This is a genomic window from Candidatus Alcyoniella australis (genome assembly GCA_030765605.1).
Taxonomy (GTDB): Bacteria; Lernaellota; Lernaellaia; order JAVCCG01; family Alcyoniellaceae; genus Alcyoniella; species Alcyoniella australis.
The window spans coordinates 1-56145 of record JAVCCG010000113.1 but is presented as its reverse complement, the minus strand read 5'-3'; the positions used below and the strand labels follow the sequence as shown (position 1 = coordinate 56145).

The window sequence follows — 56145 nt, the reverse complement described above, 5'->3', positions numbered from 1 at the left end:
GTCGGACATGCAGCGCACGCTGGATACCCTGCCCGACCAGGTGCGTCGCGGCCTCGAGAGCAACCCGGAACGCCAGGGCGAGCTGCTCGAGATGCTGGTTATGCGCGACATGGCAGCCAAAGAGGCCGAGGCCAACGGCTGGCTCAGCGATCCGGAACTGGCGCAGATGATCGAGGACGGCCGCAGGCAGGTGCTCTACAACTACTGGATCAAGAAAGAGATCGAGCTCGACGAGGTCACTCCCGAGATGCTCGAGGCCTTTTACCAGGAGAACATCGATAAATTCCGCGTAGGCGAGCAGCGCGAGGTGCAAGTCATCGGCACTGCCGACGAGGCCTCGATCAACAAAGCCTTCCAGCGGCTGAACAACGGCGATGAGTTCGGCACTGTGGCCCGCGAGATGAGCAACTCCCCCACGGCCCAGGAAGGCGGATCCATGGGAAGCGTCGAGAAGGGCGACCTGGTCAAGGAGCTTGACGAGGTCGTGTTCAGCACCGACGCGGGACAGATTTCCAAGCCGGCGAAAACGCAGTTCGGCTGGTACATCATCAAGGTGGTCGCCACCACTCCGCCCTCCGAGCGTCCGTTGGAGCAGGTCAAGGATCAGATCGAGCCCCATGCCAAGAGCTGGGCGGAACAGAAGCGCTACATGGAGCGCACAGAGCAGCTCAAGACCAAGTACGCTGTTGAGGTCGTCACTGCGGAACCAGCCGCGGAGCCGGCAACAGAACCAGTTGAGGCATCAGACGCACAATAGTCTGCTTGACACTGGGCGCCGATTGGTGCTGCAATAAAAATCGTTTTATTAACCGGGCGTTTCGATGACACCGCCTGAGGTCGGGCCCGGATTTAACCTCGGGGCGTTGGGGGGAGTCGATCATGCTAGTCAACATCCGATGTCGGCAGCTTACCTTCAACAGCGACGAGGGATTTCTGGCCAAGCTTTGGCCCTCGTTGGCCAAGGCCGGGTTCGATGGTGCGGTCTATCATGCGCGCACCAGCCTCGCGCAGCAGCTTAACATCGACCTGACGACCAAGAAGGGCGCCGAACTGTTCATTCCCCGCGTGCAGGCGCACGGCTTTGTTGACGGCGATCTGTTCAAGATCAGCGACAAGGGCGCGCTGTACCTGATCGTCAAGGCTGTGGAGCCGGTCGAGAACAAGGATAAGACGATCAGCGAGGACGCCGTGTTCGAGGAGCCGGGCTTCGCCGACGTGCCCGACTACTCCCTCGATCTCGAGGTGGGCGAGATCGCGCTGTTCGGCGAGGAGACCGGCGCGCGCTTCGAAAATTTCTGCGAGGCGATCGAAAAGCAGATCAAGAGCGGTACGTTCGAGGACGTACTGCACGCCGGGCTCAAGGAGATCGCGAGCATGGGCCAGGCCGACATCGAGCCGCCGAGCGAAGACGACCTCGAGGTCGCCAACGTGCTGCGCGACTCCCAGGTGCAGGACATCCTGGTTAAGCTTCAGGGCAATCCCTCGGGGTTGGTGGTCGACGACTTCCTGGCCAACCAGAGCAACGCCGAGGAGATGGAGTATTACATCGACAAGCTCAACGAGGTTGGCCTGATCAACGAGGAGTTGGCCGTGTTCTGCCGCAAGACCGGACAGCCCACGATCCGCGTGCAGAACCGCGCGGCCCTGGAACAGCTGGCCGCGGCCGGAGTCAAGTGCAGTTGCGGCGAGCAGCTAAGCGCCGAGGACACCCGGCGGCTGGTGTTGTTCGACGCGGAGAACAGCGTCAAATTCGACTCAACCTGGGTCTTCCGTATTTTCCTGGTCAACTACCTGCTGAAGGTCGGCGTCAACCAACGCCAGATCCGCATCCAGGAGATGGAAAACAACGATGTGGTGCTCTACGTCTCGTTCGACGGCAGGTTGGCTGTGTTCTACCTGTCCGGCGACGCGTTGAGCAGCGACAAGATCGAGGGATTGGTCGACCAGTTGGGCAAATTCGATTCGTTCAGTTTCATCGGCATGGTCGCGGGCAATGTCGAGCCCGGTCTGGACTCGCTGCTGGCCACGGCGAGCAACTGCGATCAGTTCGTGGTGCTGCGCAACGTCGACGAGCTCAATACCAAGTTGCTTGAAGTGTTCGAGAAGATCCGCACTGCAACGATATCCGAACTGCTCAAGCCCCTGGGAGACGTAAGCCTGGGCAACGTGGCCGAGGCCGCGCTGCAGCGCATCGGACTCACCCAGGGCTAGGGCAGGCTCGAGACCTGGTTTAGATACTCGATAAAATGGCACGCATCCGTAAAGCCGTCCAGGCGATGAGGCCCTACCGTCCGCCCACAGCGGGCCGCGGCGGCAAGCTGCGCTTGGACTTCAACGAGAATACTTTGGGCCCCAGCTCGGCGGTTTACGACGCCCTGGCCAAGCTCGGCCCCGAGGACCTGGCGACCTATCCCGAGTACGGGATGATCGAGGGCGAGTTGGCCGCGCACCTGGGTGTGGATCCGCAGCAGGTGGTGGTGGTCAACGCCACGGACGAGGGGATCAAGCTTTTCCTGCAAACCTTTGTCGAGCCCGGATCTCGCCTGGTGCTGCCCGTGCCGACCTACGCGATGTTCGCGTTCTACGCCGAACTGTGCGGCGTCGATGTCCGTCAAATTCCCTACGGCGAGAACTTCGAGTTCCCCACACAAGAGCTGCTGGCGGCGATGCAGCCCGGACTGGGCAGCGTGATCGTCTGCCACCCGAACAACCCCACGGGCACGCTGGTGCCTGAGGACGCGCTGGAGCGCATCCTGCAGCGGGCCCTGGAGTTCGACGATGCGGCGGTGCTGGTCGACGAGGCCTATTTCGAGTTCACGGGCCGCAGTGCGCTGCCGCTGATTGAGCGCTATCCCGGGCTGGTGGTCAGCCGCACATTCAGCAAGGCGTTCGGCATGGCCGGACTGCGATTGGGATACCTGGTCTCCAACATCGAGGCGGCCGCAGCTCTGCGCAAGGCGGCCAGCCCCTACAGCGTGAACTCCGCGGCGGTGGCCGCCGGCCGTGCGGCCCTGGCCGCTTCGTCGGCAGTGGATCAGTACGTTGCGCAGGTTGACCGCGCACGGCCGCTGCTGGTCGACGGATTGCGCGCCATGGATCTCGAGGTCCACGTGGGCGCGGCCAACTTTGTGCTGGCGCGTTTCGGCGCGCGCAGCAAACTGGTCCAAGACACGCTGTTTGAGCGCGGAGTGCTGGTGCGCGACCGTAGTGCCGACCTCGGGCTGTCCGGAGTACTGCGGATCACCATCGGCGACAGCGAACAGGTGCGAACCCTGCTCAGCGCTCTGGAGCAGACCCTGGAGCGACGGGCGCTGCTGCTGGACATGGACGGTGTACTGGTCGACGTCTCGCGCTCTTACCGTACGGCCATTGCGCAAACCGCCGAACACTTCCTGGGCCGGCCCGTGAGCCAAGAGCAGATCCAGGCCGCCAAACAGCGCGGCGGCGCGGCCAACGATTGGGAGCTGACCCGGCAAATCGTGCTCGATGGCGGCACGGAGGTTTCGCTGGAGCAGGTTACCGAGCATTTCCAGCGCCTGTATATCGGAACCCAAAAGAATCCCGGACTGCGCCTAAGCGAGCGCTGGCTCCCCGAGGCGGGACTGCTCGAGCGCCTGGGACGCGAGCGGCCGTTGGCCGTGGTAACCGCCCGGCCGCGGGCCGAGGCGCTGTGGACTCTGGAACGCTTCAACGCGCTTGAGCTGTTCGATGCGTTGGTCTGCGCCCAGGACGCGCCGGCCAAGCCAGATCCCGCGGGGCTGGTGCTGGCCCTGGAGCGGCTGGGCTGCTGTGCCGGGGATTATGCGGGCGACAGCGTGGACGACGTGGCCGCGGCCCGCGCCTGCGGCATCCGACCGATCGGCGTGTTGCCCGCCGGGATCGATTCTCCGGATATCGCCGCAGCCCTGGCCGAGGCCGGAGCAGTGCGCATGATCGGCTCGATTAACGAGCTGGAGGAATAATGGAGCGAACCGCCGAGATCGAACGCAATACCAAAGAGACCCGCATCGCGCTGAGTCTGAACCTCGACGGAGACGGATCGTCGCAGATCAACGTGCCCATCGGCTTCATGGAGCACATGCTCGAGACCATGGCGCGGCACGGGTTGTTCAACATCACGCTTAAAGCCCGCGGCGATCTGCACGTGGACAGCCACCACTTGGTGGAGGATCTGGGTATCGTGCTGGGTCAAGCGTTCGACCGGGCCCTGGGCGAGCGCCGCGGCATCCGGCGCGCTGCGCACTTCCTGTTCCCGATGGACGACTCCCTGGCTCAGGCGGCGGTCGACCTCTCGGGCCGCTCCTACCTGGTCTACAAAGTGGAGTTCATGGGCACGCGTAGCGGCGAGCTCGAGCTCGATCTGTTGCGCGACTTCTTCCGCTCCTTCAGCGAGCACGCCAGGCTCAACCTGCATTTGGCGCTGTTCTACGGCGATAACGACCATCACAGCGCCGAAGCGTTGTTCAAGGCGCTGGCTCGTGCGTTGCGCGCGGCGGTCGAGCTCGACCCGCGCGCCGCGGACCAGGTGCCCAGCACCAAAGGGTCGCTGTGAGCGATTCGAAGGCGATCACTGTGGTCGACTATGGTTCGGGCAACACCGGCAGCCTGACCAAGGCGTTGGACCACCTGGGCGCACGCTGGAGTTTGGCTGACTCGGCCCAGAAGCTCGAGCACGGCGGGCCCGTTATTTTTCCCGGAGTAGGAGCATTCGGCGCGGTGATGCAGCGGCTGCGCGAGCGAGACCTTGTCAGCGCGGTCAACGCCGCAATAGCCGACGGACGGCCGTTCCTGGGAATCTGCATCGGCCTGCAGGTGCTGTTCGAGGAAAGCGACGAATCGCCCGGCGTGGCCGGACTGGCCGCGTTGCCCGGCAAATGCCTGCGCTTTAACGCGGGCAAGGTGCCGCAGATCGGCTGGAACGAGGTGCAAAGCCGCGATCCGGATCTGCTGCCTAACGGCCATTATTACTTCGTCAACAGCTACTACGTCAGACCGTCGGACGACGATGCGTCCCTGGCGCACGCGGACTACCACGGCCGGTTCACGGCCGCGGTTCGCCGGGGCAACGTCGTGGCCACGCAGTTCCACCCCGAGAAGAGCGGCTCGCTCGGCCTCGATTTTCTAAGGACCTGGCTCGATGTTGGCTAAGCGCATTGTCCCCTGCCTCGATGTGGACCGCGGCCGCGTGGTCAAGGGAGTGCGTTTCGTCGAGATCCGCGACGTGGGCGATCCGGTGCAGCTGGCTCTGCGCTACGATCGCGAGGGGGCCGACGAGCTGGTGCTGCTCGATATCACCGCCAGCCACGAGGGTCGCGATACGATGCTGCAGGTGGTGCGCGGTGTGGCCGACAGCGTGTTCATCCCGTTCACCGTGGGCGGAGGCATCCGTAGCGAGATCGACTTCGACTCGATGCTCAGCGCCGGCGCGGACAAGGTGGCGATCAACACCGCGGCCATTGAGCAGCCCGAGCTGATCGACCGCGCGGCCAAGGCCTTTGGCAGTCAGTGCGTGGTGGTGGCGATCGACGCGCGGCGCGACCACGACGATTGGGAGGTGGTGATCTACGGCGGGCGCAAGGGCACCGGTCGCAAGCTCACCGATTGGGCGCGCGAGGTCTGCGATCGCGGCGCAGGCGAGATTTTATTGACCAGCATGGACCGTGACGGCACCAAGCTCGGCTTTGACCTTACGCAGCTGAGCGCGATGGACGAGCTGCCGATTCCGCTGATCGCTTCGGGCGGGGTCGGGCTGGTCGAGCACTTCGTCGAGGTCTTTGAGAAAACCAATGCGGACGCCGCGCTGGCGGCCAGCGTGTTTCACTTCAGCGAGTTCAGCATCGCCGAAGTCAAACGCGCGCTTCAGCGCTCGGGCGTCCCGATCAGACCGGTGGAGCACGCAAGATGATATTTCCCAGCATCGACATTTCCCATGGCAAGGCAGTTCAGCTCGTCGGCGGCGAGCGCAAGGCGCTTGAGGTCGAGAACACCTTTGAGCTGGCCCACGACTTCTCGCTCTACGGCGACCTGGCGATCATCGACTTGGACGCGGCCAAGGGCGAGGGGGACAACACCGAGCTGATCGAGAAGCTGCTCAATATCGCCCCGGCGCGGGTCGGCGGCGGCGTGCGCGACCACGCGCGCTACGAGAGGCTGATTCGCTCCGGTGCGAACAAGGTGATTATCGGCACCGAGGCCCGACCGGACTTCCTCCGCGAACTCAACCCCCAACAACTTGTGGCGGCGGTGGACGTGCGCGGCGAGACGGTCAGCGATCAGGGCTGGCGCCGCGACACCGGCGAGGGGCCGTTGGAGCGTATTCAACGCCTGGCGCCCTACGTATCGGAGTTTTTAGTAACGCATGTTGACCGTGAGGGGAGTATGAGCGGCCTGGACCGCGAGTTTTTCGGGCGCATCGACGAGGGCGCCGACCGGCCGATCGTTGTGGCCGGAGGCGTGGCCAACTACGACGACGTGATCTGGACCCAGCGCAACGGCTTCGGCTGCCAGGTGGGCATGGCGCTGTACACCGGCCGGATCTCCCTCGACCAGTGTCTGATCCGCTCGCTGGATTGGGACAAGTACCACGAGGGACTGCTGCCCACGGTGGTGCGCGACGAGTCGGGGCAGGTGCTGATGATGGCCTTTTCGACCAAGGAATCGTTGGCCAAGGCGCTACGCCAGCGGCGCGGGATTTATTTTTCGCGCGCGCGACAGAACCTGTGGACCAAGGGCGAGGTCAGCGGTAACGAGCAGCACCTGGTGCGCGTGGACCTGGACTGCGACGCGGATACTTTGCTGTTCACGGTCAAGCAGCGCGGCATCGCCTGCCACCTGGGCCGCTACACCTGCTTTAACAGCGAGCGCCGCGACATGATCGCCGAGCTGTACGACGTGGTGGTGGCGCGGATGAACGAGGCGCCCAACGGCTCGTTCACGGTTAAGCTGCTCGAGGACTCGAACCTGCTGGCCGAGAAGCTGCGCGAGGAAGCCGAGGAGCTTAGCCGCTTTACCGACCATGACAACCTGGTCTGGGAAGCGGCCGACGTGCTGTACTTCATAATCGTTCTGCTGGCCAAAGAGGGCGTGCCCTTCCGGCGCGTGCTGGCCGAGCTCGAGAGACGGCGACGCGCATGAAGCTGATCCTTTCCCGCGACCTCGACCTATCCAAGCTGCGCGAACAGCGGCTGTGGACCGACGAACAGTTCGAGCAGGCGCGGCGGATCGTCGACGATGTGCGACTGCGCGGCGCAACGGCACTGCGCGAATGGACCGAGCGACTCGACCGCTCCAAGCCGCGCGGGCTGTTGCTGGGGCGCAAGGAGCTGCATCTACTGGCCAAAGAGGTCGACTCCGACGCGACCGAGACGATCAAGCGCGCTGCGCGGCTGATCGAGCGCTTTGCCAAAGAGCAGCTCAAAAGCTTGCGTCCGGTCAGCATCCAGCCCGCCGAGGGCGTGACCGCCGAGGCGCGCATTACACCGCTGGACAGCGCCGGCGCCTACGTGCCCGGCGGACGCTACCCGCTGATCAGCAGTGCGCTGCACTGCTGCATCCCGCCGCGTGTAGCCGGAGTCGGACGGCTGGTGGCGGCCACTCCCCCCGGCCCCGACGGAAGTATCGATCCGACCATGGCTCTGGCGCTCAAGGTCGCGGGGGTCGACGAGCTGCTGTTGGCCGGCGGGGCCCAGGCCATCGCCGCCCTGGCCTACGGCATTGAGGGCTTGCAGCCGGTGGACCGCATTGCCGGGCCGGGCAACGTCTACGTCACCGCGGCCAAGTACATCGTTTCGCAGCACACGGGGATCGACATGCTCGCCGGACCCAGCGAGGTGCTGATCATCGCCGACGAGCACGCTTCGGCCGAACTGATCTGCGCCGACCTGCTGGCCCAGGCCGAGCACGACCCGCGTGCCCTGCCGCTGCTGTTCACCGACTCGCAATCCAAGGCTGAGCAGGTCGTGGCAAAGCTCGAGACGGCCTTGCCCGAGCTGCCCACCGCGCAGGTCGCGGCCCAGGCCCTTAAGCGCGGCGCGATCGTGCTTTTCGAGCGCATCGAACAGGCGCTGGAGCAGGCCGACGCCCTTGCGCCGGAGCACCTCGAGCTCCACCTGAAGGACCCCACACGATACGCAGGCAGGCTGCGCAACTTCGGCAGCCTGTTCGTCGGCTCCCTGGCCGCCGAGGTGCTGGGCGACTATTCGGCGGGCATCAACCACGTACTGCCCACCGGCGGAGCTGCGCGCTATCGCGCCGGCCTGAGCGTGCTGGACTTCGTCAAGGTCCAGACCGTGCTGCGGGCCAAAGCGGGCAAGGGGCTGAACTCGATCGCCGAGCTCGCCGCGCAGCTGGCGCGGCTCGAGGGGCTGCACGCCCACCAGCGCGCCGCGCAGCTGCGCACCAAGATCGATGACGATCAATAATCAAGATGCAGCAGCGCTGATAGCGCGTGGATGATCATTTGCGTAGAATCGCACCCATGAAGACAAACCTGCGCAAGACAGTCAGTTGGGCGATCGCGATCTTTTTCCTGTTGCAATGGGCGGTGGGCGCCTCGGTGCTGGCCACGCTCCAGCGGGCGAACGAGGAGCAGCAGTACCAAACTCGTATCAAATCGTCGATCGACCGCATCGAGGGGCACATCAACACCCTGGAGATGGAGGTGCAGCTGGGCTTCAACACGATCAATCAGATGGCCGAGACCAAGATCGTGCTGCAACATACTGAGAAACTCGAGATTGCCCAGATGCCGGCGACGATCGAAGTGCGCGATCGCTATTCGACTCTCAACCTAGACATCATGGTGCTGCTCGATTCCGAGGAGCGCGCGTTGCTCTATCTGTGCGACCAGGAATTGCTTCCTTGGCGCAACAAGCCCGAGCTGTTCCTTCCCCAATCGCCGACCCAGGTCAGCGATACCCAGGTGCGCAGCTCGGTGCTCTTCCCGCGGCGACAAAAATCGAACAGGGGCGAGATCTACGTGGGCAAGCTGTTCAGCAGCAACCAGTTGCGCGGTTTCCTCGACCAGGACATGGAGGGCATGGTCTGGATCGAAGAGTCCACCCAGCCCAACGTCTATACCCAGCGTCCGGCCGATTCCTCGGAGCTCGCGGAGGTTCGCGAGGGGCAGATCACCTGGATGCCCGCACTGGAGTACGAAAAGGAAGGCAGCCTGCCGCGCTACTACGGCGGCACGCTACTGCTGGACAAGGTTAACTACTTCGTGGCCGTGCAGCGCGAGGACAACGACCGCCAGATTTTCAACCGTTCGTTGTTGCTGCTGCTGGTCTGCCTGGGGCTGATGGTGCCCTCAATCTTCATCGGCCGCCGTTGGGCGGGCAATCTCGATATCAAATAAAAAAGGGCGCCCCGGATAGGGCGCCCCTGAAGGTCGTTTGGCGCGTCCGCGCCGCCTAACAGTCGAAGTACAGCTCGAACTCGTGCGGAGTGGGGCGCAGGCGCATCGGATCGATCTCGCGCTCGCGCTTGTAGGCGATCCACATGTCCACCGCGTCCTGGGTAAACACGTCGCCTTTGAGCAGGAACTCGTGATCCGCCTCCAGCGCGTTGATCGCCTCGTTGAGATCGGCCGGGGTGTGCGGCAGGTTCTTGAGCTCCTCGGGCGGCAGCCCGTAGATGTCCTTGTCCTGGGGCTCTCCGGCCGGAATTTTGTTGATCACGCCGTCGAGACCGGCCATCAGCAGCGCGGCGAAGGCCATGTAGCCGTTGCAGCTCGGGTCGGGGAAGCGTACCTCGATCCGCTTGGCCTTGGGGCTGGCGCTGTACATCGGAATGCGCAGGGCGGCCGAGCGGTTGCGGCTGGAGTAGCACAGGTTGATCGGCGCCTCGAAGCCCGGGACCAATCGGCGATAGCTGTTGGTCGTGGGGTTGGTCAGCGCACACAGCGCCTTGGAGTGCTTGATCAATCCGCCGATGAAGTTCATCGCCATCTCGCTCAGTCCGCCGTACTGGTCGCCGGCGAACAGCGGGCGGCCCTGCTTCCACAGCGAGATATGGATGTGCATCCCCGAGCCGTTGTCGTTGAACACCGGCTTGGGCATGAAAGTCACGGTCTTGTTGTGACGGCGCGCCACGTTCTTCACCACGTACTTGAACCACATTAGCGCGTCGCCCATCGGCACCAGCGGCTGGTACTTGAGGTCGATCTCGGCCTGTCCGGCGGTGGCGACTTCGTGGTGCTGGGCCTCGACCTCGTAGCCGAGTTTCATCAGCTCGACGCACATCTCGGTGCGGATGTCCTGCTGGCTGTCGGTGGGCGAGACCGGGAAGTAGCCCTCTTTATAGCGCGGTTTGTAGGCCAGGTTGGGCGCTTCTTCCTTGCCCGCGTTCCAGCGACCTTCCTTGGCGTCGATGTGGTAGAAGCCCTCGTGTTCGTTCTGGGCGAAACGCGCCTCGTCGAGGATAAAGAACTCGGCCTCCGGGCCGAAGCAAGCGGTGTCGGCCAGTCCGGTCGATTTGAGATACTCGACGGCCTTGCTCGCGATGTTCCGCGGATCGCGCGAATAGGATTCCTTGGTGATCGGGTCGACGATGCTGCAGATCAGCGAAAGCGTCGGATGAGCCATGAACGGATCCATCACCGCGGTAGTCGGATCAGGGATCACCAACATGTCCGAGGCGTGAATCGGCTGCCAGCCGCGGATCGAGCTGCCGTCGAAACCGAAGCCGTCCTCGAAGCTGTCCTCGCTGAGCTGATCCAGCGGCACGCTGAAGTGCTGCCACATGCCCGGGTAGTCCATGAACTTCAGGTCGACCATGATGCATCCGTTGTCCTTGGCGAACTTTAATACGTCCGCTGGCGTCTTCATTTATCTCTCCTTGCCTGTGAGAAGGGAATGTCTAATTAACGGCACCGAAGGTAAGGCCCTCAGGGCACAGCGATAGTCGATTGAGTGGAGTGTAAGACGATCGTGCCCGTTGCTGCCGATCAGATCGCGCTGCGACCACGCTCGCCGGTACGGATGCGCACCGCATCGTCCACCGGCGTGACGAACACCTTGCCGTCTCCGATCTTTCCGGTGCGCGAGGCGGAGATGATCGCCTCGACCACCTGATCCACCTGTTCGGCCGGCGCTACGATCTCGAGCTTGACCTTGGGCAGCAGATCGACCACGTATTCCGCACCGCGATAAAGCTCGGTGTGACCCTTCTGCCGACCGAAGCCCCGCACCTCGGTAATCGTGATGCCGCTGATCCCGATCTCCTGCAGCTTGTCCTGCACATCCTCGAGTTTGAACGGTTTGATCACCGCCTCGATCTTCTTGAGCATGCTTACCTCGATTGATTGGATATGACGTGAGCATATCACCTGAGGCCGCGTAATACAGCTCCTGCCACAGACCGCAGCGCGGGTTGCCATGGTCTGCTTTGACCAGCGGCGAAAATCGGGAGTGAAGGCCTGTCTTCATTGTTATCCTAATATACTGAGGCTGGCCGGTAGCAATCCCAGCGAGCCTGATATGAGGGGAATATAGAGGTTGAACGTTACAGACAGATGTCGTTAATATTAAATTTAGTAGCTTTTTATTACGGTTTAGTTACGGATGCAGATTGTTAGAACGTGAAAAAACGGCCGAACCAACCTCGGCGGTCGGTCCGGCCGTTTAAAACGATTGAACTTCTGTCAGCGAACGCTACTGCGCGGGCTCAGGCACGACCACTGGCACGGGCGCGGGTTTGGCCTCGACCTTGGCCAGCGTATAGCCTTCCTTGGTTTTGGCCACCAGTCCGGCAGCGCCCAGGCGCGAGAGCGCCTGATAGACCGCTGTGGTCTTGCCGTCGGGGAAGATGTAGCCCTTGGCCTTGAGTTGCTCGATGATCTCCTTGGTCGGCAACGGCGTGTTCGCCGCCTGCAGGATCGCGACCACCCAGTCCGAGATCGGCTGGCGCTTGCGACGCTTGACTCCGGCCTTTTTCGGCCCGGGCTTCTTGGCGACTTTTTTAGGTTTGGGACCAGGCTTCTTGCCGACCCTTTTAGGCTTGGGCCCCGGCTTCTTACCGACCCTTTTAGGCTTGGGTCCGGGCTTTTTGCCGGCCTTTTTAGGCTTGGGTCCCGGCTTCTTGCCAGGCTTGCCGCCGAGGTCGCCAATCAGTTTGGCCAGCGTATCGCGTACTTGTTGCTTTTCCTTGAGCTGTTTATCGATACCAGCGAGGTCTTTGTCGAATGCCTTCAATTCCTTTTTCAGTGAATTGACTAATCGCTTGTCCATTTGTACCCCCATGCAGATAATTTTCTCACTTTATACAACAGGAAAGGAATCACAGCAAGCTATTTATATATTCAAACGTCCGATGAATGTATTCTCGGGCTGTGCAAGATTACTGTGTGCGAAAAAAAGGTTTGTCGATAGATCGGTGGCATTAAAATGAATTGTATTCAATTGACTTGGGAATGAATTGAATTAAAACTGCTTTGTACTTTCCAGCAGCATCGTCACCGGCCCGTCGTTGACTAGTTCGACGTCCATCATTGCGCCGAAAACGCCGGTGGCCGTTGTCACGCCCTGGTCGCGGGCGCGTTCGCAAAACAGTTGGTAGAGCGCTTGGGCCGGCTTGGGCGCAGCGGCCTGGGTGAAGCTCGGGCGACGGCCTTTGCGGCAATCGCCGTATAAAGTGAACTGGCTGACAACCAACAATTCGCCTTGAATATCGAGCAGCGAGCGGTTTAATTTTTCCTGCTCGTCCTCGAAGATACGCACGTTCAAAGTTTTTTGCAGGATGTATTCCAGGTCGCGTTCGCTATCGGAGTTGTGCACGCCCAGCAGCACCAGCAATCCCGGGCCGATGGCGCCGACCCTCCGGCCTTCCACACTCACGGCGGCGCGCCGCACGCGTTGAATCACCGCGCGCATCGGCTCAGGTCACCGCAGCCAGGATAATAAAGGCGACGATCATCGCCATGCCGGCGACGAACTTCATTACCGCGCCGGCGAGAAATCCGACGAAGGTCCCCAGGCCGGCCTTCATCGCCTCGCCGTGGGTCTTGCCTGCGATCAGCTCGGCAATCACCGCGCCGACCAGTGGTCCGAACAACAGGCCGACGATCGGCAGGCCGACCATCGATCCGAGCACAACGCCGAGCACCAGCCCGGCGAACGCGCCGAGCATGCCCCACTTGCCCGCGCCAAAGCCCTTGGCTCCCAATAGGCCGCTGAGATAATCCAGTACGGTCATCAGCAGGGTGATTACGCCGGTGGTGATTACGAACCACAGCGGCATCTGGTCCAGGCCCATCAACACTGCATAGAGCACGATGCCTGCCCAGACCAGCGCCAGTCCGGGCAGCACCGGAACGACAATCCCCACCATGCCCAGCGCGAACAACGCGACCACGGCAATCCAGATCAGAATTACGGCCCACAACGGCATACGTTCCTTTTACCCACGCGCCGCGTGTGCTGTCAATCGACCGCACCGCAATCGCCGGGTATTCATTTGTCCGCTTTTTGTGGAATCTATTCGATGGTGAGATTGATGTAGTTGCTGCGGCTGGACTGCGCGGCGTACATCGATTGGTAGACCTGAATCCAGCCCGGTCCCGCGCCGAGGCCGATGGGAATTTGGACTGTGATCGTTGTGTCGTCGTAGCTTTGCGCGGAAACGAATATCTCCGCCGCGTCGCCGAACACCGCCTGCGGCGCGGGCGCGCCGAGGGGCATGAAGCCGGCGCCGTGCAGCACGACGTAGTCACCCTCTGCCGCTCCGTCGGGCATCAGCGCGTACAACGCGGGCCCTTCGCGGCTGCGATCGACCAGGTAGACGTCCAGGTCCAGCACCTGACCGGCCTGCTCCAGGCTCAGCAACACCAGAGCCGTGCTCTGCTCGTGTTCCACCAGCAGCTCGCGTTCGCCAAGCTCCAGGCTCAGGCTGTAGGCGCCGCTGCCGTCGGTCTGGATCTGGGGGTGGTCGTCATCGCCCTCAAAGTGGAAGCTCGACAGCGGATTTCCGGGGTAGTCGTCGAAGCCCGCCTGATAGATCGTGCCGCGCACGGTGGCGCGGGCCGCCATCTCGATGGTCAGGTCCAGCTGCTCCCCGGCAATCACGTCGCTGGCAATCTGACCTTGGTAGAACAGCACGTCGTCTGAACCAAAGGCTTGGCAGAGGAACAGCCGATCCTGCCCCGCCGGAACCTTGAGCTCAATGGTCAACGGTTCGGACTGGGAGCCCAGCTCCACACGGCGCTCGATGTCGTCCATCTGCGGGCCGCTGACCAGCAGCGAGAGGTAGACCAGGGAATCGGGCACGCTCTGGGGCAGGGTGATCCGGGCCAGGGCGTCGGCGTCGTCAGCGACCGGGGTGCAGCCCTCGCCCGCCATGACGATCAGGCACAGGACGACGATCGTTGCCACGGAGGCGATGAATCCGAGGATTTGCACCTTAATGGAGGGCATGGTTTCGCTCCTCCCGGCCCTTACTCGGGAAACTCGACGACGACATCAACGTCGCCCTCGTTCTCTGAGCCGTTTTCGCCATCGTCCCCTGTGCTGTCAGCAGGGACCTGTGTCTCGATCCAGACCTCGTCGTCGCCTGCGCCCGACGCGTCCTCGCCTTCGTCCCGTCCCTCAAGGCTCAGGCCGGGCTGGGCCATTTGCGACAGCGAGGGCAACGCTCCGGCCGGACGCTGCGAGTCGGCGGCGGACTGTTCGGGTCGACACTCGAGCTCCGTGGAGTCGAGCAGATCGTCCCACAGTTCGCGCGGCGCGGGCTGAGGATCGATCGGCGCGGTCCCGGCCACCACGTAAGTGTAGTTCGGCGCAACGAGCGCCACGCTGGTGGCTTGCGCGTCTGAGCCGCTGACCCGTAGTGCACCGTCCAAGGTGAGGAACAATGAACGGTCGTCGGGCTGCACGCGTACGATGAAGGTCGTTCCGGTGACTCCGGCCACTCCGTTGGGCGTCTCCACGTCGAGCTGTCGCTGAACGCCGAAGACCTTGCCGACCAGCACGCGGATCGTGCCGAACAGCAGCCGGAACACTCCCGGGCTGTCCGAGCCGTCCGGCGCGAGCAGGGACGAGCTGATCTCGAGGCTGCTCGACGGGCCGCAAGTGACGACCACGTCGCGCTCGAAATACAGCTTGACCCTGCCCTCGGGGCCGGTGCGTACCAATGTGCCGACCTCGACCTCGCTGCCGATCATCGCCGGCACCGGACTCTTCCCGGGATTCATTAATGTGGCTTGGCCGCTGAGGCCCACGACTACGCCCGTGCGTTGCGCCTGCTGCGCCGTCGCCGGCACACAGACCAGCATTACAGCGGCGAACAGCAGCGCCAAACAAAGCGAACGGCGAAGAGTGGACCTTGCGAGCATATAAATCCTCGATCAGAGCCTAGCGGTCCGCGGCCGCCGGGAAAGTGACGGATGTCACAGCCCGCCGCCGTCCTTGGGATCGAGCAGGGTGTCCAGCGGGATGAACAGCTTGCGGCCCTGCTGCCGAATGTAGCCGCGTTTGATGAATTCGCTCATCGCCCGGCTGACCGTCTCGCGCGAGGTTCCCAGCAGCCCGGCCATCTCCAGGTGGGTCGGTCGCTTTTCGATCAAGTAGCCGCCGGCCATCTTCTTGCCGTGCTCGCGCCCCAGGCGCAGCAGGAATCCGGCCACCCGGCCCTGTACATCGACCAGCGCCAAATGGCCGATCTTGGCGTCGGCCTCGCGCAGTCGGCGGCACAGCTCCTCGAGCAGGCTCAGCGCCAGGGTCGGATTGTCGGTCAGCGCCCGGCGGAAGTCCCTGCGTCCCAGGTACAGCAGTTCGCTTTGCTCGACGGTGATCACGTTCGCCGAACGCGGCGCGGCGTCGATCAGGCTCATCTCGCCGAAGAACGATTCCGGCGCGAGCGTATCGAGCACCACCTCGCGTCCCGACTCGGAGTAGAGCGTGACCTTGACCTTGCCGCTGAGCACCACGTACAGCGCGTCGCCCACAGCCCCTTGCCTGACAATGATCGTGTCCGGCTCGTAGGAGCGCACCACGCAGCGCTCGTACAGCAATCCCAGCTCCCGGTCTCCCAGCCCCTTGAACAGGGGGACCTCGCGCATCGCCTCCAAGGACTTGCGCATCAGAACTCCCACTTGAGCCACGCGCCGCCCACCAGGCGGCTGTAGCTGTAGATCTCGGGATCGGCCGTGACGTCGGTGACCTGGGCGCGGACCTCGAGGGTCAGTCGCTGAACGAACTTGCGCCGCAGCCCGACGCCCATGCGGTTGCCGGTCTCGTAACGCTCCAGCGGATGATCGCTGTAGTCGTCCTGGCGATAGCTGTAGTTCACGTCGATCCTTATTCCGACGAACAGCGGCGCGTCCAATCCGGCCGCGACCCACCAGGCGGTCCGGTCGTACAACTCCGCGCCTGTCTGTCGGATCTCGCCGCCTCCGCCGATGCTGATCAGGCCGCCATTATCCCAGAAACTGATGAACTGCGTCAGCTCCGCGCGATGGGAAAGGCCGTCGAGGTCGTCGATCTGGTAGTAATCGTCGTAGAGCAGTGCGTAGGCCAGGCGCGTTGCCAGCAGCCGCGACTCGATTATGGTCAGCGAGGGGTCGGCGCGATGCTCGAGCAGATAGTCCTCGCCGCCGAGGGTCACGTGGCTGAATGTGTAGCCCAACGCCGGCTGGAGCGCCGCGCTGCGGCCCAGCCCGATCCGGCCCTGGATTCCCAAAAGACCGCGGTGTCGCAGCATGTCGAACTCGGACGCGTCGGGCTGCTGATCCTTGTCGTAGCCCAGGTGCATCCGGCCGTCGAAACGGTAGCCGATCCACTGCTTAAGCGCGGGACGATGCAGCGGCAGCAGCAGCGCCTGTAGCGCGGCTTCGGCGATGTACGACTCGGGCGAGGCGTCCTCGAACTCGTCGGAGATCAGCGCGGCGTTGCTGTCGTATCCGCCGCCCAGCCGCAGCCACAAATCCCACCAGCGCAGCCGGTCGGCGCTGCGCTCGATGGCCTCGATGGTCAGTGACAGCTCGTCGCGCAGCCCCTGGTCATGGGTCGCGCTCAGCGCTTCGTTGATGTTGCGCGTGGCCGCGCTGCGGTCGCCGTCGATCAGGTCGCAGGCCGCCAGCAACGCCAGGATGCGGTCGCGCCACTGGGGAGTATTGCTCAGCGCCCGCTGGAGCCAGACGCGCGCTTGGTCGGTCCGCTCCAGGCGCACCAGGCACAGGCCGCGGTAATATGCGATCTCGGGCCGGGGCTGATCGGCAAGGGCCGCTCTGTCGAGCTGCGAGAGCGCCCGTTGCCAGCGCTGCAGACCGATCGACGCCACGGCCAGCTCGAAGTGCGCCCTGTCGGCCGGTTCGCCCTGCGTATCGAGGAAGCGTTGCAGCCGATCCTCGGCGCGATTGTAATCCCCCAGCGCGTTGGCACAGACTCCTTCCCAATACAGGGCGATCGTCAACTGCGGCGAGCTGTGATGAGCCAGGGCGAAGCGGTCGGCTGCGAGCTGATAATCGCCGCGCAAATATGCGGCAGTCGCCGCGGCAAAGTGGATCTGGGCCGTCTCGTCGATCGAGTCTTGCTCGGCGGCTACGGCATGGGACGCCAAGGCGCAGGCGCACAACGCGCCGAGCAGCACTCCGATTATTAATGTGCTAGCCCGCAATCATGCCTCCGCGGAGCCCAGGGATCGGGCTTGGCCGGGATTAATTATACCGCGGGTCTTGAACCCTCTCGCGGACAGCCTTGAACAGTTCGGGAATGGCGATGGAGTTTGCCTGGTTGGCAAGCCAAGAGGGGATCGATCCGCCTGGATCGGTGTAGACGTAGTAGTTCGCCTGGGTCCTGGCGCCGCCGTCGATCGGCTTGAGCAGCCAGTAGCCCTTGTTCTCGCGCGTTTTGACCGGCTCTTTGCGGTTGCCCTGATAGGCAGCGATGCTCGGGTCGCCCCAGGCCGGGTCGGGCGGCATGTCCTTGGCCATGATCCACTGGCTGCGGAAATTATCGCCCTCTTGTCCGTCGGTGAGCACCAGGGTGTAGTAGCGGTCGCTGACCATCGGCAGGTCGAGCAACGTAAACCACCAAGTGAGCTTCTTATCGCCCTGCTGTTCGGTCTTGATGATGTGCGAGGCTTCTGTGTAGGGCATGAAGTCCTTGAAGTTCTCGTAGTCGCCCAGCACCTTGAACACGCGCGCGGGCGCAGCGTCGATCGTGCCGATCGCCAGCAGCTCCTTGATGTCCGAGCCGGCCTTTTCGCGGTTGTATATTTTTAGCCCGTCCGAGTCCTTTTTGAGCACCCAACCCTCATCGGCTGGATTTTGCGCCGTTGCCGCTGTGACGCACAGCGTCCCGAGCATGGCCAAGCTCAAGGCAATCCCTAAGAAAAACCGCAGTTTGCGCACAACATCCCCCAGTTTGGTCATCAGAGGAAATCAAGCTAGCATCAGCGCTTGGCCGATGTCAACTACAGTGGGAGGCAAGATCAATAGAGAATCGAAGGGAGGTTCTTTAGCGGCGGAATTCGGAAGGCTTGACAGTGCAGATATCTGGTGGTAAACGGATACTTCCCTGAACCGGGGAAAAGAGTGCGAAAGTGGCGGAACTGGTAGACGCGCTGGGTTCAGGGTCCAGTGAGTGCAAGCTCATGGGGGTTCGAATCCCCCCTTTCGCACCATCGAATCGATCGAAGCCCCCGCTTGCGGGGGCTTCGTTTTACCAGCGGCGGCGCCAGCCGAGCATCAAACCGGCGCGGGCGCGCAACTCGTCGTTCGCAACCACGCGCAGTCCCAGGCACGCGCCCCACAGCTCTACTCCGGCGGTCGCGCTCAGCGCGGCGTGATGCGGCCCGTTGCGGTCTAAATCCACGAACAGATCCGAGCTGATAAACGGCCCCACACGTTCGCGCCAATTCGATTTTTTCGGCGCAGTGACAAAGCTGGCGCGGGTTAGTTCGGCCGCTGCCAGATCCTCGCCCTGCGCTCCGAGCTCGATCAGCCGCATGCTCTGGGCCGCGATGTTGCCCGCGTCATCGGACCACAGCTCAGCCTCCAGGCGGAAGCGTTGGCGCAGCTCGTACTCGATCCGCCAGCGCGCGGGATCGTCGTGTGCGGGAAAGGCGTCGAGGTTCAGCCGCCAGTCGTGGAAGTGCAGTGAAGGTGGGGAGGCGGAGCCGGCGGCGGCAGGAGGGACCGCCGCGTCCTCGGTCGTCGGGGAGCTGCGACGTACAAGTTCCCCGCCTCCCCTGGATCGAACGATTGCCTCGGCATTGGTCGCGCCGTAGGGCCGCAGCCCGTGCGCCTCGGGTCTGATCGCGCCGGGGCGTTTCGCGATCAGCCGTTTTAAGGCCGAGCTGTCCACGGCCCGCGCGCCGATTACTCCGGCGCTTAGGTCGTCCAATTCCGCGGCGTTGAGGTTTTGTTCGAGTGCGGCCTGGGCCCCGGTCGCCAGACGATGCTGGTACAGGGCGACCAACGAGAGCACGATCAGCGCCGCAATCAGCGCGATCTCGATTTTTGTTCGGGTGCTGATTTGCATGGCTCAATCTCCGGGGCCGCCCTGGGGCGGCAGGCCGTAGCCCGATCCGGGCACGCGCCAGTATTCGGCCGCGCGTCCGGCGACCAGCGCGGCCACGATCCAGGCAAAGGACTGGCCGTCGATGCTGCCGACGAGCACCAGGGAGACCGCGCAGGCCAACACCCAGACCTTGAACGCGGCGAGCTGAACCACTGCCTTGGCCGCCGCGGCCGCAGCCGCCGCGCCCAGAGCGTTATGCTTTTTGTCGTTGTTTGGCATTTGAGTAGCTCTTGATCCAGCCATGGACCACGTAGCCCGGGCAGGCGGCCTTTAGCGTGCCGCCCGGAGCGTCGCAGTGGCCGTAGATTTGTGCAGGCGCGATCTGGAGGTCGTGCTCGAGCCAGGCCATCAACCGCAGCCAGGCCTGGTGCTGCGCCGCTGTCGGCTGATGTTTTCCCGCATGGCCCGGGCCGTCGAAATCGCCGCAGATTACGATTCCCACGCCGTCGCGGTTGCGCGCGCCGCCCGTGTGATAGGTCACGGACTCCAGGTCGTTGGCCCAGATCAGCGCGCCGCAAGGCTCGATGCAGAAGTGGTAGGCCAGGCCCGGCCAGTTGCGGCCGTAGGCTGTGCCGCGCGGATCGCTCTTAACGTGGTACGCGGCCAAATAGCGCGTGAGCAGGCCCGGCTCGAGTTCGGCGGCCGAGCCCAGACTTTGGTGGGTCACAACGCAGCGGATTTGGTCGATCTCTCTGCGCCTCCAATGTTTGCTGCTGTGAACGGGCAGCCTGTGGCGCAGGTCGAGCAGTTGCAGCATTTGGTTCCGCATCGGATCTCCCATGTCGGTTGAATCGAGGACTATTCAGGAAAGAACTAACTCAGCAGCCGCAGCAGCAGCACGATGACGGCGATCAACGCGGGCACCAGCCCGGCCAGTCCGCCCCACAGCGAGGCGCGCACCTTGAGCGTGGCGATCGCAATGCGTAGGCCGGGCAGATCCTGGGTGCGGATCCGATCGAGCTTGCGCTCCATGCATTCCAGCCGGCGGGCGATATCGTCGTCGCTGATTCGTGTATTCAATGCTGTCTCCAAAACAAAAGGCCCGGACCGAAGTCCGAGCCCCACGTGGTCGCGGTTGTCAGGTTGTCAGTCGGCGCGGGTGCAGCGCTTTATTGTGTAATTGCTACTGCTCATCGGCACCCTGACAATCGTCAGCACGCCATCCTTAAGCGTCGCTGGGGCTGTGATTACGGCCCCGTCTGCCCCTGTCTCCGGGTCGTCATCAAAACACAGAATGGCGTTGTCGAAGAGTTTGCAGGTGTCCTCAAAAGTCTCTTCGTACCCCCCCTGATATCCTCGCCATTCTTCGTCGCCTTCAATGATGTATAGACAGTTCCATACTCCGCTCACATCAATGCCGTCATCCCTAGGATCGTCGTCATCACCGTCTGTGTCGTCGTCGTCAGCATCATCGTCGCCGCTGTCTGTGTCCATATCGTCGTCGTCATCGTCACTGCCGGACAGCGCGCAGGCCGCTATGCAGCAGATTAGGCCCAGGATCGCAATTACCCAAAAGCGTTTCATGCTCTCTTCCTCATTATGTAATCGACGTCAATCTACCCGGGTGCAGCGGTAAAGCAGTCCGCCTTGAACGTCAGTCAGGAGCGAGATGTACGAAAGTGTGCCGTGTCCCGCGTTGTGATATCCCGGATAGAACCTTACAGCTGTACCTCCGTCGTTCGTCTCTGTCTGACATATCAGAACTGAGCCCGCTGGCTCGCAGCCGTCAAAGGTTATCGTCCAATCGTGGGCCGTCCACTCTTTGCCGTTTTGGAGCGTTTCGCACGACCACTCCCCGGCCAGCGCGTCATCCGTATCATCGTCGTCATCGCCGCCGTCCGTGTCATCATCATCGTCATCCGAGCCGGACAGCGCGCAGGCTGCGATGCAGCAGATCAGCCCCAGGATCGCTATCAACCAAAAATGTTTCAAGCTCCCGTCCTCCTGGGAACAATATGCGGGCTGCGTATAGATAATTCAATCACGCGCTGTAATGCGTGGTGCGCGGGCCGACCGTGATCCGGATTGCGCAGGCGAACCAGTAAGAGTAGGTCGATGTATCGTCGGCGCGCAGGTACAGGTTGTCATCGTCCGTGTCCACCCAGGCGGTCCAGGTGCCGGTTGTTGTGTAGACATCTTCCAGCGTATAGTTCGCCGTTCCCGCGTACTTGCCCGTGGTGACATCCAACTGCCCCGGTCCGGTCCAGAGGCGCACTACGTTGGTCCCATGCTCGATCGTGCCGTGGCTTTGCGTGCTGCCGGTCGAGAATGCGTCGTCGTACTCACCGCCGGGCAGGAACTTGCACATTGCCGTCTTGTCCGCAGCATTGTTACAGACCCACATCACCTCGATCGTGATGAACCGATCGTAGAGGCTCATTTGATCGCTGTCGTCCAGATCGAACGGCAGGTTGTCCGGGTCGAGGATCTGCGCGCCGTTGCCCTCCTGGCATACCGCGTACACATCGATGATCGCAAAGCCCGACTTGGCCGCGTCGGCCTGGCTGCTGTTGTAGCTGGCATCCGGGCTGAGCCCTTGCACCGAGGCGTCAAGGGCATATTCGACGTTGGTCCGCAGCGCGTTGCCCTCCGAGGCCTTGGTCGGATTGCCCGTGGTGAGGGTGCTGATCTCGGTGTATTCATGGTTTTCGCTGTCATGCCGCTCGGTCATTGCTTGCTCCTGAGCAGTTAAGGAATTCTTAACAACTCGAACTATTAAGTATTGCTAATCAGTTGATTAGATCCAGTGGCTGTCGTCCGAGGTTGAATCGGGTGGATCACACAGCCCGTCCTCGTCGGTCCAGAAGCCCCAGATGCGTTTGCCGTCCGTGTCCTGGTCGTCGTAGACGTCTTCAGTGTCGGACGTCCAGCGGGCGTAGTATTCTACGCGATCCGAGCAGTCGAGCACGGTCAACTCGCATTCGCCGCTCTGAAGATCGACGCGGCGGCCGATGACGATTCCGCGCCGCGCGTCGTTGTCGTTTGTGGACTGCCACTGGACCGCGTCCCCTAGGTAGACGTTCATCGGCCAGCCCCAGGCAGGGAACTCCCAGACCAGGCGCTTGCGGCTATAGAGCAGAGCCTGCTGGTCGATGAGGCGGTACGCGTCGGCCTTGCGCCACAGCCAGGTGGTTTCGATTTCGCGCGTGACGTAGCCCGCGCCGCCAGGGTTCCAGGGCAAATACTTCAGGCCGGAAACATTGGCCTCTTTTAACTTTGACCAGATTTCAAGCAGCGGGTGATAGCGATACAGCACTCGCAGACGGTCTGCATAGAGGTCTGTTTCTGCGGGCTTGATTATCGGCTCGGAGCTGATACTGCCCCAGGCCGGCCGATAGTCCGCCGTGGGCGTGGCGTTGCCCGAGGTGTTCCAGGGATCGAACCGCCGCGCCCAGTAGACCGTATCCCAGACCCCGCCGGACTCCTCGGGCTTGACGCCCCAGATCATGTTGAACTCGGTGCACAGCCGGTCGGACACGTCGATCAGCGGTTCCTGGTCAACCAGCCGCGCCCGCGCCCGGCTGCCGCTGAAATGGAGGTATTCGGTGCTGAAGCTGTCGAACCAGTCGTTGTTCTCCGTGACCGGGCTGGCATAGTTGTTCCACAGGTCGCGCAAGATCAGCAGCGGATTCTCGATCACGTTGCCCGCGCCGTCCGCGTTTCCCTTGCAGTAGACGAAGAACCGATCCCCAATCTGGTAGCGGTAGGACTGTGCTTCGATCTCCGTGGTCGAGACCGAGAAGCAGCTTGTGTCCAGATCGATCGAGCTGGTGTTCATCCACGACCATTCGCTGCCGTGTGCCGCGGAGTTGCCGTACTTGATCCATACCCGATCGCCGATGTACGCGATGCCGTTGGTCCCAGGATCACAGACCTGAAAGCGCATGGCGTACTGGCCCACGCCGCGGTGCACTCCGGTGTCGATCGCCACGGCCTCAATCACCGGTCGCCGCATGCTGCCGCTGTGGTGCACCCGGCCCTCGGACCAATCGCCGTAGAGGATCGGGATCGGCCGGCCCTTCCAGGCGTCGTCGATGTACTCGTAGTCCGGGTTGTCCGGGTCCAACGTGTTGGGCGGCACGTTCTGATCCTCGGATGTGCGACGATCCATCACGCGCAGTTCGAGCACCTTGGTCGAGTAGTCGAACACTGCATCGGACGGTTCGTCGATCACGCCGTCGAACACCAACTCGGCGGTCGTGGCGTCATCGTCCGACGCCCAGATCGAGACCTTGCGCCCCAGGGCGCCATCGTTGTTCTCGTACCAGGCCTGAAGCGTGCCCTGGTCGTCGTCCGTAATCTCGACCGTGTACGAGCCGATGCGCGGCGCGCGGATCAGGCCGTCGGAGAACTCTTCTTCGATCGGCCCCAGATCCATCGGCAGCGCCTGCCACACGCGGGACGCGCCTTGGGTCGAGCGAGTAATAGTCTCGCCCGCCGACAGGTACAGCGCGCCGGTTCCGCCCAAAGAAAGCAGCACATGCCAGGCTGCGCTGGTATCGCTTGCGTCGGGTCCCCAGGTCATCCGGTGATCTCCTCAACGTCAAGGGTCAGGCCTGCGTAGTCCTCCGGGCCGCTACGCCGAAAGCTCAGCGGGCTGCTCAGATGTCCGTAGACGCCCGTTGCGCAGGCCCGTGCCGTGGTGCTCGGATCGGGAATCACCAGCACGGGCCGTAGTACGCCGCACTGGCAGTAGGCATCCTCGAGAGTTTCCTGGTCGGCCAGGGTCATGATCGATTTGCTCCAGCCCAGATGATAGCCGCGCCGCACGTCGCGGACCTTGCCGCGCCGGTGTCCGGCCTCGGTGCGGCTGATCGGCGAGGGGTCGGTAAGATCGTAGGTGTAGCTGTCGTCGAAGTTGAACAGGGGCTGGAACGCTGAAGTCAGCACCACCCGGCCGATCTCGAGGTAGCCGACGATCCCGGTCGCGGACATCCGAATGCGCCAGTAGCGATAGGTCTCGCCGCCGGTGACGTAGACGATGCGGTCCAGGGCTCGATAGTCCGATAGGTCGACCTCAAGCGCGGGCGTCAGCCAGGTGTCGGTGGTGTTGGCTTGGAGCTTCAGATCAAGCGCCGTGATGCCCGACGACTGGAAGTTGTGCCCGAGGATCGCTACAGCATGGATCGTCTTGGCCGAACCCAGGTCGAAGCGCAGGTACTTGACGCCCGAACCGTTGGTCGTGCGCCAGGTCTGCCCCAGGGCGTCGCTGAGCACGTTGTCGTCCTCGTAGCCCGAGGCCTCGGAGTCCGAGGTCAGCGTGGCGTTGTCGCCCTCAAAGTGCGTACCCTCAAGCGCCAGCAGTACATTGTCCGCGTAGTTGCCAAGCGAGCCGGCGCCCGCCTCGGACAGGACGATGCTCGAGCTATAGCTGTTGGACTCGTTTTGCGCCTCGTCGCGGCCCTTGACGTACACGGTCTTCTTGCCGTCGCCAACAGGCAGGTTGTAGTCGTAATCGTTGGAGTCGCCTGCGGTGAACTCGCGCCATTCGTCCCAGTTGGTATCGTCGTCGCTTAAGGAAATTTGATCGATGCCGTAGTTGGCGATCGGCCCGGCGTCGGCGTGGCTGTAGCCGCTGACCGTGAGCGTAACCGCGCGGGTGGTAGTGCGGGTCGAGCCCGAGAGAATCGAGATCGACAGCGAGCTGGGAACGCCAATGTAAATCCAACTCGAGGTCGTCCAGTCCCCGGCGTTGTTGGCGTAGTCCCGCGTCCGCACTCGCACCTTATAGCGGCCGGTGGACAGGTCGGTGATCCGCAGGCTGCACAGCTCGTCCTGGGCGTCGATCTGTAAGTAATCGCCCGACGTGGCCCACGTGAAGTCGTCTTTGAGTCGATACCACGTACCCTCGTCGTCGTTGCCGCTGCGCTCGATCTCGTAGCAGTCCACGTCCGGGTCAGTGGCCTGGTCCCAGCGCGTGTGGATGCAATCCGTATCATCGCCCTGATAGCCGAAGGCCTGTGGCTCGCCCGGCGCGTCGACGTCCGGAGTGATCAGTCCGGACGATCCGCCATAGGCAAATTTGGAGTTGGAATTGTTGGCAATCGACAGGCAGGCGATGGCGTCGTTATTGGTCGACTGCGAGATGCTATCGCCTGCCCACTGGCCGCCCGAGCTGTCGAACCAGCCGACCAGCGTATCGTCCGACAGGTCGATCACAGACACGCCTTTGTCGGTGCCTACGAAGGTGTTCCCGTTGCTTCCCGTGGCGCTGCTGTCCACGTCGCAACAGGCGCACGCATCGGACGCGCCGTGCAGAATCTCGTGATCCGCGCCCGAGCCGGACTGACCGAACGTCTCAACGCTCAGGTCCTCGTAGCTGCCCCAGGCGGAGCTTGTGTCAGTGTCCACCTTGTACAGCCCGGCGTTGGTCGCCAATAGCAGCATGTCGGTGCCGGTGCCCGGTGCAAAGGCGATGTCGTTGATCGTTCCGGTCGGAAGGGCGGCATAACCAGCCGTTGTGACCACAGCCACGTCGTTGACGGGAATGGAGATGGTAGAGTCGTATGGCGCTGTTAAATCGCGGTCTGTCGCATATATTCCGCCGATCCACAGCCGGTCATAGTTGTTGTTGTCAGCGTGCGTGTTGCTGTTGATCGTAGTCTTGCCGCCGCCGGTGTCGTATGAGCATGTTACGATTGTTCCTACCCGCTCGATATAAAGTTTGACCCCGGCACTCCACGCCGCGGGGCTGATTGACGTGTCAAATATCAGCGCCCCTCCGCGGTAAAACGTTGCCTGGACCCATTCGGTCGTTGGGTTTTTGTGCGCCCTGATTACGCCGGTCAGGTTTGCCGACCAAGTTGCATCAAAGATCCGGACGTAAAGGTTGATCGACCGCAGGTCGGATGCTCCGATCGCGCTGGTGGTCAACGCTCCGAAGTCCACAGCAACCGAGAAGTCAGCTGCCCCTAAATAGCTCTGCCCCCCAACTCCGATTACGTCGTCCCCGCTGCTGTTGCGATGGGTGAGGGCGAGAGTCAACGCCCCGCCGGATTCTGTCGCCGAATATGAGGACGGGCTGCCCTCTGTGTATAAGGCCCAGCGGGCCGCATCTAACGACGCATCGCCGAAGTCGTCACTGGGATCGATTAGGCATTCGTCCGGACGGAAATCGTCGGCAGCGGGCGTGGTCAAGTCGATTGCGCAGACCTTGCCCCGGTCTCCGTTAAAGACCCACCACGCCTTGTCACCACTCGCAACCACCGGGCCGTTGGCTGGAGAATATGCGCTGCTGTCGTAGACCGCTTCGGCTCCCGGCGTCTCCATGTCGTAGATCGACAGCCGCCCGCAACTGATCGCCAGGTGGTCAAGATTATCGTTGAACGCCAGCCCGCGCACGCCGATCTCATTTGAGTAAATCGGCTCACCCGTGCTAGTCGAAAGGAACACAGCGAGGTGTGCTGTTTGTTCGCCGCCCGGACCCGCCACGGCAAGGTAACTCTTGGCGATACGATGTACTCCAGTGCCCGATGCTTCGCCAGTACCGATATATAGATAATCATCGTCTTGTGTCAGGGCGCAGGCGTTTGCCAGGTCGGCATAGGCGATCTGCGCGCCATTGTCCGAGTCGGCGTCCGAGTCAATAGATACAATCCCGCCCCCCGCGCCGCCGTAGCAGGCATAGAACAGGCTGCTGTCGGTGCTGTCTTTGAGCACTTGATGACAGGTGCCGGACGAATAGCCAGCCGGGATGATCCCGTTGGCCTCGGTCCATTTGCGGTCGTTTACAGACATGCTTTAACCCCTGATCGCCCGGCGGTCGAGCTGCAACCGACCGGTGCGGCTTTGCCAGGACAGCTCTTCAGCAAGGTCGCGGCCGATCCTGCGGCCGTCGCTTCCCGGGCCGGCGTTGACCGTGATGTTGATGGTCGGACTGGACTGCGGCAGCTGCCCGGTCTGGTTGATATATGCCATGCGCTGCGAGCCGATGGACTGAACCGTGCTGCGCTGCATCACGAACTCGCCGCGCTGCAAAATGAACGGCCCGACTTCGTCGGCGCGCAATCCGGAATGTGCGCGTCGCACAGGTCCACCCTCGTGCATCACTGCGCCGCCACCGTGCAGCAGTAGGCCGGCGGGCCCCAACGCAATGAGCTTGGCCGCGGCCAGGGCATTGTACGACAGGGTCAGCGCAGCGACCTGTCCCTGCTCCACGGCGAGCAGCGCGATCTGTGCCGACTCCAGGCTCTTGATCACCAGCTGCTTGACAGCCCACTGGCTCAGGGCGCCGAGCAGCGTAGTGAGGATCGTGCGCCCCAGCCCCTTGAGCGCGCGCTCGGCGTCCCAGCTGCCGTAGATCAGCGTATCGGCAAAGCCCGAGATAAACGTGTTGCCCACCGCGTCGAAAGAACGGCCCACGCTGTAGACCGTTTCGCTGAGCAGCGAGAACTGAATCTGCGAACTCTGGTACAACGCGGTCACCCGCTGGTCGAGCGTCTCGAGCTCGGAACGGGCCAGTACCAGCCCTTCGCCGTAGCGCTGAACAGCCGCGGCATCCAAGCCCGCGCCCAGCGCGCCGAGGGTTTCGGCCGCCTTGCCCGCGCTCTGACCCAGCTCTTGGGCCCGGCGTTGGGCCGTGAGCATCAGTGCGTTGATCCGCGAAAGCAGACCGCGCGTACGGTCCTTGGCGAGGATCTCGATCTCGATCTGTTTGGCAATAGTCTGCGCCATGTTCTCACCTATGGTTCGCTCTGGCCCAGTCGGCCTCGGCGGTTATCTGCTGCAGCGTGCACAGCGTCTCGGATATCGCCATCAACGCCTGAGTCGTGCGCGCATCCTGATCGTCGAGGCCGCCGGGTCCGGGCAGCGCCTTGAGGGTGCTGCAGCGGCAGTAGAGGTTCCAGAAATGCAGCAGCTCGGGCTGCCTACGGATTAGCCCCCGCGGGCACTGGGTGAAGATCCCCAGGCCGCGCTGGTTGGCCTCGCGTGGTCCAAAGACCTGGGGCGCGGGCTCAAAGCCGTCGAGGCAGTTGCGCGCGCGCCGCAGTTCCTCGTTGCAACGCTCGCAGTCGTACTCACGCGATCGCGGATCGCAAAGGAAGACCGCGAGCCTGGTCAGTTTTTTCGCAGGCCCTGTTCCAGGGTCGAGACGTCCGATGCGGCCTGCACGATCTCGCGAATCAGCGCGGCCAGATCCTCGGAGCGATAATCGTCCATCAGGCGTTCGAGATCTGCTCCGCTGACAATCGGACTGCCGCCAAAGCGCAGGTTGCGGATCGCGCTTACGCGTTGGATCAGCACGCATCTGACCGGCCGGGTTGGATCGCGTTGCAATCCAGTGGCCGCTACGTTGCCGCGCGTCGGGTCGGGTTGCAGTGCCAGGGCGGCGAAATTCTCGAACTCCGCGTTGGACAGCGGCAGCAGGTCGACCTCCACACGGTCGTGCATGCTCAGTCCGCGGTTGCCGTTGTACTCGGGCACGTAGGTCAACACGTCGCCCACCTTGCGTCCGTTGATTTCCATTTTTTCCTCCTTAAAGAAAAGCGAGGATCAGTTCGTCGTTGCCCTCCGAGCCGCACAGGGCGCGCCCCTCGAGGGTGACCACGATCTCCTCGGCGTCCTCGATTCCGATGTCGACCGGCTTTAGATGTAGCTTGGGCACACAGGCGGCCAGCACCGACCCGGCGCTGACGCCGATTTGCAGCATCACGTCCTCGACGTCCGCACGGCTGAAGGCCGCGCCCCACTGCTCAGCCTGGTCCTGGGTCAGGTACAGCCCGAGTCGCACGTTGACCTCGCGTTTCTCACCGCTGACAAAGCCCTGCGGGATGGCCGTGCCGAACGGGCCGTTGATCGCCTTGCACTTGTTCTCGAGTTCGATCTCAATCTGCGTGGCGTAGAGGTCCAGGCCGCTCGAGGTCGAGTCGGCGTAGCGCAGCTTGCCCAGTAGGCCGCTGGACGGCGACGCGTCGGACAGCGTCGGAGTCGGCGTGTAGGGCTCAACCGCTACGGCCAGTTCGTGGGTGGCAGCCACGCTCCCCTGCACTCCGCGCTCCACGCTCAGCGCCCCGGTATCAAGATCGACCGCCGTGACCTTGAGCACCTCGTCGTCGATCTGGACCCAGCACGGAACGTCCGTGCCGGCGCGGAACTTGTACGGGTGCTCGACGTAGATCGTGGTCCCGTCGGTGGTTCCCACGGTCTGGCTCAACGCGTCAGAGTGTGCGTACGACTTGTCCGCGTATCCGCCCGCGAGCTTGAGTCGCGGCTCGGAGCCGCTGGATACGCTGAGGCTGATCGAATCGACCCAGCATCCCGCCGCCCACTCGCAGAAAAACGAGCCGGCACGCGTGATGGTGAACGAGGAGGTCGGTCGGGTGTTGAGCCGATAGACCAGACTCGCGGCGATGGTCTCGCCTCCGGCCGGGGCTGTGGGCAACGCGGGGCTGATGCACAGCGTGTCGCTGTTTTTGGAGTCCACACGCACGGCCCGCAACGTGGACAGCGGCACCAGCAGCAGGTCGTGCTCGCTGATCTCCGACGCGTCGTCGAGGTCGAACTGCACGGCGCTGGGCGTCGGGCTGGCCAGGATCGCGCTCGCCGCTCAGGGCGTTTAGGGCGGCGTCGGCAGTGGCAAAGCCCGTGACATAGGCCGAGGGCTTGCCGAGCTGGACCCGGCGGCGATCGGCCAGGGCCTTGGCCATGGAGGTCAGCGCCTCGGGGTTGGCCGGGATCGGCACCAGGCTGTACTCGAGCAGCTCGTCCACATGCACCACGCGCACTGCCTCGCGGCCCTGGCCCACGACCTCGACCCGTTCGGGGCGGAAGCCGATGGACACGCCGTTGAGATAGCCGCCCACGTGCAGGTTCCACAACGTGCGCGTGAACCCGCTCTGGTCCTCGCGCACCGCGAACTGGGTGCGGGCCACCACCCGGCCCTGCTCGCGCCGCAGCTCGAGGTTGCGGCCGATGGGCAGCTTGGGCGTGGCCGGATCGGCGTTGTGAAAAAACAACACCACCGGATTGTTGACGAAATTGCGCGCGGCGCGCTCCAGGTCGTCGAAGACCACCACCTCGCCGTCCCGGTCAACGTCCTCGGTGGAGATCACGTGCTCGGTGACGAAGTTATCCGCGTCGACCACCCGCACCCGGCCGCTGGAATAGATCTTGTTTCGCATGGTTCTCAACTGTCCTGTTGGAATGAATGTAGCTTGCTTGTTTTCGTTTGAATACTTGCTTCAGCGTCCTAGTCGGTTCTTCAATCCCGCTGAAAACCTGAGGAAATGGCGGATATACATTGTCACCTTTTAAAAAGAATCCGCAAATGATGATCCCCAGCAGGATCAGGCTGATGCTTATCCGCAGGAAATGCTTAATATGCATATCACTTTTTTCCTACCTGATTTGCGTCACTCTCCATCCCGTGGTTTTGAAGCAATCATACCTACTGTTTTGCGAAAAAACTTAATGATCAGCCATATTATAAAACTGACCACTTGAATTAACACGACGAAGACGAACGCATACCACAGCGAGACCATCAATTTAGCTGGCTCCCCCATCACCGTTTCGATGAAGTACTCGCCCAACACCGGGTGATAAACAGAAAACACCATCAGCCCCAGACAGGCATGATATATAAACATCGCAACGAGATATTTGCTCGGGCTCTTTGCGTAAGCATCCGCTCGCAAATAGAGATAGCACCCCAATACCAAAGCAACGCTTATTTCGAGAAAGAAAAGTCCGAGCGTCCAGTCGATCAGAGAGAAAAAAACGAAAAAGAACAGTATCATCAATCCCGCTGAAAACCTGAGGAAATGTTTAATATACATCTTTTTTAATCGCCTTTCTTAAAAAAAGTCCCCTCGCCAGCCAGGGGTCGTACTGCCTATATCGAACATAACACACTGTTTTCCCTTCCACTCTTTCGCAATAATAACTCTGTACTATGACATAGGCATGCGGGTAAACATTTTTAAAGCCCCCTCTATATAATATGCCTTGCAGTTTTCTACGAGATCAGCCTTTGTCAAGGCTTTATACAGCATGCGTTGGAGTTCCCCTGCTAGATTACCACATCCTGGAACAATCCAAGTTGCACGCGGATATTTTACCACTATACGATTGCTCAGGCTATCTGCGATTGCAAAAGCCCTTTCCATGTCATCCGTTGAGAATGTGGGAGAGAGCTTGTCAATGAGAGGCTGCTCATGCTGCGCCATCGACATATTGCTTTGATACCACTTATCACCCCTCCACCAGTGCTTAGAATCAAAATCAGTGACATTAACCACTTTCACGGTGTTAGCAAGTGACTGCTCAGCCGCCATCTCTCGATGGATCTCGTCGAGCGCCTCGCCGATCGCTTCTTGGATCATTTTGCTCAGGTCAGACATGGAATCCTCCCCAAGCCTTAGTTGGAGCGGCCTTGCGTCGGCTGATCGCTGAGCAGCGTTGCCAGGTCGCTCAGGTCGGGCTCGGCGTGCCAGCCCTGGGGCAGCACGTCGGACTCGTTGAGGCGCTGGGCAATGCGCCGTACGTGGGGGATCACGGTGTTGCGCCAGAACAGCCGCTCCTGGACATCGGCGTTGGCGTAGTTAGCGTACTCGAACAGGCCGACAACCGCCGGCGGCACGCCGAACACCGCGCAGATCTCCTCGCGGTTGAGCTTGCGCTGGGCGATCACTTCGGCGTCGCGGGCGCTGATGCTGATCGTGCGGAAGTCCATGCCGCCCTGGAGCACGGCCACGCGCTGGCGCCCCTTGGGACCGCCATAGAGCCGCTTCCACTCGCCGCGCAGGCGTTCGACCTGCTCGCTGTCCAGGGCGTGGGGCGCGGTCAGGATGCCCGCGGGCACCGCGCCGTGTTGCTGGAACTGCTTGCTGCCCAAAATCGCGTAGCGGTCGGCCTGAACCGAGTCGAACGCCGCGCGTAGCGGCGCCAGGCCGTACCACGGGTCGCTGGGATTGGGCAGCTTGAAGTGCACCACCTCGTCCACGTCAAAGCGTACGGTCACCCCGCGGTTGCGGTAGAGGTAGCCGCTGACGAACTCGGTGGAGTGCGGCACCACGCTCACCCGATCGGGCCGCAACGGCCAGATCTCGCCGGTCTGGCGCTCGATATCCCAGTAGGCGTTGCCCGTGAGCAGCAAATGCAGCACGGTCAGCTCGATCAGTTCGGCCTGGGACATAAAGTCGTTGACCGCCAGGAACGGCCGGGCCACCGGGTCGCTGGGCAGCGCGGTGACCTGTTGTCCCCGCGGCGCCGCGGGCTTGAGGATCTCGATCGGCACCCGGGCGGCGCAACGCGCCACCGCATTGGTGCAGGCGTAGACCCAGACGTGGGCCGCCGAGGTCTCGAGCCCCTGGGCCAAATCGTCGGGACGCGGCCGGCCGTGCTGAACCTCGTAGGGCCAGACCTCGGCCGCGGCTGCGCGGAAATACTTGTCATTAGGGCGTTTCTCAGCCCTGCGGAACAGGTCGCGTATTCTGCCCACTGCAATTGCCTCTCGATTGTTTGGAAAGCTGTCTAACGCGGATTATTCAAAGGGACTCGTCAGTTGCTTTTTCCGATCCTTACCTGCGCTTCCGACGCAAAGCGGTGATGATGATTGCCAGCACGATCAGCCACGAAAGCATCATGTAGGCTGTGACGAGCCTGCTTATCCTATAGGGCATTGGCCCGGAATTATGCAGATTCCTAATATGGCGTGGTTCCAAAACCGTTTCCAAGACGGTCCCGGGCATCAGCAGACCGCTGCCCATTAGGTATATGACAAGCGCTGCCATATACAATCCGAACAACACGATAATCTCGTTTCTCGTGCGGCCGGGAGCATTGATCATCAGGTAACTGAAAAGCACCATCGCTGCCAGGGCAGTTACGATTAAAGCGATTATAGGATGCATGTAGTAGCAATCCGCAACGGTGATAGAAAACAACAGCATGCAATGAATTGCCACGAGCCACTTCATGGATTTCCCGACTGTGCTGTTCCCCATACTGCTACTCGTAATTCCTTAGCAACGTCCGCATCGCACCCTTGACATCGCTGATTCTATATACGTTTCGAATACAACTTAATCGCTATTACCAACACGATCACCCATGAGAAAATCATGTACGATGTGGCGAGCTGGCTGATCAAATAGTGTGTGAAGTCCATGGGCGGATTACTCATTCCCTCAGCACTATGAATCGCCATGGAGGGTTCAAATGAAGTTACGGGCAGTAAAAAGCCGTTGCCTGCCAGACAAATACACTGAGCAACCATGTACAATCCGAATAATAATAGAATTTCGCTTCCACGCCGATTCGGATCGCTGACCATCAGATAGCTGAAAATCACCATTGCCAGAAAGCTTGTCACGCTTAGCGCAATTACAGGATGCAGCAAGTAGCAGTGTACGCCGATGATAATAAATAACAGAATACAATGAACAGCCAGCGGCCATTTCATGGGTTTCACAAGTGCGCTATTATTCATGCAGCAATTTTATTCATCATCACCGCGATCAGCTCGTACATCTCACTATCATCGTTGGAAGCGCTTTTTAATCTATTCTCCCAATTATGAGCCTCTTCTCTTTTTCTTCTTATTAACAAACGTGCTGCGTCTGGGTCGTATTCGTCTAGTTGCTTTTGCATCTCATTTCTATTATGTTCGATTTTCTGAATTCGATTCTTTAATAAACCAATTTCTATAGTAAGGATATTTTCAATATCAAGATATGTTTTATAAGGCCTATCAAGAGGTAACAACAGAAAAAACACCGAAAATGCGCCTAAGGGGATTGCCCACAACAAATGGCCTGCATGCTCTGCTAGTAACGGCACTGCGCGCCCCAAAAGTGGAAGAAAAACAAGCAGAAAAAAAGAAACTCCTTGCCCAATGGCTAAAGCCTTACCAAAGGGTGTGCTAACTAGTTTTTTATAATAAGCCCACCTGCCAGTATTATTATCATCATACAGACTGTGATGTTAACAAAAGAGGCCGTACTTATAAAGCCCAGACTTTGAATAAAGGCATTTCGAAAAATCAGATTAAAATTATCCCAACATGGGGGCGTTGCGCCTGTCCGATCGCGGTTTCCAGGGCGTCGAACAGGTCGTCGTGTTCGCCCTCGGGGAACGCGGTCAGCTCGGCCTCGAGTTCGTGCAGTCGGCCCGCGGCCGGGAAGTAGATCCTGCCGGACTCGAACAGCCCCTGCATCACGTAGGCCCGTGAGACCTTGTCCGTGCGTCTGGGCACGGCCACAACGGGCAAGCCGTTGTTTCGGCAGGTCTCGATCAGAGCCCGCTGGTACGCCACGTCCTCGATGCCGATGGTCAGCGGCCGCCATTTTTGCGCGGCCAGGGCCAACAGCCGCAGCTGTTCGTCAAAGGTCCAGCGCCCCTTGTAGGCCTCGAGCACGTACAGGTCCTGGCCTGTGCGTCCGACCACGGCCAGGGCCGAGTAGTCGGCCTGCTCGGATTGCGAGATCGCCGGGTCAAAGCCGATGTAGATCGCCGGGTCCTGGGGTGGCTCGTGAAAGTAGCGAAACCACTGCTCACGGAAGATCGTGCCGCGCATAAACTGGGTGTCGTTGAGGTATTGCGCGGCAAAGATCGTCGAGCCGACCTGTTGCCTGATCTGTTCCAGCTCCTGGACCGAGAAGCGCTCGGGCCACAATGCGCCGCCATCCTCGAGCAGTGCGCGATGGCTGCCCTGGTTCCAGACCAGGGTGGGGTAGCGCGCCTGGTCGAGCAGCTCCGCGCCGTAGAAATCCTGGTTGTGATAGCGCGTGCCCACCCAGTGGATGTGCCCGCCGGGCTCAAGGGTCGGCAGCAGGGTCATGCCCACCCACTCGCGGAACTTCTTGCGCTGGGTCGCGCTGCGAGTGTTCTCGAAGTCCAGGGCATCGTCCACAAAGATCTGGTCGAAATGGCGCAGCGTTAGCGCGCCGAATACGCCCAATGCAGTGAGGCTCGCCTCCTTGTGGATCTTTTTACGCTTGGTCAGCCACAGTTCGTTGATTATGGAGCGTTCGATTGGATCGCCGAACAGCCCGCAGGGCGTGATCTGCTTTTGCAGCAGCTCGCGCACCGTGCGATAGATCGCCCGGGCCTGATCCTGGGTGTTTGACGCCAGCAATATCCGGCAATCGCGGTCGGCCAGCAGCCTGCGCACGATCTCCGAGATTGTGACCACCGTGGTCTTGGCATGGCCGCGCGGCGCGAGGATCAGTGTCAGCCGATTGTTTGCGACCAGCTCGAGCCATTGGCAGTGAAACGGCCGGAACTCGTGCTCCGGATAGAGAAATCGCAGAAATTCGGCCGGGTTTGCCAGCAGCCGCTGGGCGATCTGCGATTTAGTGCCGCTGATAGTACGGGTCGGGTCCGAGGGTGACTTCGATGACTTGGTCGCTTTGCTCGTTTTCGCTTTGCTTGCTGTCATGCTTCACGTGCCCGGCCCACTGGTTGGGGTAGCGGCGCTTGAGATAGTCGAGCGCCATGCGCGCGTCGCCCTCCATGATCTTGTCGATCACCATCTGCTCGATGTTGGCGCGGGACGCTGACTGCGCCAGCTCGACCTCGCGGCGAAATGCGGGGTCGGCGTTTTTGTATTTTTGATACTCCTCAAAGGGGATCGCAGCCTTGCCGCAGGCCCCCTCCTCGGTCAGGCCGTGCCTGAGGTGGTCGAGAATCCGGCTGCACACGGTCTTGGCGATCGACGGCTGATCAGCCTTGATTGTCGCTTGTGCCATCGGATCACCCTCCCACGTGGTACACGCAGCTTCCCTGGAGCACCACGTAGACCACGCGGCGGTCCGTGCCGTAGGAATGCATACTGGAGTTGATGGTGGTCAACGTGGCCGAGCCGCCACGCCGCACATCGGCCGTCAGCGCGCTGCGCAGGTCCTGCTCCAGGTCAAGGGCCGCGGTCGAGGGCGAGTTTTCGACCTTGATGCAGGCGGTCACCAGCCAGGCGAGTTGGATCCGCGAGTTGGCCCCCACCTGGCTGTCGATGGACTGTCCGTTGGTGATCACGTTGGCGCAGGGGGCCTTGGTGGCCATCTCCCCGGGGTCGGGCCAATGTAGAAACGTCTCGCCGATCGTATAGTGGTAGCCGTTGGCTTCGGTGACCGTTGCCACAGCCGTCTGCAACGACTCATAGATCAACCTGGGAGTTGAACTGCTCATGCTATATCCTGTGAATTCGGGTTCAGCCGCGATGTATTAGAAATAGTTCTTTTATAGACTATTCCTGGATTTAGCGGCGTTTGTCGTTTATCAGTTAATAAATTCTTTGAGCTTCACAATTGCCTGATGCCAAAACATATATATTCTACTGCGTTTTACGATCTCATAAAGCACGACCGTATTTCCTCCAATGGCCAACACGTGATTCCCATCATCGAAGATCTCCAGCGAGAAAAAGTCAGGATGCTGAACCTCGATGCATTTATATTCTCCGCCGCTATCAGGGTAAATATCAAGATAGCGATCATTATAATATTGCTCTAAAAAGCGCTCTGCGTTTATCGGGCTGGGAAATAGATTGCGCGGAAAAGAATTGCACCGATGCGTCAGCCCGTATGCAGCTCGCTCGCCCAGAAAATCATCCCTCCACATCGCCCTATATAATGGGGCTCTTTCCTTTTGTCCAGAGGAGATATCGAGTATCTCCCCTCCTGCTAAAGGATATTTCAATTCGTAGTCTCGGTAATAAACCTTGCCCGGTATTTCATACAGACAGAAAACCGTAGGGATTTTCCTAGTTATTACAGCATCATCAGCTATCCGCCAAAGAGCAACATTAAAACGGCCGTATATCACCAACACAGCCTCGCTTGTCGCCACCACCTCTATCATCAGGTTCGGTTCTTCCGACATCATCTTTGCCAGCGCAATGCTCAGCCCGACCAGCGGCTTTTTGGATTCCGGCCGTGCTATTGGCATCAGATATACGGTATTACCTAAAATTACGATTAAATTATCTTCATCATACCAATCTACGTCTGCATCACTGATTGCCAATCTGTTTTCTATGCCGTCTTTGTTAAAAAACAGAATTTCATCCTTGCACCGGTAAAGCACTCTTTGCCTTGAAGGGCTGATGTTAAAGTCCGATGGTATGCTATACTTACAGTCTTCAGGCAGTATTTCAGATATACGCTGCAGGCGATTGTTGACAATGCCAAATATAGTGAAATGCTTTGCTCTTCCTATGACACACCATCCTTCATCAGTGCATTGAGAACGGAACACCTTGCGATCAAGCTCGACCGAATCCAATATTTCTAATTGCACCCGGCTTTGCAAAAAAAATATTATTATGGGTGTAACAACTATTGCTATTATGGCTACTGTTAAAACATGAAGCTTCTTGCTTTTCATTCTTGTTCCATTATTACAATAATGGTTTTATCCTAATACTCCTCACCCGCCAAGATCTTATTGAGCTCAGATGTATATATATCATCTACAATACTAAAACTGGAAGGCAATGTCCAATGATATTTTTTAAGCAACTCAATTATTATATGCTCCACCCCGGTACGCTTTATAATTTTTAGGAGTATTGATATAGAATACATCTCAACTATTCTCAGCGCAAGATAATCATACGTTCGGTCATCACAAAAGTCCTCTGCTGCTATTAGCTCGCGACACTGATTTTCTATACTTTTATTCGTGTCATAGCAATCTTGCTTGGCATTATCATCTTCAAATTTGTCACACAAATCAGCAAACTCGAAATCCAGTGGATCAGACTCCTCCTTTAACGTTTATATTAGGCGGGCCAGTTCTTCATCCTCTATGGAGGTCCTAACGACCATCTGGATTATCCATTCCACGTTCATGCTATCACCGTTTCAGTTGTGCTGGTTCCTAATTACAGACAGAAACGTCTCGCCGATCGTATAGTGGTAGCCGTTGGCTTCGGTGACCGTTGCCACAGCCGCCTGCAACGACTCATAGATCAAGCGCGGGACCGAACTGTCCATAATTGCCTCTGAGTTGTCGGCTGTAATGACTATTCTCGAGAGAAGGGGGACAGGAAGTCAGCGACAGGCTGGGAACCTTGCCGCCTTTAGAGCATTGTTCATTGTAGCTCAATACTAGCAGTTTCGCGTATGGCTGTCAAGTATTCTTTTACTTGATGGGGAGAATATACTTGCCGTTGCTTCATTGTTGTATTATCAGCAGCTTGATCATCTTATTCTGCTTCATTGTCGTTACTTTATTTGTCTGCTCGGGCCGATTCTTCGTGGTTCCATCAATTGATCATCTGGATGGACTTTGTAAATTACTCAACCGCTGCAAGGCCTTGGAGGAATGTCATGCTCACCCATTCCCAGCACACGGTCAGCAGATTGGATCGCTCAAAGCGGCACAGGTCGACTCGACGCTCTCCGACGAACAGCATGCCGTGGCCGTTGTTGACCACCGCGGAATCTAAGGCTTGCGGGAGTTCAACATTCCGAATGCAATACCGGCTATCCCTGGTAAAGATATTAAATACCACGCGATATCCCTGCACTCCAAACAACCAAGATGGCATATCAAGACCATAGATGGCCTCTTCGCCGAGGAATTTCGCGTGCCAGGCTCTCCAAAATTGATGCGGCATGCTTTGCTGGTCCCAAGTCCTCCAATCCATCAACGCGGTACGGAATACAGGGCCAATCACCCACAGCACCTCGTCCTTACGAACGCCAAAGGGCGGCTCATTCAGGCAGACACGATCAGGGAATTCCCTTACAAGCAGCGTATGATTGTCCAAATCCCAGAGCGCCGCCGCGTCAAAACCGCGCAATGCGACAACAGCGCCGTCCTCTACCCTTACGTCCTGGCAGCGGCCGGGATCGACGGCAAACATCTTCGGCAATACTGCATTCAATTCCTCGAAGGGGATACGATTGTCCGGATCCGGCAATGAAACTAGATAAGCCTGGCCGTCGATCATGGCCACTAAGCTCTGATCATCGTACCAATCGGCCGCAGCGTGTTCCCAGGGGAGGGTCTGCTCAATGCCCGATTCATTGAAAATCACGATCTTATTTTGGAAGCAATACAGGTATCGATCCAGCGAAGGGCTGGCCCTCAACGGAAAAAGAACACTCATACGATCACCGTCATGATCGATGAAGCGGGGCGGTGCGATGCGTTCGCCGTCAACCTCTATTATCACGAACTTCTCGTACGCGGTTAGAACACAGCGGTTGTTGGAGAAACATTGAATCGAATATGGTTCATAATCCAGATCAATTGAATCCACCACGCGCAGGCGATACCCGTAATCGATCGTGCCCAGGCAGATGATAATCCCGGCAATCGCAATCGATATGATCAGCGTGTACAGGATGGCCTTTTTCATTTTCCACTATTTATTATGCCAAAGGTTTCTGGATTGAATGCCGCCTGCTCTTTAAGAATAATTCTAATGTCCATTTTGGACATCGACTCCACTATACTTAAGCTTGGGGGAATTAGCCAATGTAGTTTATTTCTTGTAATATATTCTAGAATGGCAGCAACCACTTTCAGGGCCTTACGCTCTGCCAATATAGACAACCATGGCAAAAATTCCAGCGCCTTCAACCCGATATATTGCGGCAGCTCGTTAAAACACATAGCGTTCGCTTGCGATAACCATAGACATGGATTATATGGCGTTAGTCGCACTTCATAATTTGTCATACCGCCCCCAAAGACTGCTTCCCAACATTCCGCTCGTTGCGTTTCATCGTCAAAGAATTCATCGCACCAGTGATCGGCCTCCTCATTACCACCCTGATAGTAATCAAGGCATCGCGCTTCAAGATCATATATCTCGACACACTTTTGCGCATAAATTCAACCCAATGGATCAGCTACTTTCCGAAGGAATTGAATCAATGCTTTTTATTCTGCATCGCTTGATGAGTTTACCACGACATATTGCATGATACTATGTGGATTCATGTCAATACCCTCTTCGCGTTGATGAATGTATTTACGATCGTTGTGGTGATCATTTAAACCGAAACAAAAACGGCCGCCCGGGGGCGGCCGTTGGTCTATGCTCGATTGTAACCCGATATGAGCAGGGCAACGCATGGTCTGTCAAGCGTTATTTGACAGCCGTGCCCGTGCGCCTGCTACGGGAAGCAGGGGTCGATGCAGTCTCCGAGGTCATCAAAGCACGCTTTGACCTCGGTCACGCCCGGCAGGGCGCTCACCACGCAATCGTCGAAATCGCCGTAACAGGCGTCCATGCAGGTCCAGTTCGTGCCGCACTCGGTGGCCATGCACTCGAAATAGGTGTTGTTGCAGCCCAGTACGCAGTCATACTCAAGGGGCGATTCGCAGGTGTTGGCGATGCAAGTGAGGTTTGCCGCGCGGCAGCTTGCCGGATCCACGCAGTTGGCGTAGGTCGTGGCGCAGCCGCCGATGATGTCGAGCAGATCTTCGATGTTGGTCAGGCCGTTGACGATGCACTCGAGGTAGTCGATGGTGCACTCAAGGTCCTCTTGGCACCATTTGGGATAATCGTCGTCATCATCATCGATGTCGTCATCATCGTCGTCGACATCATCGTCATCATCGTCGGTGTCGTCGTCATCATCATCGTCGGATCTTCCCCGGCCATCATCGTCGTCGTCGTCGCCGGAGCTGCAGGCAACGATCATGGTCGAGAGTGTAAGCGCCAGCAGCGCGACCAAGATCAGCAAGAGGGTCTTGTTTTTCATCGTTGTCTCCTTCCGGTGGCAATATGTATATCAATACTCTAGTTGCGAACAGCGTCCGCGGCAACGGCATTGCGCCGCAATGCATTATCAGTTGTTATCCAGCCCCAGCAGGCGCGCCGCGTTTTCGTACATCACCTTGCGCCGCAGTTGATCGTCGCCCTCGCAGGCGATCACTGTCTTGGCCAGGCCGAAAGCCTGGTGGTAGAACGGCCAGTCCGTGCCGAAGACGATCCGCTCGTGGTCGGCGCGCTCAAAGATCTTGCGCATGCCGATCGCTCCCTGGCACGAGACATCGAGCACCACGTTGGGATAGCGCAGCGCTAGGTCGATCGCCTCGTCGGTCTGCGTGGCGCCGGAGTGGCCCAGGTAAAACGTCACGGTGGGGAATTCGGCGATCGGCTGCTCGTAGAGCTTGACCTGGGTAAAGCGACGTAGCTTCTCAGGCTCGATCCCGGCCGGACCGCAGTGGTAGAGCACGGGCAGGTTGTTGGCCGCGCAACGTTCGTAGAGCTTCATCATGCGCTTGCCCTGAGGATAGAAGCCTTGAGTCGAGGGGTGGACCTTGATGCCCTTGACGCCCATCTTGGCCAACTTGTCGATCCGCTTGGCCGCGCCGGGCGCGTAGGGGTGGGCCGATCCGAAGGTAATCAGCCCGGGGTGGCGTTTGGAGACCTCGAGGTAGATTTCGGAGTTGTGCGAGATCAACGGCAGCTCAATGGCGTGCATCACGCAATGACTGATCTGCAGATCCTTCATTGCCCGCAACAGGTTGGCCGCAGTATGGGTGAGGCGCGCTCCGGGCTTGCGCAGGCAGCCCCAGATCAAGTCATAGTTCATCCGCTCCAGTGAGGGCTTGTCAAAGCTCAGGTTGCCGTAGATCTCCATGTCGATCGGCAGCCCTCTGGTCGGCAGGTAGTTCTCGACCTCGTCGGTCAGCTGTTCCATGTCGATCGATGGCGGTGCAAGGAACTGCAAAGCCAAATGGGTGTGCATGTCGATCACCGGGCCCATGGCCGGATCGAACTTCAGCCGACCATCCTCGATCTCGAAGTAGGGCAGCTGCGCTAGTGCGAAATGGTCGTCGAATTTCTTGGTGTCCATCACGAAGACCTCAACAGGGGTTGTTGCCAAAGAAGCTGAAATTAAAAAGGGGGCGCATAGCGCCCCCTTGTATACACATCACAATGCAAATCCGCGCCAGGCGGCGGATAGATCAACCGAGAATCGTGTCCAGATCCTGATCGCAGCCGCAGCCACCCATGTACTGGTCCTCGACCACGGGCTTGTCGTCGTCGCCCTCGTCATCGTCCAAGTCGTCGTCGTCCAGGTCGTCGTCGTCCAAATCATCGTCGTCATCGTCGTCATCATCATCGTCGTCATCGTCGTCGTCGTCGTCATCGTCGTCGTCGTCGTCGAGGTCGTCGTCATCGTCGACGAGGTCGTCGTCATCGTCGACGAGATCCAGATAATAGTCGTCTGCGTCGACCCAATCGGCCTGCGCTGGCGAGCTAAAGAGAGTCAGGACCAGGGCGGCGCCGACCAATGCTGCAAATACGATGGCGAAAACGGCCATCCCTATATTCTTCATTTGTCTTCTCCCAGTAAGGTCTGAGCGAGCCTAGGGAAGAATTTTTACCATCATCCACGATCTTGGGCAACCCCTGGCGTTCACAATATTACATGATTTTTATTCTGTATTACTCGCTTGGCTCGCTTTGGCCCCAGGGCGATCCGGGCACGAACGATGATCGATCGCTCGGCGCGTGCTACACTCGCAAGCTCGTTCAAGCCCGAAATGAGGATCGTTTGTGGAACAACAGTCAGTAGGCCGCAGAATCGGCGATTTTTTAAGGTTCCTGTGTGTAAGCACCGCCGCGGCTATCACCCTGGTCATCTGGGGCACCCCTTGGAACGTCACCCCTTTTCTGCTGCGCAAGGTCTACTACCGCTACACGGTATCCTGGTTCCGCGCGCTGTTGTTTTTCGCCCGGGCCAAGGTCGAGGCCCAGATCGATCCCAAGCTCGACCTTGAGCAGCCGTACGTGGTGGTGAGCAATCACCTGTCGCACTACGATATTCCGGCCACAGCAGCGGCCATGCCGATGCGGCTGTACTTCGTGGCCAAACGCTCGCTGTTCTTCGTGCCGATTCTCGCCAGCGGACTGCGCAGGCTGCAAATGATCTGTATCGACCGCCGCTCCACAAAGCGGGCCTACTGTAGTTTGGATCAAGCCGTGCAACAGATCGCTCAGGGCTGCACGGTGCTGCTCTACCCCGAGGGCGGCATCGGCCGCCGACCGCATCTGCGCAGCTTTGGCAAAGGCGCGTTCAACCTGGCGGTGCAGGCCCAGGTGCCGCTGCTGCCGGTCGTGGTCTCCGGCAGCTTTGATGTGTTCGACCTGCGGCGGGCCAGCTCGCATCCGGGCATAATCCGTGTCAAGGCGCTCGATCCGGTGCCTACTGCGGGTTTGACGCGCGAGGATGTTCCTCGGTTGGTCGAGCAGGTGCGGCAAATGATGATCGAGGCCGGCGCGGTTCCAGAGGATTGATTCTTATCTAATCCGTATCAGCCGACCAGCAGCCCTTCGAGGGCCTGCCAGTGGACCTGTTCGCTGAAGCGCTCGCGCACCGTGCGCCTGCCCGCGCGCCCGAGTTCCGTAGCGTACTGCGGATCGTCCATCAGGCGTTTAATCATCCGGGCCCAGTGCTCTGCGTCGCCGGGTGCGGCCAGCAGCCCGTTTTGCTCGTGCTCGACCAGCTCGGGCAGGCTGCCGATCTCGCTGGCGATCACCGGCGCGCCGTGGGCCATGGCCTCGAACACCACGTTGGGCGCGTTTTCGTACCACAGCGAGGGGACCAGCACGGCCAGCGCCTTGCGATAGAGCTTGCTCAGCGCCGGATAGTCCAGGAACCCCATATAGCGCACATCTTTGGCACCGGACAGGCTTTGCGAGAGCTCGGCTCCGGCCACCAGCAGCGGCGGCGGATCGTCGATGAGCTTCAGCGCCCGCCGCACAACGTCGAGCCCTTTGTGCTCGAGTAGGTTGCCCACGAACAACAGGTGCTCGGGCCGCGGACGCCTGGTCGTAGACACGGTCGGCGCCAGGGGCGGCAAATAGGCCAGCTTTTGGGGGTCGATACCGAACGCCGCGTGGCGCTCGAGCGTGAAGCGGCTGGGAAACGCCAAGGTGCGCACGTGCTCGAGCACTCCCGCTACGCGCTGGGTGTGCATCGCCGCGACCTTGAGTATGCTCAGGGCGGCCGAGCCCTTGACGCAACGGTGGCGCACCGCGTGCTGCAGGGAATAGACGCATAGCTCGCAAGGACGGCCCTGGCGCAGCATGTCGTAGCGCGGACAGACCAGGCCCAAATCGCTCAGCCGCCAGACCACGGGCACGCCGCAGCTGTGGGCCGCCAGCACCAGCTCGGGGTAGAGCCAGTTACCTAGAGCCAGGGCGTATACCACATCGATGTGTTGGGAGCCGATAGCATGCTGTGCCGCCCGACGGATGCGTGGGGAGTAGATTGTCTGGGCCGCAATCCGCGCACGCTGCAACGGCCCGACCTCGATCTGCTTGTAGTAGACCGCATCGCCGCCCTGGGGCGGATCGGGAAACAGAGAACTGTATTCACTGGGCTCGTTGCGTGCGTAGGCCAGGGCGAACGGCACCACCTGGTGACCGCGGTCGCGCAGCAGGTCCATCGCGCGAAACATATAGCGCTCGGGACCGCCTGAGACGAAATGGCGATGTCCGGCGACCAGCACGCGCACGGTAGCTTCCTCAGTCCTCGTCCGGCCGATCGCCGTACGATGCGTGTTGGGCGCGCGCCGGGTCGTAGGAGACCGGCCCCTTGCGCGCGGAGAGGAACACCCCGTAGTAGCGGCCCCTGCGGAACCAGAACGACGGAGTCGCGGCCCTGCGTGCGTCGTAGGCGATCAGCGGTCCGTTGACCGTGTGCGCGACCCGCCTGCGTGTCTCCAGCAACGTCTCGCGGCGTGCGGTTGGTCCGAGGCGCGCCAGCCGGTAGAGCAGACCGCGCGCCAGGTTGGCGAACCACGCCAGCCGGATTAATCCGCCGCGCACCCGGCGTTCCTGGATCGCGAAACCGGCAGCGCCGAGCAGTCGGCGTAAGGTGCGTGGCGAGTGAATCCGCGGATGGTGTTCGGGGATGTCGTTGTAGTAGGGCACGGAGACCACCAGCACGCCGTCGTCGCTCAGCGCCTCACGCACCAGGCGTAGCGCGCCCAGGTCGTCCAGCAGGTGCTCGAGCACCTCGGCCAGCACTACCGCTCCCAAACTGCCGGGTCGAAACGGCAGGCCCGCGGTCAGGTCGAGCCGTAGGGCGCCTTGCATGTGCCCGGGGAGCACCAGGTCAGCGGCGATCACCCGCCGACCGCGCTGTGCCAGCTCGAACACGTCGCGGCCCCACGAGCAGCCCGCGACCAACACCGGATCGTGCTCGCCCACCAGCTGGGCCACCATCCGCGCAGCGAACTGCTCACGCAGGTCCAGCCGCCGCAGCTCGATCTCTTGGGGAATTCGATCTTTGGGCGCTGTGCTCATCTACCCATTATAGCGACCAAGCCCGCATAATGAATATTGCGGGCTAAGGTAGTTGACAGAGCAGGCCCTTGAGGTAGTCGCCCTCGGGGCAGAATAGGCTGGTCGGATGGTCCGGCCCGGCGAAAAGCCGCGAGACGATGCGCAGTTTCGCCGGCGCGTCCAGGGCCGCGCCGAACACGATTTTTTGGAACAGGTCGCTATTCACGTGGCCCGAGCAGGAGAAGGTCGCCAGGACCCCGCCGGGGTCGAGGCGGCGCATCGATTTAAGGTTGATCTCCTTATAGCCGCGGGCCGCGTCCTTGACCTGGGCTTTACCGCGGGCGAACGCCGGTGGATCGAGCACTACCATGTCGAAGCGGTCCGACCCGGAGGAGAGGAAGTCGAAGACGTTGGCGCAGACTACCTCGGCCCGTGACTCGTCATGATCTCCGAGCCGCAGATTGCGGCGGATAGCATCGCAGATGTCCTTGCTCGACTCGACAAACGTCACGCTCGTCGCGCCGCCTGCAAGCGCATTGAGGCCGAACCCGCCGCCGTAGGCAAAGGCGTCGAGCACCCGGCGTCCAGCGGCCAGCTCGCGCATCAGCCGGCGGTTGGGACGTTGGTCGCAGTAATGCCCGGTCTTGTGCCCTTTGAGCAGATCGATCGCCAGCGGCAGATCGTTCTCGCGGATCGTCACCGGCTCATCCGGCGCCTGGCCATGGAGCACCTCGGTCTTGCCCGACAGGCCCTCGCTCCTCGCGAACTGAGTGTCCGAGCGCAGCAGTACGCCGCGTAAATCCAGCTGTCGGACCAGCGCCCGGGCCACGGTGTGACGGAAACGGTAGGCGCCGATGGCGTGCGCCTGACACACGGCATAGTCGTTGAATCGGTCGACCACCAGCCCGGGCAGGCCGTCCCCCTCGGAGTTGATCAGCCGGTAGCTGTCCGAATCGCGGCCGACCAAGCCGCTCCGGGCTTTGAGGGCTTGCTCGACCCGTTGCACGATGAACTCGTCGTTTAGCGGCTCGTCGTCAAAGGTGAAGATTCGGACCTGAATCTGGCTGTTGGGGTTGAACGTGCCGCGACCGACGAATCCGCCATCGGCAAACACTACGTCGACCACCGCGCCGGGCTCGAGATCCGCGGGCGCGCGTTTGATCGCTCCACTGAAAACCCAGGGGTGGCGGCGTTTGACGCTACGGTCACGATCGGGCTTTAAAACTACCTGCGGATTGGTCATCGTTTACCGTTACTTTCTCTTTGAAATCAGTAAGATTCTAGGCCGTCTCGCTACGAGGACCGTCAGAATTTTGCGCAGCCCCGGTCCGTATAGCACCGCGCCAATCGGCCGTCAAGCAACGCGTTTCAGTGTTCGACCGTTCGCGCTATAGCAAAGACTCCCACTGCAGAGGCGTTGGCCTTGCGTAGCGCTCGGGAGCAGGCGTCGGCAGTGGCGCCGGTGGTGATCAGATCGTCGATCAACAACACCGCCCGCCCGCGGACCATTGGACGATCCGCAACGAACGCGCCTCGTACGTTGCTCCAGCGCTTGACCGCTTTAAGGGTGCTCTGGGGCGGCCCCTGCTTGACGCGGGACAGCAGCCGCGGTTCGTAGGGCATCCCCCAACGTTGGGCGAGCCTGGATGCGATCATTGCGCCGGGGTTGGCCATCCGGCGGCGCAGCCGCTCGGTGGTCATCGGCACGCAAGTCGCCACGTCGTAGTCCGCCAGGTTCAGCGCGCCCGTGGGACGCTGAATCAACTCGACCAGGGCGCGCACCGTGGCGTAACGTTGCTCGAACTTCACCGCCTGGATCATCTCGGTCATCACGCCGCTATAGACAAAGGCCGCCCGCGCCACGTCGAACTGCACCCGGTGTTCCAGGCAGCTCGAGCAGGTGTGTTCCGAGCCCTGGGCCGAGACAAACGGCTTGCCGCAACGCTGGCAAAGCACTCCCTGCACGGGCTCGAGATCGGCACGGCAGGTCGCGCACAGCACGTCCTCCTCGGCCAGCAGCGTTCTGCAGCCGTGGCAGACCGGAGGAAGGATCGTCTGCAACAGCGCGCGGCCTAGCCCGACGATCTGTTGCGGCAATTGATTGACCATCAGGGCTGATCCGATTGCACGGGTTGCCAGACGCAACGCACGCCGTTGTGGTCATTGGCAACGTAAAGGTAATTACCGTCGATCACGTCGAGCCGGGCGGTGTCGGCCAGAGTCATCCAGCTTCCGCCGCGCAGCTCGCCCATGTCCACCGGGTCCAGGGGATTGCGCTGGCGGCCGCTGTTGTCGACCCACTCGTAGGCGTTGCCTGCCTGCTGTAGTGTTCCGAATGGTCCTGCTCCAGAGGTGAAACCGTCCACCGGCGCCAGCCAGGGGTAGCCATCGGCGTCGCCCCAGACGTTGGCCCGCGAGGCCTCCCACAGGTTGCCCCACGGATAGAGCCGCGAGTCGTTGCCGCGCGCCGCGATCTCCCACTGATCGCCGCTGGGCAGCCGGCCGCCCAGGGACCGGCAAATTTGGTCGGCCCCGTACCAGGTAATGCAGGTCGCGGGCATCCGCTCACATCCGGCCAGCGGGAGGTAGCGTCCGTTGCGGCGGACCACCTTGATCGCGCCGTGGCGCAGGTCGACCAGCTTGTCGACCGGCTCCCCATGCAGTTCGTTGAGCACCGCGGCGAGCTGTGCGTTGGTCACCTCGTACTTGCCGATCTCGAACGCCTCGACCGCGACCGCCCGTCCGGGGGCGTCGCCCGACGCGCCGACGCGATAGGTTCCGGCGGGCACGAGGACTTTATCCTCGGCAGGGACATCGAGGTTGCCCGGAGTGCCCAACCAGCGCTCGGGATCTTCGTTAAAGCGGTTGACCAGCAGCGAGCGGCCGTCGTAGGAGCGGGATACGCTCCACATCCCCGGCGGGCCGCCCTTAAGCGCCTCACCTTCGATAGACGAGTCGGGCAACAGCGCGCTACGGTACTCGACTATCGGCCGCTGCAGGCGGACCTCGCGCTGGGTGAACACGGCAAATGGCGCGATCCCCTCCAGCAGGCCCTCGACATCGGGGTACCAGTGCGGATCGATCAGCGCCGGGCGGTGTCGACTCAGCACAGCCCAGATTTCGAGGTAGGCCGCGCCGCGGCGGAACATCGGCATGGCCGCGCCCATCTTCACCGCCTCGGGAGGAATTACACGCACCGGCGGTCCGGGCTGCACGGCGGCCGCGGGGCCCAACGCACGCTCGCCCCACGGGGTGCTCAGCGGCCAGCAGCAGCGCAGGCCGTTGTGCTCGTTGGCCGCGGTGATTTTATTGTTGTCCTGGCGGTCGCTGCGCGCGGACTGGGCCAGAGTGTTCCAGCCTCCACCCCGCAGGTTGGCCGCCGGCACCTTGCCTTGCGGGCTGTCGCTTGGGGCGCGGTCGATCCACTCGAAGACGTTGCCCGCCTGGTGCAGCGTGCCAAATCGACCTGCACCCCGGGGCATCGAGTCGGCCGGGGCCAGCCAGTTGTAGCCATCCTCAGCCTCGTAGAGGTTGACCCGCGCCGGGTCGAAATCGTCGCCCCATGGGTAGGGCCGGTCGCTGACCCCCCGGGCGGCGAGCTCCCACTCGCGGTCGCTGGGCAGCTTGCCGTGGGCAGCCATACAAAATGCATCCGCCCCGGCCCAGCCCACGGCTGTGACCGGATAATCCTCGCACCCGCGTAGCGGCAGATAGCGGCTCTGATACAGCACGATCTTGGCCGAGGGGTGATACAGATCGTAGTACTGCTCAACAAGCGCCGGATCGCTCAGAGAATTGAGAAACGCCGCGTATTGAGCGTTGGTCACCTCGATCCGTCCGATCCGGTACAGCGGCGCGTCCGCCCGGCGCAGCACCGAGCTGTAGCGTTCGAGCTGTTTGAACTTGGCGCCGCCGCTGTCGAACAGCCGACCGACGCTGATCAAAATCCGATCGCGCTGATCGATCTCCAGTTCGCCGGGCTCGCCCAGCCAGGCCTGGGGGTCGTCGGCAAACGAGTTGAGCAGCAGCGCCCGGCCCGAGGTATCGTAGACCATGCGCCACATCCCCTGCGGGCATCCCAGCAGCGTCGCGCTCTCGGTGCTGCGGGAGTGAATCAGCGCGGCGCGGTATTCGATGACCGGCCGGTCCAGCCGCATCTGCGGCCGCGAGAATAGGGCGAAACGCTCGACCTCGGGCCAGTCCGCGGCCAGCGGTTCGTACCACTCGGGCGCGACCAGCACCTTGCCCAGGGGCAACGAGCGCGCATTGAGCGCGGTGTACCCCGCCGCGCGTTTGGTGATGAAAATCGCGTAACAGATGGCGCGCTGCTCGGGCGTAGCCGGCGGAGTGTCATCCACCGGCTCGGGCTCGCAGGAGCATCCCGAGCCCAGCAACAGCAGGCAGCACAGCAGCGAGGTCAACAGCCCGGCACGTAACGAGATCACCAGGCGCACCGGAATCCGTTGTGCTGGTTGGCGGCGTCGAAGCGGTTGTTGTCCACAGCGTCTGAGCGCGATGTGAAGTCCATGGTGTCCCAGGCCCCGCCGCGTAAATCACAGCCAATCACCGGCCCGTTGGCCGGTGGCCGGTCGGGATGCGCTACCCACTCGTAAACGTTGCCCGCCTGGTGCAGGGTGCCTAGCGCACTCGCCCCCTGGGGCATCGAGTCAGCCGGGGCCAGCCAGTCGTAGCCATCTTCGTCGCCGTAGATGTTGGTGCGCTGCCGTTCGAAGCTATCGCCCCAAGGGTAGAGTCGGCGTTCGTACCCGCGGGCGGCCAGCTCCCACTGAACGTTTGTGGGCAGGGCGCCGCCGGCCGCACGGCAGAAAGCGTCCGCCCCGTGCCAGGTCACGCAGGTTACCGGATAGTCCTCGCAGCCCAGCAGTACGCGATACTGTTCGCCCTCAAACACTATCTTAGCCGCCGGGTTGTTCAGGTCGTAGAGCTTGTCGATTTGCCGCGCCTCTGTAAGCTGATTGAGAAATGCGGCGAACTGACCATTGGTTGTTTCGAGCCGGCCGATCTGGAACGGTTCGAGCTCCACGGGCATTGCGATGTAGGTGGTCAGCCCTCCGAGCTGGTCCAGGTCCTTGGAGCCGCCGGCCGTGAACGTGCCGCCGGGAATCGGCAGCCGATCGGATTGTGGCGTGACCATACTCCCCTGGGAGGCCAACCAGCGGAAGCGATTCTTGCCGTAATGGTTGGTCAGCAGCACGTAGCCCTCGCCCGCGTCCTGGGCGGTCCACATGCCCGATGGACAGCCCAGCAGCGAGTCCGCATCCACACCGGGACGCAGCAGCGCGTGCTTATAGTCGATTACCGGCCGCGGCAGGCCATCGCCCGGCTCGGAGAATAATGCAAATCGTACAAAGTCGTGATGCTCGCCCAGACGCTGGATCAGCTCGGGGTGGATCAGCAGCGGGCCCGTGGCCACGGCGCGCTCGATTGAGGCGGCAAGCAGCGGATCGAGGGTCTGATATTGAGAGCGATCTTTCCCGCAGGCGAAGCAAAGCATCAGCGCCGCGAAGACGATCAGGGTTAAAGCGAGGCGGGATCGTTTCATCGGCCTGTCATTCTAACCGAACGAGGCCCGCGATCCGAGAAGGCTGCGCGGCGTAACCCTCAGCCCAGGCTTGCGCTCATCCGCGCGATGAACTGCTCAGCGGCCTGGGGGTCCTCCTCGGCCATGATCCGCAGCACTTCGGAGCGGTTGCCGCGCTTGATCGTGCTGTAAGTTGCCATGTTGGCCAAGCCGAGCTTGGTTCCCAGCTCGATCGCCTTAGGCAACAGCTCGTCCGGAGGATGTGTCTGGTCGACGAACCCCATCTGCTTGGCCTGCTCTGCTGTGAAGCGGCCGCCGGTGTAGGCCATCTCGCGGAAGCATTTCTCGCCGGCGGCGTCCTTGAGGATCGCGGTCATTCCCGGCCAGAACGGAATATCGATCTGGACCTCGGGTAGGCGCACGAACCCGCGCTCGGAGTTCATCAGCCTGTAGTCCATGCACGCGGCCAAAATCGCGCCCGCGGCCACGGTGTGCCCGTTGAGCGCGGCGATCAGCGGCTTGGGATAGCCGGTGCACACGGCCAGCATCTTGCCTAACAGCCCGAGGAACTCGCGCAGCAGGTCGATGTCTTTATTGGCCGTGGCGATTATCCAATCGAGGTACAGCCCCGTGGAGAAGATCTTGGGGTTGTTCGAGGTGATGACCACCGCGGTCACGCCCTCGTCAGCCTCGAACGCGGCCAAGGCCTCGAGAAACTCCATGATGAACGGGGTATTGAAACGGTTCTGCTCCTCGTGGTGCCAGGTGATGACCCCCACCGGTCCCTGCTTTTCAGTGCTCATCAACTCCATCGGCGTCCCCCGTTGTTGTTCAATGCGGCCGGGCTGTGACAGGATTTATAAACCACCCTCGGACGCGAAGCAAACCCGGCCCACGGCTCTGTTGTGCGGGCTCTTGACTGAGGAATACTATTTAGCTATATAGCTAAATAGCAAAAAAGAACGCAAGGCGGAAAATATGTCGGAACACAGAATCTATGAACAGCGCGCGCAGGTTTTCAAGGCTCTGGCGCATCCCAGTCGGCTGATGATCGTCGATGCGCTGCAGGACGGCCCCAAGCCCGTGGCCGAGCTGGTGCGCCTGATCGGCGCGGAGTACCCCACGGCCAGCCGCCACATCGCAGTACTGCGCGAGGCCGGGATCGTGGTCGAGGACCGCAAACAGGGCAACATGGTTTTCTATCGTTTGCAGGTGACGTGCATTGCGGGCTTCTTCTCCTGCGTACACAAAGTGATCGAGCAGCGCAGATAGGGCGGGGATCGACCGATGAGCGAGCGGCGCAAACTTATCCTACTGATCGCGGCATTTTTAGGGGCCTACCTGCTGCCGTTGGGCGACGAGCGCGTGCGCGGCGCGCTGCTCGAGGCGTTTTGGATGCTGCGCGACTATGCACGCGAACACGTGTTGTTCTGCCTGGTCCCTGCGTTCTTCATCGCCGGAGCCATCGGCGTGTTCGTGTCCCAGGCCGCGGTGATGCGCTATTTCGGCGCGCAGGCCAACCGCGTGTTGGCTTACTCGGTGGCCGCGGTCTCCGGCGGCATCCTGGCGGTCTGCTCGTGTACCGTGCTGCCGCTGTTCGCGGGCATCCACCGCCGTGGCGCGGGGATCGGCCCGGCCGCGGCGTTTCTCTATGCGGGCCCGGCGGTTAACGTGCTGGCGATTGTGCTCACTGCGCGGGTGCTGGGCTGGAAGCTGGGGCTGGCGCGGGCGCTGTTCGCCGTGGGTTTCTCGATCGTGATCGGGCTGGTCATGGCGCTGATCTTCCGTCGCGAGGAGCAGGAACGCGCGGCCTCCGGGATGTTCGCCTCAACGGCCGAACAGCCGCGACCGCTGTGGCGCACCGGCCTGTACTTCCTGTCGATGGTGCTGATTCTGGTCTTCGCCGCCTGGGCCAAGCCCAAGACTGACGGCGGCCTGTGGCACGCGATCTACGCGATCAAGTGGCCGGTGGTCGGTGTGCTGCTGCTGGGGCTGGGGCTGATGCTCCGCAGTTGGTTTAATCGCGACGAGCTGCGCGATTGGGTCGATTCGACCTGGGATCTGACCAAGCAGATTGCCCCGCTGCTGCTGGCAGGCGTGCTGGTCGCCGGGTTCCTGCTCGGACGGCCGGGCATGGACGCCGGAATCATTCCCGGCCGTTACGTGGCCTCGTTGGTGGGCGGCAACTCATTGAGTGCCAACCTGTTTGCCTCGGTGGCTGGGGCGCTGATGTATTTCGCCACCCTGACAGAGGTGCCGATCCTCGAGGGACTGATCGGCGCGGGCATGGGACAGGGCCCGGCGCTGACCCTGCTGCTGGCCGGGCCCGCGCTGTCGTTGCCGAACATGATCGTGATCTACGGCGTGCTCGGTCCACGCAAATCGAGCGTCTACTTCGCGCTGGTGATCGTGATGTCCGCTGCTGCGGGCACGCTCTACGGCGCGTTGGTGCAATAGATGAAAATCGAGGTGCTCGGGCCGGGCTGCACGCGTTGCGAACGAACCTATGAGACCGTGCGCGCCTACCTTGAGGAGCGCGGCCTGCAGCACGAGCTGGTCAAGGTTGACAAGGTCGACGAGATTATCAAATACGGCCTGCTGGCCATGCCCGCGCTGGTGATCGAGGGCAAGGTCGTGTTGAGCGGCAAGGTGCCGCGCAGGCGCGATCTGGAAAAACTACTGGGATAAAACCAAGGAGACCTCGATGAAGATCAAGGTGCTGGGACCGGGCTGCCGCAATTGTCATGCGCTGCTCGAGACCACTAAGACCGCCGTGGCCGAGCTGGGGCTGGACGCCGAGATCGAGTACGTCACGGATATCGACAAGATTATCGAGTACGTGGCGTTGACTCCGGGCCTCGTGGTTGACGGCAAGGTAGTACATCAGGGCAAACCGCTGCCCAAGCTTGACGCGGTCAAGCGACTGCTGAAGGAGGCAAAATGAAAACCGTGCGTATATTGATGGTTTCAACAATTCTGGTGATGCTGCTTTGCGTCGGCTCCTCGGCTTCGGACGCACAGCCGGCCGAGCAGAGCACGATCTACTTTCTCCATCAGTCCAACGCCTGCCACTGCATCGATGTGGCATGCCAGGCCGCGCAGCCGCTGGCCGACAAGATCGAGGGCGCACTGGCCCAGGGCATCACGCTAAAACGCCTCGACTATGCAAAGCAGCCTGAACAGGTCGACGCGTTAACGAGCCGCTACAAGCTGTTTACTTTTCCCGCGGTGCTGGCGGTCGGAGCGGACGGCGCGGAGCTGTACAAGGCCCAGGGGCGGTTGGACAATGAGCTAGTGTTCGGCGAGCTTGAGCAACTGGGACTGGTCCTAAATAAGCCCGATTGATGCAGGGTCTGTTCGACAACGTCGGAACCTATATCCAGACCAGCCCCTGGCTGGCGCTGGTCGTGGTGTTTCTCGGCGGCCTGCTGACCGCGAGCAACCCCTGCGTGCTGGCGATGATTCCGCTGACAATCGGCTTCGTCTCCGGCGACAACGCTATCAAGTCCACCAAGCGAGCCTTCATCTTCTCGCTGCTGTTCGTGCTCGGGCTGGCCGTGATGTTCACCGGCATGGGCATTGCCGCAGCGTTGCTGGGCAAGCTGTTCGGTCGGGTATCCAGTGTCTGGAACTTGGTGGTGGCCGGGGTCTGCCTGCTGATGGGTTTGCATCTGACGGGGTTGCTGAAAATCCCGATTCCGCAATTGAACGTCAATCCGAAACTCAAGGGCACTGCGGGCGCTTTTGTGCTCGGGCTGCTGTTCGGCGTGGTATCGGCGCCCTGCGCAGCGCCGATGCTGGTGGTGCTGTTGGCCTACATCGCGGGCAGCGGATCGTCGGTTGTTTACGGCGGCCTGTTGCTGCTGGCCTATGCCTCGGGGCATTGTGCGTTGATCGTGGTCGCCGGAACCAGCATGGGCGCGGCCAAGGCGGTCATTGAAAATAAACGGCTGACCTCCGCCACCAACTTGCTGCGGCGTGCCGCTGGCGTGCTGATAATCGTTGTCGGCGGATTCTTCGCATTCCGGGGATTGCGATGAGCGCATCGATCACCCGCAAGCTGTCCCTGCTCGACCGTTACCTGACCCTCTGGATTTTCGTGGCGATGGCCGTGGGGGTGCTCGGCGGCTACCTGCGGCCGGGAGTCGCCGAGTTTTGGAATCGATTCTCGGTGGGCACGACCAACGTGCCGATCGCCGTGGGCCTGATCCTGATGATGTACTCGCCGTTGGCCAAGGTACGTTACGAGGAGATGGGCCGCGTGTTCCGCGACTAGAAGGTGCTCGGCCTGTCGCTGGTGCAGAACTGGGTCGTCGGGCCGCTGCCCGTTCGCCTGGCGCGGGTCGGCTGCCGTGGCCTGGAACGGCGCGGTCAGCCCCTGTGTGACGTTGCTGCACACCCATCATTGCCTGCTCTACGGACGCCCGCGTCACGTGCGTAGCTTCCACGTGGGCAACGTCAGTCAGCAAGATCTGGCCGCGATTTGGCGCTCCAAACAGTTCCGCAGGTTTCGCACCGGGGTGCGCGAGTTCGACTTCTCGCCCTGTCCCAGCTGCGGCGGCTGCTCCCTGGCCGAGGCCAACGAAGAGGACTGCTTTGGCAACGAATTTCCCACCTGCGGCGGCTGCCTGTGGGCCAAGGGATTGCTTGTTTGTCCTTAGGCGCTTTTACGGCGCTCTCGATCCTTACTCTGGGTCAACGAACCACTCCGCGTCGGCAGGTCTGATCAGGCCGGCTGGTCCTGGGGCTCGGCAATGCGGCTTCGAGCCGCCTATGAAAGAGGGCAGTCAAGTATCGTTGCTGGTTTTCCTCCGGCGAGGATGATTTCAGCTCCCTCCATCCGCCTATTCGAGGTCTTGCGCCTCAGATCATCGTTCGAACGG

The 56145-nt window shown here is 61.1% G+C and carries 62 protein-coding genes, 1 tRNA gene and 1 pseudogene (1 of these 64 only partly in view); 19 read left to right on the top strand and 45 right to left on the bottom strand.

Annotated elements, in window-relative coordinates:
- The 9 genes from P9M14_13680 to P9M14_13640 form a co-directional block, all read left to right on the top strand.
- Nucleotides 1-757 carry the 3' portion of a peptidylprolyl isomerase gene (locus tag P9M14_13680; GenBank protein ID MDP8256795.1) on the top strand. 137 nt of this gene lie to the left of the window's left edge, so 757 of the gene's 894 nt are visible here — the last part of the coding sequence; its start codon lies beyond the left edge, outside the window; it ends in the stop codon at nt 755-757.
- A 122-nt stretch (nt 758-879) separates the two neighbouring features.
- Nucleotides 880-2211 carry a hypothetical protein gene (locus P9M14_13675; GenBank protein ID MDP8256794.1) on the top strand — a complete coding sequence of 444 codons (1332 nt, stop codon included), beginning with the start codon at nt 880-882 and terminating at the stop codon, nt 2209-2211.
- Between the two features lie 35 nt (nt 2212-2246).
- Entirely contained in the window at nt 2247-3962 is a 1716-nt protein-coding gene (gene hisC / locus P9M14_13670; GenBank protein ID MDP8256793.1) for a histidinol-phosphate transaminase, read from the top strand.
- Nucleotides 3962-4552 (top strand): imidazoleglycerol-phosphate dehydratase HisB, encoded by a 591-nt coding sequence (gene hisB, locus P9M14_13665; GenBank protein MDP8256792.1) that lies wholly within the window; start codon nt 3962-3964, stop codon nt 4550-4552. Before hisC ends, hisB begins: the two co-directional genes overlap by 1 nt.
- On the top strand, nt 4549-5148 hold the full coding sequence (gene hisH, locus P9M14_13660) for an imidazole glycerol phosphate synthase subunit HisH (protein MDP8256791.1): 600 nt from the start codon (nt 4549-4551) through the stop codon (nt 5146-5148). The genes hisB and hisH overlap by 4 nt, the downstream gene beginning before the upstream one ends.
- On the top strand, nt 5138-5905 hold the full coding sequence (gene hisF / locus P9M14_13655) for an imidazole glycerol phosphate synthase subunit HisF (GenBank protein MDP8256790.1): 768 nt from the start codon (nt 5138-5140) through the stop codon (nt 5903-5905). The genes hisH and hisF overlap by 11 nt, the downstream gene beginning before the upstream one ends.
- Complete coding sequence (gene hisE, locus P9M14_13650) at nt 5902-7134, top strand: phosphoribosyl-ATP diphosphatase (GenBank protein MDP8256789.1); 1233 nt, start codon at nt 5902-5904, stop codon at nt 7132-7134. Before hisF ends, hisE begins: the two co-directional genes overlap by 4 nt.
- Entirely contained in the window at nt 7131-8420 is a 1290-nt protein-coding gene (gene hisD / locus P9M14_13645) for a histidinol dehydrogenase (GenBank protein ID MDP8256788.1), read from the top strand. The genes hisE and hisD overlap by 4 nt, the downstream gene beginning before the upstream one ends.
- 56 nt (nt 8421-8476) lie before the next feature.
- Complete coding sequence (locus P9M14_13640) at nt 8477-9355, top strand: hypothetical protein (protein ID MDP8256787.1); 879 nt, start codon at nt 8477-8479, stop codon at nt 9353-9355.
- Nucleotides 9356-9410: 55 nt separating this feature from the next.
- On the opposite strand, the gene glnA is transcribed toward P9M14_13640, so the two are convergent.
- From glnA to P9M14_13590, 10 genes are all read right to left on the bottom strand, one after another.
- Nucleotides 9411-10826 (bottom strand): type I glutamate--ammonia ligase, encoded by a 1416-nt coding sequence (gene glnA / locus P9M14_13635; protein ID MDP8256786.1) that lies wholly within the window; start codon nt 10824-10826, stop codon nt 9411-9413.
- A 119-nt stretch (nt 10827-10945) separates the two neighbouring features.
- The gene (locus P9M14_13630; GenBank protein ID MDP8256785.1) at nt 10946-11287 is read right to left on the bottom strand and encodes a P-II family nitrogen regulator; all 342 of its coding nucleotides are present in this window, start codon (nt 11285-11287) and stop codon (nt 10946-10948) included.
- A 364-nt stretch (nt 11288-11651) separates the two neighbouring features.
- Nucleotides 11652-12227, bottom strand: a complete 576-nt coding sequence (locus P9M14_13625) for a hypothetical protein (GenBank protein ID MDP8256784.1) — start codon at nt 12225-12227, stop codon at nt 11652-11654.
- Between the two features lie 192 nt (nt 12228-12419).
- A complete protein-coding gene (gene dtd, locus P9M14_13620; protein ID MDP8256783.1) occupies nt 12420-12869 on the bottom strand; it encodes a D-aminoacyl-tRNA deacylase in 450 nt (149 codons plus the stop codon).
- Between the two features lie 4 nt (nt 12870-12873).
- Nucleotides 12874-13380, bottom strand: a complete 507-nt coding sequence (locus tag P9M14_13615; protein MDP8256782.1) for a DUF456 domain-containing protein — start codon at nt 13378-13380, stop codon at nt 12874-12876.
- Nucleotides 13381-13472: 92 nt separating this feature from the next.
- On the bottom strand, nt 13473-14408 hold the full coding sequence (locus P9M14_13610) for a hypothetical protein (protein MDP8256781.1): 936 nt from the start codon (nt 14406-14408) through the stop codon (nt 13473-13475).
- Nucleotides 14409-14428: 20 nt separating this feature from the next.
- Nucleotides 14429-15325 carry a FecR domain-containing protein gene (locus P9M14_13605; GenBank protein ID MDP8256780.1) on the bottom strand — a complete coding sequence of 299 codons (897 nt, stop codon included), beginning with the start codon at nt 15323-15325 and terminating at the stop codon, nt 14429-14431.
- Nucleotides 15326-15379: 54 nt separating this feature from the next.
- Nucleotides 15380-16072 (bottom strand): Crp/Fnr family transcriptional regulator, encoded by a 693-nt coding sequence (locus P9M14_13600; protein ID MDP8256779.1) that lies wholly within the window; start codon nt 16070-16072, stop codon nt 15380-15382.
- Nucleotides 16072-17607 carry a tetratricopeptide repeat protein gene (locus P9M14_13595; protein MDP8256778.1) on the bottom strand — a complete coding sequence of 512 codons (1536 nt, stop codon included), beginning with the start codon at nt 17605-17607 and terminating at the stop codon, nt 16072-16074. The genes P9M14_13600 and P9M14_13595 overlap by 1 nt, the downstream gene beginning before the upstream one ends.
- Before the next feature lie 40 nt (nt 17608-17647).
- Nucleotides 17648-18364, bottom strand: coding sequence for an SRPBCC family protein (locus P9M14_13590; protein ID MDP8256777.1), 717 nt, complete (start codon nt 18362-18364; stop codon nt 17648-17650).
- A 164-nt stretch (nt 18365-18528) separates the two neighbouring features.
- On the opposite strand from P9M14_13590, the gene P9M14_13585 reads away from it, so the two are divergent.
- A tRNA-Leu gene (locus tag P9M14_13585) sits at nt 18529-18615 on the top strand.
- 38 nt (nt 18616-18653) lie between these two features.
- Here the strand turns inward: P9M14_13585 and P9M14_13580 are convergent.
- From P9M14_13580 to P9M14_13445, 28 genes are all read right to left on the bottom strand, one after another.
- Nucleotides 18654-19475, bottom strand: a complete 822-nt coding sequence (locus tag P9M14_13580) for a hypothetical protein (protein MDP8256776.1) — start codon at nt 19473-19475, stop codon at nt 18654-18656.
- 3 nt (nt 19476-19478) lie between these two features.
- Entirely contained in the window at nt 19479-19733 is a 255-nt protein-coding gene (locus P9M14_13575; protein MDP8256775.1) for a hypothetical protein, read from the bottom strand.
- Nucleotides 19708-20283 (bottom strand): peptidoglycan recognition family protein, encoded by a 576-nt coding sequence (locus P9M14_13570; protein ID MDP8256774.1) that lies wholly within the window; start codon nt 20281-20283, stop codon nt 19708-19710. The genes P9M14_13575 and P9M14_13570 overlap by 26 nt, the downstream gene beginning before the upstream one ends.
- A 44-nt stretch (nt 20284-20327) precedes the next feature.
- A complete protein-coding gene (locus P9M14_13565; GenBank protein MDP8256773.1) occupies nt 20328-20534 on the bottom strand; it encodes a hypothetical protein in 207 nt (68 codons plus the stop codon).
- Nucleotides 20535-20600: 66 nt separating this feature from the next.
- Nucleotides 20601-21038, bottom strand: a complete 438-nt coding sequence (locus P9M14_13560) for a hypothetical protein (GenBank protein ID MDP8256772.1) — start codon at nt 21036-21038, stop codon at nt 20601-20603.
- Between the two features lie 27 nt (nt 21039-21065).
- Nucleotides 21066-21446 carry a hypothetical protein gene (locus tag P9M14_13555; protein MDP8256771.1) on the bottom strand — a complete coding sequence of 127 codons (381 nt, stop codon included), beginning with the start codon at nt 21444-21446 and terminating at the stop codon, nt 21066-21068.
- Between the two features lie 49 nt (nt 21447-21495).
- Complete coding sequence (locus P9M14_13550; GenBank protein ID MDP8256770.1) at nt 21496-22185, bottom strand: hypothetical protein; 690 nt, start codon at nt 22183-22185, stop codon at nt 21496-21498.
- A gap of 66 nt (nt 22186-22251) precedes the next feature.
- Complete coding sequence (locus tag P9M14_13545) at nt 22252-24039, bottom strand: hypothetical protein (GenBank protein MDP8256769.1); 1788 nt, start codon at nt 24037-24039, stop codon at nt 22252-22254.
- Entirely contained in the window at nt 24036-27251 is a 3216-nt protein-coding gene (locus P9M14_13540; protein MDP8256768.1) for a hypothetical protein, read from the bottom strand. The genes P9M14_13545 and P9M14_13540 overlap by 4 nt, the downstream gene beginning before the upstream one ends.
- Before the next feature lie 3 nt (nt 27252-27254).
- Entirely contained in the window at nt 27255-28187 is a 933-nt protein-coding gene (locus P9M14_13535) for a hypothetical protein (protein MDP8256767.1), read from the bottom strand.
- Between the two features lie 384 nt (nt 28188-28571).
- A complete protein-coding gene (locus P9M14_13530) occupies nt 28572-28979 on the bottom strand; it encodes a hypothetical protein (protein MDP8256766.1) in 408 nt (135 codons plus the stop codon).
- Between the two features lie 692 nt (nt 28980-29671).
- Entirely contained in the window at nt 29672-30634 is a 963-nt protein-coding gene (locus tag P9M14_13525; GenBank protein ID MDP8256765.1) for an HK97 family phage prohead protease, read from the bottom strand.
- A gap of 231 nt (nt 30635-30865) precedes the next feature.
- On the bottom strand, nt 30866-31252 hold the full coding sequence (locus P9M14_13520; protein MDP8256764.1) for a hypothetical protein: 387 nt from the start codon (nt 31250-31252) through the stop codon (nt 30866-30868).
- A gap of 153 nt (nt 31253-31405) precedes the next feature.
- Nucleotides 31406-31855 carry a hypothetical protein gene (locus tag P9M14_13515; protein ID MDP8256763.1) on the bottom strand — a complete coding sequence of 150 codons (450 nt, stop codon included), beginning with the start codon at nt 31853-31855 and terminating at the stop codon, nt 31406-31408.
- A 17-nt stretch (nt 31856-31872) separates the two neighbouring features.
- Entirely contained in the window at nt 31873-32955 is a 1083-nt protein-coding gene (locus P9M14_13510) for a phage portal protein (GenBank protein ID MDP8256762.1), read from the bottom strand.
- 79 nt (nt 32956-33034) lie between these two features.
- Entirely contained in the window at nt 33035-33433 is a 399-nt protein-coding gene (locus tag P9M14_13505; GenBank protein ID MDP8256761.1) for a hypothetical protein, read from the bottom strand.
- Between the two features lie 83 nt (nt 33434-33516).
- Nucleotides 33517-33918: a hypothetical protein gene (locus P9M14_13500; protein ID MDP8256760.1), complete on the bottom strand. Its 402-nt coding sequence runs from the start codon at nt 33916-33918 to the stop codon at nt 33517-33519.
- Between the two features lie 23 nt (nt 33919-33941).
- Nucleotides 33942-34295, bottom strand: a complete 354-nt coding sequence (locus P9M14_13495) for a hypothetical protein (protein ID MDP8256759.1) — start codon at nt 34293-34295, stop codon at nt 33942-33944.
- A gap of 202 nt (nt 34296-34497) precedes the next feature.
- Nucleotides 34498-35895 carry a phage terminase large subunit gene (terL, locus tag P9M14_13490; GenBank protein MDP8256758.1) on the bottom strand — a complete coding sequence of 466 codons (1398 nt, stop codon included), beginning with the start codon at nt 35893-35895 and terminating at the stop codon, nt 34498-34500.
- Nucleotides 35810-36205 carry a hypothetical protein gene (locus P9M14_13485; protein MDP8256757.1) on the bottom strand — a complete coding sequence of 132 codons (396 nt, stop codon included), beginning with the start codon at nt 36203-36205 and terminating at the stop codon, nt 35810-35812. The genes terL and P9M14_13485 overlap by 86 nt, the downstream gene beginning before the upstream one ends.
- A gap of 4 nt (nt 36206-36209) precedes the next feature.
- Complete coding sequence (locus P9M14_13480; GenBank protein MDP8256756.1) at nt 36210-36641, bottom strand: hypothetical protein; 432 nt, start codon at nt 36639-36641, stop codon at nt 36210-36212.
- Between the two features lie 90 nt (nt 36642-36731).
- Entirely contained in the window at nt 36732-37838 is a 1107-nt protein-coding gene (locus P9M14_13475; GenBank protein MDP8256755.1) for a hypothetical protein, read from the bottom strand.
- 479 nt (nt 37839-38317) lie between these two features.
- Nucleotides 38318-38449, bottom strand: coding sequence for a hypothetical protein (locus P9M14_13470; protein MDP8256754.1), 132 nt, complete (start codon nt 38447-38449; stop codon nt 38318-38320).
- A 302-nt stretch (nt 38450-38751) separates the two neighbouring features.
- Nucleotides 38752-39822 (bottom strand): hypothetical protein, encoded by a 1071-nt coding sequence (locus P9M14_13465; protein ID MDP8256753.1) that lies wholly within the window; start codon nt 39820-39822, stop codon nt 38752-38754.
- Entirely contained in the window at nt 39819-40145 is a 327-nt protein-coding gene (locus tag P9M14_13460; protein ID MDP8256752.1) for a hypothetical protein, read from the bottom strand. Before P9M14_13460 ends, P9M14_13465 begins: the two co-directional genes overlap by 4 nt.
- Before the next feature lie 440 nt (nt 40146-40585).
- Nucleotides 40586-41176, bottom strand: coding sequence for a hypothetical protein (locus tag P9M14_13455; protein MDP8256751.1), 591 nt, complete (start codon nt 41174-41176; stop codon nt 40586-40588).
- Nucleotides 41177-41263: 87 nt separating this feature from the next.
- The gene (locus tag P9M14_13450) at nt 41264-42277 is read right to left on the bottom strand and encodes an amidohydrolase family protein (GenBank protein ID MDP8256750.1); all 1014 of its coding nucleotides are present in this window, start codon (nt 42275-42277) and stop codon (nt 41264-41266) included.
- Nucleotides 42278-42389: 112 nt separating this feature from the next.
- Entirely contained in the window at nt 42390-42764 is a 375-nt protein-coding gene (locus P9M14_13445; GenBank protein ID MDP8256749.1) for a hypothetical protein, read from the bottom strand.
- A gap of 220 nt (nt 42765-42984) precedes the next feature.
- On the opposite strand from P9M14_13445, the gene P9M14_13440 reads away from it, so the two are divergent.
- Entirely contained in the window at nt 42985-43725 is a 741-nt protein-coding gene (locus tag P9M14_13440) for a lysophospholipid acyltransferase family protein (protein ID MDP8256748.1), read from the top strand.
- A 17-nt stretch (nt 43726-43742) separates the two neighbouring features.
- On the opposite strand, the gene P9M14_13435 is transcribed toward P9M14_13440, so the two are convergent.
- The 7 genes from P9M14_13435 to P9M14_13405 all read right to left on the bottom strand — a co-directional run bounded on the left by P9M14_13435 (nt 43743) and on the right by P9M14_13405 (nt 52065).
- The gene (locus tag P9M14_13435; protein MDP8256747.1) at nt 43743-44948 is read right to left on the bottom strand and encodes a glycosyltransferase; all 1206 of its coding nucleotides are present in this window, start codon (nt 44946-44948) and stop codon (nt 43743-43745) included.
- A 10-nt stretch (nt 44949-44958) separates the two neighbouring features.
- Nucleotides 44959-45741, bottom strand: coding sequence for a methyltransferase domain-containing protein (locus P9M14_13430; protein MDP8256746.1), 783 nt, complete (start codon nt 45739-45741; stop codon nt 44959-44961).
- A gap of 43 nt (nt 45742-45784) precedes the next feature.
- Nucleotides 45785-46963 (bottom strand): class I SAM-dependent rRNA methyltransferase, encoded by a 1179-nt coding sequence (locus P9M14_13425; protein ID MDP8256745.1) that lies wholly within the window; start codon nt 46961-46963, stop codon nt 45785-45787.
- A 125-nt stretch (nt 46964-47088) separates the two neighbouring features.
- Complete coding sequence (locus P9M14_13420; GenBank protein ID MDP8256744.1) at nt 47089-47829, bottom strand: ComF family protein; 741 nt, start codon at nt 47827-47829, stop codon at nt 47089-47091.
- A complete protein-coding gene (locus P9M14_13415; GenBank protein MDP8256743.1) occupies nt 47829-50165 on the bottom strand; it encodes an SUMF1/EgtB/PvdO family nonheme iron enzyme in 2337 nt (778 codons plus the stop codon). Before P9M14_13415 ends, P9M14_13420 begins: the two co-directional genes overlap by 1 nt.
- Entirely contained in the window at nt 50162-51283 is a 1122-nt protein-coding gene (locus P9M14_13410) for an SUMF1/EgtB/PvdO family nonheme iron enzyme (GenBank protein MDP8256742.1), read from the bottom strand. The genes P9M14_13415 and P9M14_13410 overlap by 4 nt, the downstream gene beginning before the upstream one ends.
- A gap of 59 nt (nt 51284-51342) precedes the next feature.
- Nucleotides 51343-52065 carry an enoyl-CoA hydratase/isomerase family protein gene (locus P9M14_13405; protein ID MDP8256741.1) on the bottom strand — a complete coding sequence of 241 codons (723 nt, stop codon included), beginning with the start codon at nt 52063-52065 and terminating at the stop codon, nt 51343-51345.
- 175 nt (nt 52066-52240) lie between these two features.
- Between P9M14_13405 and P9M14_13400 the strand changes: the two genes are divergently transcribed.
- The 8 genes and pseudogenes from P9M14_13400 (at nt 52241) to P9M14_13365 (ending at nt 55923) form a co-directional block, all read left to right on the top strand.
- Nucleotides 52241-52534: a metalloregulator ArsR/SmtB family transcription factor gene (locus P9M14_13400; GenBank protein MDP8256740.1), complete on the top strand. Its 294-nt coding sequence runs from the start codon at nt 52241-52243 to the stop codon at nt 52532-52534.
- Nucleotides 52535-52549: 15 nt separating this feature from the next.
- On the top strand, nt 52550-53719 hold the full coding sequence (locus P9M14_13395; GenBank protein ID MDP8256739.1) for a permease: 1170 nt from the start codon (nt 52550-52552) through the stop codon (nt 53717-53719).
- Nucleotides 53720-53950 (top strand): thioredoxin family protein, encoded by a 231-nt coding sequence (locus P9M14_13390; GenBank protein MDP8256738.1) that lies wholly within the window; start codon nt 53720-53722, stop codon nt 53948-53950.
- A 16-nt stretch (nt 53951-53966) separates the two neighbouring features.
- Nucleotides 53967-54206, top strand: a complete 240-nt coding sequence (locus P9M14_13385) for a thioredoxin family protein (protein MDP8256737.1) — start codon at nt 53967-53969, stop codon at nt 54204-54206.
- Nucleotides 54203-54607, top strand: coding sequence for a hypothetical protein (locus tag P9M14_13380; GenBank protein ID MDP8256736.1), 405 nt, complete (start codon nt 54203-54205; stop codon nt 54605-54607). The genes P9M14_13385 and P9M14_13380 overlap by 4 nt, the downstream gene beginning before the upstream one ends.
- Complete coding sequence (locus tag P9M14_13375) at nt 54607-55302, top strand: cytochrome c biogenesis protein CcdA (protein ID MDP8256735.1); 696 nt, start codon at nt 54607-54609, stop codon at nt 55300-55302. Before P9M14_13380 ends, P9M14_13375 begins: the two co-directional genes overlap by 1 nt.
- Nucleotides 55299-55538 (top strand): hypothetical protein, encoded by a 240-nt coding sequence (locus P9M14_13370; protein ID MDP8256734.1) that lies wholly within the window; start codon nt 55299-55301, stop codon nt 55536-55538. Before P9M14_13375 ends, P9M14_13370 begins: the two co-directional genes overlap by 4 nt.
- Nucleotides 55539-55596: 58 nt before the next feature.
- Nucleotides 55597-55923 (top strand): annotated as a pseudogene (locus P9M14_13365) (SPASM domain-containing protein).
- Nucleotides 55924-56145: the final 222 nt, after the last annotated feature.

Excerpts from the sequence above, each read along its gene's own strand:
- P9M14_13675 (MDP8256794.1), top strand. The coding sequence starts at position 880 with ATGCTAGTCAACATCCGATGTCGGCAGCTTACCTTCAACAGCGACGAG.
- hisC (MDP8256793.1), top strand. The coding sequence starts at position 2,247 with ATGGCACGCATCCGTAAAGCCGTCCAGGCGATGAGGCCCTACCGTCCG.
- hisB (MDP8256792.1), top strand. The coding sequence starts at position 3,962 with ATGGAGCGAACCGCCGAGATCGAACGCAATACCAAAGAGACCCGCATC.
- hisF (MDP8256790.1), top strand. The coding sequence starts at position 5,138 with ATGTTGGCTAAGCGCATTGTCCCCTGCCTCGATGTGGACCGCGGCCGC.
- hisE (MDP8256789.1), top strand. The coding sequence starts at position 5,902 with ATGATATTTCCCAGCATCGACATTTCCCATGGCAAGGCAGTTCAGCTC.
- hisD (MDP8256788.1), top strand. The coding sequence starts at position 7,131 with ATGAAGCTGATCCTTTCCCGCGACCTCGACCTATCCAAGCTGCGCGAA.
- P9M14_13640 (MDP8256787.1), top strand. The coding sequence starts at position 8,477 with ATGAAGACAAACCTGCGCAAGACAGTCAGTTGGGCGATCGCGATCTTT.
- glnA (MDP8256786.1), bottom strand. The coding sequence starts at position 10,826 with ATGAAGACGCCAGCGGACGTATTAAAGTTCGCCAAGGACAACGGATGC.
- P9M14_13630 (MDP8256785.1), bottom strand. The coding sequence starts at position 11,287 with ATGCTCAAGAAGATCGAGGCGGTGATCAAACCGTTCAAACTCGAGGAT.
- P9M14_13625 (MDP8256784.1), bottom strand. The coding sequence starts at position 12,227 with ATGGACAAGCGATTAGTCAATTCACTGAAAAAGGAATTGAAGGCATTC.
- dtd (MDP8256783.1), bottom strand. The coding sequence starts at position 12,869 with ATGCGCGCGGTGATTCAACGCGTGCGGCGCGCCGCCGTGAGTGTGGAA.
- P9M14_13610 (MDP8256781.1), bottom strand. The coding sequence starts at position 14,408 with ATGCCCTCCATTAAGGTGCAAATCCTCGGATTCATCGCCTCCGTGGCA.
- P9M14_13605 (MDP8256780.1), bottom strand. The coding sequence starts at position 15,325 with ATGCTCGCAAGGTCCACTCTTCGCCGTTCGCTTTGTTTGGCGCTGCTG.
- P9M14_13600 (MDP8256779.1), bottom strand. The coding sequence starts at position 16,072 with ATGCGCAAGTCCTTGGAGGCGATGCGCGAGGTCCCCCTGTTCAAGGGG.
- P9M14_13590 (MDP8256777.1), bottom strand. The coding sequence starts at position 18,364 with ATGACCAAACTGGGGGATGTTGTGCGCAAACTGCGGTTTTTCTTAGGG.
- P9M14_13580 (MDP8256776.1), bottom strand. The coding sequence starts at position 19,475 with ATGCAAATCAGCACCCGAACAAAAATCGAGATCGCGCTGATTGCGGCG.
- P9M14_13575 (MDP8256775.1), bottom strand. The coding sequence starts at position 19,733 with ATGCCAAACAACGACAAAAAGCATAACGCTCTGGGCGCGGCGGCTGCG.
- P9M14_13570 (MDP8256774.1), bottom strand. The coding sequence starts at position 20,283 with ATGCGGAACCAAATGCTGCAACTGCTCGACCTGCGCCACAGGCTGCCC.
- P9M14_13560 (MDP8256772.1), bottom strand. The coding sequence starts at position 21,038 with ATGAAACGCTTTTGGGTAATTGCGATCCTGGGCCTAATCTGCTGCATA.
- P9M14_13550 (MDP8256770.1), bottom strand. The coding sequence starts at position 22,185 with ATGACCGAGCGGCATGACAGCGAAAACCATGAATACACCGAGATCAGC.
- P9M14_13545 (MDP8256769.1), bottom strand. The coding sequence starts at position 24,039 with ATGACCTGGGGACCCGACGCAAGCGATACCAGCGCAGCCTGGCATGTG.
- P9M14_13540 (MDP8256768.1), bottom strand. The coding sequence starts at position 27,251 with ATGTCTGTAAACGACCGCAAATGGACCGAGGCCAACGGGATCATCCCG.
- P9M14_13535 (MDP8256767.1), bottom strand. The coding sequence starts at position 28,187 with ATGGCGCAGACTATTGCCAAACAGATCGAGATCGAGATCCTCGCCAAG.
- P9M14_13530 (MDP8256766.1), bottom strand. The coding sequence starts at position 28,979 with ATGGAAATCAACGGACGCAAGGTGGGCGACGTGTTGACCTACGTGCCC.
- P9M14_13525 (MDP8256765.1), bottom strand. The coding sequence starts at position 30,634 with ATGCGAAACAAGATCTATTCCAGCGGCCGGGTGCGGGTGGTCGACGCG.
- P9M14_13520 (MDP8256764.1), bottom strand. The coding sequence starts at position 31,252 with ATGATACTGTTCTTTTTCGTTTTTTTCTCTCTGATCGACTGGACGCTC.
- P9M14_13515 (MDP8256763.1), bottom strand. The coding sequence starts at position 31,855 with ATGTCTGACCTGAGCAAAATGATCCAAGAAGCGATCGGCGAGGCGCTC.
- P9M14_13505 (MDP8256761.1), bottom strand. The coding sequence starts at position 33,433 with ATGAAGTGGCTCGTGGCAATTCATTGCATGCTGTTGTTTTCTATCACC.
- P9M14_13500 (MDP8256760.1), bottom strand. The coding sequence starts at position 33,918 with ATGAAATGGCCGCTGGCTGTTCATTGTATTCTGTTATTTATTATCATC.
- terL (MDP8256758.1), bottom strand. The coding sequence starts at position 35,895 with ATGACAGCAAGCAAAGCGAAAACGAGCAAAGCGACCAAGTCATCGAAG.
- P9M14_13485 (MDP8256757.1), bottom strand. The coding sequence starts at position 36,205 with ATGGCACAAGCGACAATCAAGGCTGATCAGCCGTCGATCGCCAAGACC.
- P9M14_13480 (MDP8256756.1), bottom strand. The coding sequence starts at position 36,641 with ATGAGCAGTTCAACTCCCAGGTTGATCTATGAGTCGTTGCAGACGGCT.
- P9M14_13475 (MDP8256755.1), bottom strand. The coding sequence starts at position 37,838 with ATGAAAAGCAAGAAGCTTCATGTTTTAACAGTAGCCATAATAGCAATA.
- P9M14_13470 (MDP8256754.1), bottom strand. The coding sequence starts at position 38,449 with ATGGACAGTTCGGTCCCGCGCTTGATCTATGAGTCGTTGCAGGCGGCT.
- P9M14_13465 (MDP8256753.1), bottom strand. The coding sequence starts at position 39,822 with ATGAAAAAGGCCATCCTGTACACGCTGATCATATCGATTGCGATTGCC.
- P9M14_13460 (MDP8256752.1), bottom strand. The coding sequence starts at position 40,145 with ATGACAAATTATGAAGTGCGACTAACGCCATATAATCCATGTCTATGG.
- P9M14_13455 (MDP8256751.1), bottom strand. The coding sequence starts at position 41,176 with ATGAAAAACAAGACCCTCTTGCTGATCTTGGTCGCGCTGCTGGCGCTT.
- P9M14_13450 (MDP8256750.1), bottom strand. The coding sequence starts at position 42,277 with ATGGACACCAAGAAATTCGACGACCATTTCGCACTAGCGCAGCTGCCC.
- P9M14_13445 (MDP8256749.1), bottom strand. The coding sequence starts at position 42,764 with ATGAAGAATATAGGGATGGCCGTTTTCGCCATCGTATTTGCAGCATTG.
- P9M14_13430 (MDP8256746.1), bottom strand. The coding sequence starts at position 45,741 with ATGAGCACAGCGCCCAAAGATCGAATTCCCCAAGAGATCGAGCTGCGG.
- P9M14_13425 (MDP8256745.1), bottom strand. The coding sequence starts at position 46,963 with ATGACCAATCCGCAGGTAGTTTTAAAGCCCGATCGTGACCGTAGCGTC.
- P9M14_13420 (MDP8256744.1), bottom strand. The coding sequence starts at position 47,829 with ATGGTCAATCAATTGCCGCAACAGATCGTCGGGCTAGGCCGCGCGCTG.
- P9M14_13410 (MDP8256742.1), bottom strand. The coding sequence starts at position 51,283 with ATGAAACGATCCCGCCTCGCTTTAACCCTGATCGTCTTCGCGGCGCTG.
- P9M14_13405 (MDP8256741.1), bottom strand. The coding sequence starts at position 52,065 with ATGAGCACTGAAAAGCAGGGACCGGTGGGGGTCATCACCTGGCACCAC.
- P9M14_13400 (MDP8256740.1), top strand. The coding sequence starts at position 52,241 with ATGTCGGAACACAGAATCTATGAACAGCGCGCGCAGGTTTTCAAGGCT.
- P9M14_13395 (MDP8256739.1), top strand. The coding sequence starts at position 52,550 with ATGAGCGAGCGGCGCAAACTTATCCTACTGATCGCGGCATTTTTAGGG.
- P9M14_13390 (MDP8256738.1), top strand. The coding sequence starts at position 53,720 with ATGAAAATCGAGGTGCTCGGGCCGGGCTGCACGCGTTGCGAACGAACC.
- P9M14_13385 (MDP8256737.1), top strand. The coding sequence starts at position 53,967 with ATGAAGATCAAGGTGCTGGGACCGGGCTGCCGCAATTGTCATGCGCTG.
- P9M14_13380 (MDP8256736.1), top strand. The coding sequence starts at position 54,203 with ATGAAAACCGTGCGTATATTGATGGTTTCAACAATTCTGGTGATGCTG.
- P9M14_13375 (MDP8256735.1), top strand. The coding sequence starts at position 54,607 with ATGCAGGGTCTGTTCGACAACGTCGGAACCTATATCCAGACCAGCCCC.
- P9M14_13370 (MDP8256734.1), top strand. The coding sequence starts at position 55,299 with ATGAGCGCATCGATCACCCGCAAGCTGTCCCTGCTCGACCGTTACCTG.